Below are 56,272 nucleotides of genomic sequence, written 5' to 3' on the forward strand. Positions count from 1 at the left end.
GTGTCGATGGCACGCGAACTGGACGGATTCGCCGCGCAATGCGATGCCCAATTGTCAGTCAACGTGTTGTCCGACGGCGCGCCGTGGTCGGCCAACTATGTGCAGGCCATCGCGTCGCAGGACGGATTGTTGCTGTCGCGCGATGGCACGCGGTTCGTCAAGCTCGACGCCAAGCAGAACCCGGTATTCATGCTGCAGTTCGGCGACACCAATTTCCTGCGTGACGACCTGACATACAAGGGCGGCACGATGATCACGCTGCTGTTGGACGTGCCGGTGGCCGACGAGGACATCTTGCCGTTCCGGCTGATGTGCGACTACGCGAAGTCGCTTGCGCAGCGCATCGGCGCTCGGGTCGTCGACGACCAGCGCCGGCCGCTACCCGAGACGGCGCTGGCGGCGATCGATACGCAACTGATGACGCTGTACGCGAAGCTGGAGCAGGCGGGTATTCCCGCCGGCTCGCCGGTGACCCGACGGTTGTTCAGCAATTGAGCGGCCCGGCGCGCCGGCGGCCGTTGGCGCCCGCCAGTCGGTGAGGAGGTGCTCGGCGCGGCACCTGCGCGAGCCCGGTGCATGGCGCCGGGTTTTTTATTAGTGCCGTCCTGTAATAGCGCTTCCGGCGGATGCCGCCGCGTGGGGCTTGCTGCGATAATTTCACCATGAATAACCGATTTTCATATCACGCATGATGTTTCCGCCATCCGCCGACCGTCCGGCTGAGCGCGCCGTCTGGCTGCGCATGGAGCTTGATCGCGCCAATCACGCGTATTACGTGCTCGACCGACCGGAGATCCCCGATGCCGAGTATGACAAGTTGTTCAAGGAGCTCGAGCAGATCGAGGCGGACCATCCAGATCTGATCACGCCCGACTCGCCCACGCAACGTGTCGGTGGTGCGGTCGCCGAAGGTTTTGCGCCTATCGTTCACGACGTGCCGATGCTGTCGCTGAACAATGGGTTCGAGGACAGCGCCGTCGATGCGTTCGACAAGCGCGTCAGTGATGCATTGCAGCACGGTGACGTCGAATACGCGTGCGAGCTAAAGTTCGATGGCCTGGCGATCTCGCTGCGGTATGAGAACGGCCGTTTCGTGCAGGCGTCCACGCGTGGCGACGGCACGACTGGTGAAGACGTGACCGCGAACGTGCGGACCATTCGGTCACTGCCATTGACGCTCAGCGGCGACGCGGTGCCGAAAGTCATCGATGTGCGCGGCGAAGTGCTGATGTTCAAGCGCGATTTTGAGCGACTCAACGAGCGGCAGCGCGAGGCGGGCCAGCGTGAATTCGCGAACCCGCGCAACGCGGCGGCCGGCAGTCTCCGGCAGCTTGATTCGAGGATTACCGCGAAGCGTCCATTGTCGTTTTTCGCATACGGTATTGGCGTGCTCGATGGCGTGCCGATGCCGGACACGCATTCGGCACTGCTTGACTGGTATGTCAGCATGGGCCTGCCGGTGAATCAGGAGCGGGCGGTGGTCCGTGGCGCGGCGGGTCTGCTCGCATTCTTTCGCGGCGTGGGCGCGCGCCGCACGTCGCTGCCGTACGACATCGACGGCGTCGTCTACAAGGTTAACCGCCGTGACGAGCAGGACCGGCTCGGTTTCGTGTCCCGTGCGCCGCGTTTTGCGCTGGCGCACAAGTTTCCGGCCGAGGAAGCGCTGACCCGGTTGCTGGCGATCGAGGTGCAGGTCGGCCGTACCGGTGCGATCACGCCCGTTGCGCGGCTCGAGCCGGTCTTCGTCGGTGGCGCCACGGTGACCAATGCGACGCTGCACAATGAAGACGAGGTACGTCGCAAGGATATCCTGATCGGGGACACCGTCATCGTGCGCCGCGCCGGCGACGTGATTCCGGAAGTGGTCGGTGCCATCAAGGAGCGCCGGCCGGCCGATGCGCGGCCTTTCATGATGCCAACCCACTGCCCGGTTTGTGGCTCCGCAATCGAACGGCTGCCGGACGAGGCAATCGCGCGATGCACGGGCGGATTGGTCTGCGCTGCCCAGCGCAAGCAGGCGTTGTGGCATTTCGCGCAGCGGCGCGCACTCGACATCGATGGGCTCGGTGAGAAGATCATCGATCAATTGGTCGAGCAGAACCTGATCCGTACGCCTGCGGACCTGTTCAACCTCGGCTTTGCGACGGTGGCGCAACTGGACCGTTTCGCGGATAAGTCCGCGCAAAACCTGATTGACTCGTTGGCGCGCGCGCGACATACGACGTTGCCGCGGTTCATCTATGCGCTGGGCATTCGACACGTGGGCGAGGCGACCGCAAAGGACCTGGCCCGGCATTTCGGCTCGCTCGATGCGTTGATGGACGCTAGCGAGGAGGCGCTGCTCGAGGTCAACGACGTCGGCCCCGTGGTCGCGGAGGCGATCCGCCATTTCTTCTCGGAGCCGCATAACCGGATGGTGATCGAGCAACTGCGTGTAGCCGGCGTGCAGTGGCCCGAGGGGCCGCCGGCACCCCGGAAACCAGCCGGGCCGCTCGCCGGCATGACGGTGGTGCTGACTGGCACGTTGCCGACCCTGTCCCGCGAGGCAGCGAAGGAGATGCTGGAGGCCGCCGGCGCGAAGGTCGCGGGATCGGTGTCGAAGAAGACGAATTACGTGGTGGCCGGAACCGACGCAGGCAGCAAGCTGACGAAGGCCGAGGAGTTGGGCATTTCGATCGTGGACGAAGAAGGGATGCGTAGGCTTTTAGAGGGTGAACAGCAATGATCCACGAAATTCTCAAAATGGGCGACCCGCGTCTGTTGCGCATTGCGAAACCGGTGGACAAGTTCGATACGCCAGAATTGCATCAACTGATCCAAGACATGTTCGAGACGATGCGCGCGGCCAACGGCGCGGGATTGGCCGCGCCGCAGATCGGCGTGGATCAGCAGGTCGTGATCTTTGGCTTCGGGCAGAACGCGCGCTATCCGGATGCGCCGGCCGTACCGGAGACCGTGCTGATCAACCCGATGATCACCCCCGTTTCGCTGGACATGGAAGAGGAATGGGAAGGCTGCCTGTCGGTGCCGGGGCTGCGGGGCATTGTCAGCCGCCTGTCGATGATCCGGTATGAAGGTCATGACCAGTACGGCCAGCCGATCGACCGTGTCGCTGAGGGGTTTCATGCGCGGGTAGTCCAGCATGAGTGCGATCATCTGATCGGCAAGCTGTATCCGATGCGGATTACCGATTTTTCGAACTTTGGTTTTACCAAAGTGCTGTTCCCGGACCTGGATCCTTTGTCCGACGATTGACCAGGCCCGCGTCGCCGACGGGCACCAGCTGCTTCAGAAGTGCTCGTCCGCGCGCAAGTAGCGCCATTTACCGGACGGCAGCGCGCCAAGCACCAATTGGCCTATTCTGACGCGTTTCAGACCGACGACCTCCAGGCCGACTAAGTCGCACATACGGCGGATCTGGCGTTTGCGGCCCTCACGCAGCACGAAGCGTAATTGCTCGCCGTTCTGCCAATCGACCTGCGCCGGCTTGAGCCGCACGCCGTCCAGCGACAACCCTTCGCGCAGGTGCGCCAGCTTATCGGTGGGGAAATAGCGATCCACCTGTTGCGTGTGCGTGCCGTAGCGCACGCGCACCAAGTATTCCTTTTCAACCTCGGACTGTTCGCCAATCAACTGCTTGGCGATACGGCCGTCCTGCGTCAGCACCAGTAAGCCGGTTGAATCGATGTCGAGCCGGCCGGCTGGCGCTAGTGAGCGCAGATGGGTGGCGGAAAAGCGCGTGGGTGCGGGATCCTCGCTCCAGCGATTTGCCGGTGTGACGAGCGCGACGGCGGGAGGATAGTCGTCTTCCGGCTGGCCGGAGACGTATCCGACCGGTTTGTGCAGCACGATCGTGACTTGTCGGGCCTGGGCCGCCCGTGCGTTGGGTAGCACGTCAATGCGCTGCGTGGCGGTGACCTTCGCGCCGAGCGTGTCGACAATCTGCCCGTCGACGCGGACCCAGCCCTTCTCGATCCATTCGTCGGCTTCGCGGCGCGAGCACAGGCCTAGTTCGGACATCCGCTTTGACAACCGCATCTGGCCGGGCACATCGGCCTCGATCCCGCGGCGGATGTCGCGGCGCGGTACGCCCGTGTCGGCGCGCGGACGCGACGGACGCGTCCGGTCCGTTGGCGCGCGCTCGGCCTGTCGTGCGCCACCGCCTTGCTCGCGGGCACCGCGTGCCGGGCCTTGCTCGGCAGTGCCCTGCGCGCCGATGCGCTTGGCCAGTGCTTGGGCCGGTGATTGGCGCGGCTTGTGACCAAGATGGCCGGGCTTGTCGCGGCGTGCCAGCGCTTGCGCCCGCGTACGCTCGCCGGCTCCCGCGCTACGCGCGCGGCCGCCGCGATCCGTGCCGTGGGACTGCTCACCGGCGGCCACCTCGCGTTGCCGCTTGGCGCGAGGCGCTTTCGTCGGCGCGGTGTCGAGACGGCGCGCCGCGCGTCGTCGATCCGGCGGGAGCGAGGTCGATGATGACGTGGAGGTCGGCATGGGCATCGACGCGGCATCCGGCAGGCGAGGCGCGCGCCTAGCGTCACGTGCGTCAGATCGGTCGCCCGAGTCCGCGCGGGCAGGTGCCCCGGCCGCCGTTCGGCGCGACGCGGCGGCGTTGCCCGGCTGGTCAGCGCGCCCGCTCCCGTGCCGCTTGCCAACTGTAGTGGTGTTACCGTCGGCGGGCGTGGCTGGGCGGGTGGTGGGGCGACGTCCAGCCGGCGCACGCTGGTCGACGTCGCGGCCTTCGCGCGGTGCCTGCGCGGCGGTGCGCCGGATTGTGTCGCGTTTCGCGCCGGGTCGCACCGGCTGTCGCGACGGCGAGTCCGGTCGAGGATGTTTCGCGGTAAGCTTTACGCGCATAAGATTTAAACTGCGATTGTGCGCAGTAGTTCAGTTTCAAGTTGGATCTGCTTGCGGCTGTCAGCCAAGCCGTTGCCATCAAGCAGGAAAACGTCCTCGACCCGCTCGCCGAGCGTGTTGATCCGGGCGGCCCACACGCCGACGCGATGGTCGGCCAGCACGCGCGCGATCCCATACAGCAGCCCGAGCCGGTCGTTGGCGGAGATCGATAACAAATAGTACTGGCCCCGTTCGTCGGCGCGAAGATCGACGCGCGGTGTGATCGGGAAGGTGCGCGACAGGCGTGACAGGCGGCCCTTGGCCGGCTCGGGCAACAGGTCGGGGGAGGTGAGCCGTGCTGCGAGTTGTTGCTCGACAAGGTTGGCGATGTCGCGGTAGTGCACGCCTTTGTCAGTGCTGACCACCAGGAAGTTGTCCAGCGCGTAGCTATGCCGCGTGGTGCTCACCCGCGCATCGAGCACGGACAGGCCGCTGCGCTCGAAATACGCGCAGATGCCGGCGAACAGGTCGGGCCGGTCATGCAAGTAGACAAGCACCTGTAATCCGTCGCCGATTGGCGATGGGCGTGCCCGCACGATCGGGGTAGCGCAGTGGACGTACCGGTAAAGCACGCGGGTCTGCCATGCGATGTCGGCCGCGTCATGGCGCAGAAAGTAGCCGACGTCGAGTTGGTCCCACAGCGCTTGGTGCGCGCCGTCCGGCACCGTTTGCAGCCGCAGCAGCGCGCGCGCTTCGTCCTTGCGCGTGCGCAGCTCGGCGTGCTGGTCCGGCGGGGCCCCCCGCAGCACGTTTAGCGTGATCTGGTACAAGTCTTCGAGCAGCTTGCCTTTCCACGCGTTCCAGACTTTTGGGCTGGTGCCGCGGATGTCCGCCACGGTCAGCAAGTAGAGTGCGGTGAGCCGGCGTTCGTCACGCACGAGGGCGGCGAAACGGCCGATCACGGCCGGGTCGGACGTGTCCTGCTTTTGGGCGACCTGGCTCATCGTCAGGTGATGTTCGACGAGCCACACGACCAACGCGGCATCCTGAGGGTTGACACCGTGCTCGCGGCAAAAGCGTTGGGCGTCGGCCATGCCCAGCTTCGAATGATCGCCGCCGCGGCCTTTCGCGATGTCATGGAACAGCGCGGCAATATACAGCACCCACGGTCGGTCGAAGTTGACGAATAGCTGGCTACAGAACGGGTACTCGTGCGCATGCTCTGCGATCGCAAAGCGCCGGATATTGCGCAGCACCATCAGGATATGCTGGTCGACCGTGTACACATGGTACAGATCATGCTGCATCTGGCCGACAATGCGGCGGAAATTGAGCAAGTAGCACCCGAGCACGCTCGTCTGGTTCATCAGCCGCAGTGCGTGCGTGATACCTTCCGGCTGCTTCAGGATCTCCATGAACAAGCGGCGGTTTTGCGGGTCACGGCGCCAGTTCCGGTCCATGATCTCCCGCGCGTTGTACAGCGCGCGCAGTGTCCGGGCGGACAGACCTTTGATCTCTCGCACCTGCTCGTACAGTAGGAATGCCTCCAAAATCGCGTTGGGCGCGCGCTGGAACACCTCGTCGTCGACGATTTCCAGCATGCCCTGTTTCTCGACGAAGTGCTCGGACAACTGGCGTGTGACGCCACTGGTACGCGGGAAAAGCTGCGCCTCGATGTTCTGAATCAGAACCGTGGCCAGCTGCGTGACCGCCTTGGCAGCCCAGTAGTAGCGCCGCATCAATTGCTCGCTGGCGCGCTTCTCGCGCGTGCACCGGTAGCCGAATGCCTCGGCCAGCGCGGTCTGTAAGTCGAATACGAGAAGGTCCTGGCGTCGTCCGGCAAGCACGTGTAGCCGGGCGCGCAGCGTTTTCAGAAATTGCTCGTTGCGCTGCAGCTCGCGGCTTTCGCGCACGGTGATCAGCCCGCGCGCCTCCAGCTCCTGCCAGCTGTTGCCGAAGCCGGCGGCGCGCGTAATCCATAGGATCAACTGCAAGTCACGCAACCCTCCGGGACTTTCCTTGCAGTTCGGCTCGAGGCTGTAGGGTGAATCCTGGAATTTCGCGTGCCGCTGGCGCATCTCGAGTATCTTTGCGGTAAAGAACGCACGTGGATCGAGTGTTTCGTAAAAGCGCGCGAGGAACGCCTGCTGCAGCGTGATGTTGCCAACGATCCGACGAGCTTCGAGCAGCGACGTCTGTACGGTGACGTCCTGACGCGCCTCGTCGATGCACTGCTCGACGGTGCGCACGCTGCTGCCTAGTTCAAGCCCCAGGTCCCACGCCAGCCCAATAAAGCGCTCGATATTGGCCCGCAAGTTTTCGTCGGGCTCGTCGTTGAGCAGTACCAGGATGTCGATGTCGGAATGCGGCGCGAGCTTGCCGCGCCCGTAGCCGCCTACAGCAAGCAGCGTCAATGCTGGCGGCATCGCGCACGCCTGCCACGCATCGACGAGCGCGCCATCGACCCGCCGCGCGAGCGAGCGCATTAGCGTGTCGACCTTGCCGGCATGCGCGAAGCGTTTAAGCAATTGAGCCTTGGCTGCCTTAAATGCGTTTTTCAGCGACGAGGGGGGCACGGTGGCCATAGCGGCGGCGCTCATGGACAGGCCTGTTTCATCGAATTGGGCGCGGCGCGGCGGGTGGCTCTGCGCGTGGCCGGCATGTCAACTCCGTATGATGACGTGAGGCAGGTGGCGTGTGACGGCGCATCGGTGTGGCGGCCGGTGCGGGTCGGCACGCTAAACTCACGCAGTGACGGCAATCGTCGGCTTGGCTGGCGTGCCGGCCGACACGGTGAGCACTTCGTAGCCGGTTTGCGTTACCAGCACCGTGTGTTCCCATTGCGCGGACAAGCTACGATCGCGCGTCTTGACAGTCCACTTGTCCGGCATCGTGCGGATGTCGCGGCGCCCCGCATTAATCATCGGCTCAACCGTAAAGATCATGCCCGGCTGGATCTGTACGCCCGTGCCGGGGCGACCGTAGTGCAGGATCTGCGGGTCCTCGTGGAACACCGTGCCGATGCCATGGCCGCAATATTCGCGCACGACACTGTAGCCGTGTGCTTCGGCGTGACGCTGGATCGCGTGCCCGATGTCGCCCAGATGCGCGCCGGGCTGCACTTGCTCGATGCCGAGCCACATGCATTCGTACGTGACCTGCACGAGCCGCTTGGCCAGGATCGATCCTTCGCCGACGATGAACATTCGGCTCGTGTCGCCAAAGTAACCGTCCTTGATCACCGTGATGTCGATGTTTAGCGTGTCGCCGTTCTTTAATTGCTTGTCGCCGGGGATACCGTGGCAAATCACATCGTTTACGGAGATACAGGTTGCTTTCGGATACGGCGGATAGCCGGGCGGCTGGTAGTTTAGCGGCGCGGGCACTGTGTGCTGTTGATTGACCATGTACTCGTGGCAGAGCCGGTCTAGCTCGCCGGTGGTGATGCCGGGCTTGATGAAAGGCGTGATGTAATCCAGCACCTCGCTCGCAAGGCGGCAGGCGACGCGCATCTTTGCGATGTCGTGTTCGGTTTTAATCGTGACGGTCATAGGGGACACGCTGGGTAAAAGGCATGAAGTTGCGCCACATTATCGCATCTTCGCTATGCGCCCACAGGTGCTCGCACGCACAGGGGGAGCGTGGTCATTGGCAAAGTGGGGCAGGATATGGAGAAATGCTCAGCGCAAAGACCGGCCAATGGATATGCTAGCGTATGCGTTATGTTTTGGCGATGACTATGGCGTGGGTCCGAAGCGTCTCGATAGTCCTTTCCATGTCCGTCCTCGATGCATAATCGAATGAGCTTGCCAATGGATTCCGATTCGAACTTCACGATCAACAGCGTTCAAACCGCTTTATATGCAACGGAAAGCCGGCAAGCCGGTCGTCCTACCGCAGCTGCGCCGCCTAATCATCCTGGTCTGACGGTACTTGCGAGCGCCCGCGGGCGGCCAAGCTCGATGACAGGTGCAGCGGCTGGCTCAGATGCAGCGGCTGACTCGACAAGCCGTCTGATGATGCATTGGGCGGCGAACCGGACAAGCCGTCCGACGACGTACCACGACCTGCCGCCCGAAATCATTCAGCAGCTGGCCGACCACGTGCCTTTCGACAATATTGGCAACCTGTCGACTGTGGACAGACGGACATATCGCGCATTGCAAGAAAGACGGCTGAGTTGGCTTTGCTGTCGGCGGGCTAGCTATGCTCGTGAAATGGATCTGGCGTCGATGCAACAATTGTTTGCTGAAATTGAACGTATTCACGCCGAGCCGACGTTGCGTGTCGAGCCGCTCGATGCACTGTGGCCGCGGGTATCGGATCTGCCCGAAGAGCAGCAGCTAGCGGCGTTCCAACGATTTTTCGAGGCCGCCGGCCGTGTGCCGCGGCAAGGCTTGCAAATACAAAAAGACATGATCCAGTCCATACTCAACTTTCCCGACAGGTTGCAACGCCCTTTATATGAATTTGCGTATGCAAACGCCGAACGACGCAGCCGTGAACAAGGAAGCACCTGGGCTGCTGTGGCATCACTGCTCAGATGCTCGTTAACCAGCGCGTCGCGGTACGAAAGCGAATATCAAGCTTTTTTGGGCCGGCTTCCCATGTTGGACGTGGCTGGACAGGCCGATCTACTCGTGGAATTGGCAATGCTACTGCCTGGCATCCGCCGCGGCGAGCACGCTGATGCGAAAATCATCGAGTATTACCGGACATTGCAGCAATGGGTGCAACGTCTACCCGCGTCACACCGAGGCGCAGCGATCGGCATGCTGGCCAACGTGATATGGGCGTTGCCCGTTGAGCACAGAGCCGTGCACTATGCCGAGCTGCGGCACTTGACGCTATCGCTGCCAGATCACCAATTGGGTGACGCACTACGCTACCTGCCATCCGCGCTCGCGGTATTGCCGATAGAACAACAAGCGCATGAGTTATCGCTACTCGAGCCTGCCATTGAACGCGCGTTGTCCGAGCAACGCATATTGGTGGCGCTCGGGCTGCTCGAGGGCACGGTGAAGTTGAACGAAGCGCTCTCAAGCCAGTTATGGCAGCGTGGACTGCGTCTGCTTGACGGCGGTGATGAAACGGACGTGCTGCTTGTGCTCGAGGAAATAGACGACCGGTTTACCCCGTTCTTACCCGTGCAGCAATGGGAAAACGCAAAAAACGCGATACTGGCATTCGTTGAGCGCAACCCGCTCAGCGAGGGCGCTCGCGCCGAATTGTTGGAATACCTGGAGGAATGACATCGGCATGCGCAACTGGCTACGGCAAAGCGCGCACATGAATTGATCCGAATGCGCTGATTACCGTGCTCGTGCAACTGGCGCGCTTGAGGAGTGTCGTGTACACGTGCTACAATATCGGGCTAGTCGGCTTGTAACCGATTAATCACAAACCGGTGCGTTCAAGGGTGTTCGCGCAATACAGGCGCGGATGCGGCAACCGGTTTCAGACTCAACCCTTCGTGGAGAATTTCATGGCAGTTACGATGCGTCAGATGCTGGAAGCGGGTGTGCACTTCGGTCACCAGACCCGCTTCTGGAACCCGAAGATGGCGCCATTTATCTTCGGTCACCGCAACAAGATTCACATCATCAACCTCGAAAAGACGCTGCCGATGTACAACGACGCGCTGAAGTACGCGCGTCAACTCGCAGCTAACCGGGGCACGATCCTATTCGTCGGCACGAAGCGCCAGTCACGCGACACGATCGCAGAGGAAGCGGCACGCGCTGGCATGCCGTATGTGAACAACCGCTGGCTCGGCGGGATGTTGACGAACTTCAAGACGCTGAAAACGTCGATCAAGAAGCTTAAAGACATGGAAGCGGCGATCGAATCCGGCGAAGTCGAGAAGATGAGCAAGAAGGAAGCGCTGATGTTCGAGCGCGAGATGGCAAAGCTGCAAAAATCGATTGGCGGCGTGAAGGACATGGGGGGTATCCCGGACGCGATCTTCGTGATTGACGTCGGCTACCACAAGATCGCCGTCACTGAAGCAAAGAAGCTCGGTGTACCGATCATCGCGGTTGTCGACACGAATCACTCGCCAGAGGGCGTCGACTACGTGATCCCGGGCAACGACGATGCGAGCAAAGCCGTTGCGCTGTATGCGCAAGGTGTCGCGGACGCGATTCTCGAGGGTCGTGCAAACGCGCTGAACGACGTCGTGCAGGCAGCCCGCGGCGACGATGAGTTCGTCGAGGTCAACGAGCAGGCGTAACCTTGCGCCAGCGTCCGGCCAGACAATGGGGCTTCACTGAGCCCCTTTTTTTTAGCTGGCGCGGTTCTCGGCCCAGGTGCCGTCGCGGCGCGCGGCGTGCGTGGGCGACTAGCGGGACAACGGATCGTGGCCGCGCGCGGTGTCCGCGCGGCGTGTGGACAACCGGAATAGTCCGACAGATTTACAGGAGCGAACAATGGCGGCAATTACCGCAAGCATGGTGGCAGAACTGCGCGCGAAGACCGATGCGCCGATGATGGAATGCAAGAAGGCGTTGACCGAGGCTGATGGTGACATGGCCCGCGCCGAGGAGCTGCTGCGTGTGAAGCTCGGCAACAAGGCGAGCAAGGCGGCGGCGCGCGTGACCGCGGAAGGCGTGATCGTGTCGTTCATCGGCGGCAGCGCCGGCGCGTTGGTCGAATTGAACTGCGAAACGGACTTCGTCGCAAAGAACGAGGATTTTATCGCTTTCTCAAAAAAGGTCGCGGAACTGGTTGCCACGCAGAATCCGGCCGACGTCGCCGCGCTGTCCGCGCTGTCGCTGGACGGCTCGACGGTAGATGCGGTGCGGGCTGCGCTGGTCGGCAAAATCGGCGAGAACATGACGATCCGCCGCTTTTCGCGCTTTGAAACCGCGCGCAAACTGGCGTCGTACGTGCACGGCACGCGCATCGGTGTGCTGGTCGAATACGACGGCGCCGATGAGCAGGTCGGCAAGGACGTTGCGATGCACATCGCCGCGATGAAGCCGGTGTCGCTGTCGTCGGACGACATGCCGGCTGAGCTGATAGCCAAAGAGCGCGGCATCGCTGAACAGAAGGCGGCGGAATCGGGCAAGCCGGCCGCGATCGTCGCGAAGATGGTCGAAGGCAGCGTGCAAAAGTACCTGAAGGAGGTGTCGCTGCTGAACCAGCCGTTCGTGAAGGATGATAAGCAGACCGTCGAGCAGATGCTCAAGGCCGCGAATACGACGGTGCAGCGCTTTGCGCGGTTCGTCGTCGGCGAAGGCATCGAGAAGCGCCAGGACGACTTCGCGGCCGAAGTGGCCGCGCAGGTCGCCGCAGCGCAGAAGCAGTAGGCCGTTGCGGCAGCGGCAGCGCCCATCCAGGCGTGGCGCCGCTCTCGCAGCGAGGTCGTGTCGCCGGGGCCCCGCCCACGCGGACGTCCTCCGGCTGGCGAGACGATCCGCTGCCGCGCCGGCGCATCGCATGCGCCTGAGTGAGCGTCGGGCGGCGCAATGCGTTTTTGCAGTGCTTGATCCGCAACGCATTTCCCCCATACAGTTCTGAAGTCCTTTTCGGCGCGAACGGATATCTCCCATGTCAACTGTCTACAAACGCCTGCTGCTCAAACTCTCCGGCGAAGCCCTGATGGGCGATGATGCATTCGGCATCAATCGCACGATGATTGAGCGAATCGTCGCGGATATCGTCGACGTGGTGAACCTGGGCGCGCAGCTCGCCGTCGTGATCGGCGGCGGCAACATCTTTCGTGGCGTAGCGGGCGGCGCGGCGGGCATGGATCGCGCGACGGCGGACTACATGGGGATGCTCGCGACGATGATGAATGCATTGGCGCTGCAGGATGCGATGCGCCATGCAGGCATCGAGGCGCGCGTGCAGTCCGCGTTGCGGATGGACCAAGTGGTCGAGCCCTATATTCGGCCGCGCGCGATCCGGCAGCTAGAGGAAGGGCGCGTCGTCATTTTTGCGGCCGGCACCGGCAATCCGTTTTTCACTACGGACACCGCCGCCGCGCTGCGCGGCGCGGAGATCGGCGCGGAAGTCGTGCTCAAGGCCACCAAGGTCGATGGCGTCTACTCCGCCGACCCGAAGAAGGACCCGACGGCCACGCGTTATGCGACGATCAGCTTCGATGAAGCGATCAGCCGCAATCTGCAGGTCATGGATGCGACGGCGTTCGCGCTGTGCCGCGACCAGAAGTTGCCGATCCGGGTATTTTCGATCAATAAGCCCGGCGCCCTAAAGCGCATCGTGCAAGGCGATGACGAGGGCACGCTGGTACACGTGTAAACTCGCAGGGTGGGACGAATGCCCGGCTTGGCCCATTCGCACGCGGCCGGCCGGCGTCCGACTACATCGTTTTGGAGGTTTGAATGACTGTCGCAGACATCAAGAAGGGCGCGGAGCAGAAGATGCAGCGCTCGTTGGAAGCGTTTAAGAGCGATCTGGCGAAGATCCGCACGGGGCGCGCCCATACAGGCTTGCTCGACCATATCCAGGTCGACTACTACGGCTCGAATGTACCGATCTCGCAGGTCGCGAACCTGACGCTGGTCGACGCTCGCACGATTGGCGTGCAGCCGTGGGAAAAGAAGATGGTCGCGGTCGTTGAGAAGGCGATTCGTGAGTCGGATCTCGGTCTGAATCCGGCGACGCAAGGCGACCTGATCCGCGTGCCGATGCCGGCGCTGACCGAAGAGCGTCGCCGCGAGTTGACCAAGGTTGTGAAGTCGGAAGGCGAAAGCGCGAAGGTGGCAGTGCGTAACCTGCGCCGCGACGCGAACGAGCAGTTGAAAAAGTTGCTGAAGGACAAGGACATCTCTGAGGATGATGAACGCCGGGCGCAAGACGAAGTTCAGAAGCTGACCGACAAGTTCGTCGCCGAGATCGAGAAGTTGGTTCAGACTAAAGAAACGGAAATCATGACGGTGTGACGCGACGGCGGTGCCTTGAGCGCCGCCGCTTGCTTTGCATCGTCGCTGCCCGAGGCGGAACGACGAGACAATGACCTATATCAGTTCCACTGTGTGCACCCCGACCGTCACGGACGTGCCGCGGCACATCGCGATCATCATGGATGGCAATGGCCGCTGGGCGCAGCGCAGGCGGCTGCCGCGCGTTGCGGGTCATACGAAGGGGCTCGATGCGGTGCGCACGATCGTCGAGGCGTGCGCGGCGCGTGGCGTCGAATTTTTGACGCTGTTTGCGTTCAGTTCCGAGAACTGGCGGCGGCCGGTTGACGAGGTATCGTTCTTGATGCGTCTGTTCATCAGCGCGCTCGAGCGTGAAATCGCGCGCCTACATACGAATGGCATCCGGCTGCGCGTGGTCGGCGACTTGTCGATGTTCGAGCCCCGGATCCAGGAGCTTGTGCGCCGCGCGCAAGCTAAGACGGCAGCCAATACCGGACTGACGCTAACCATTGCGGCGAATTATGGCGGCCGTTGGGATATTTTGCAGGCTACGCGCAAGATTGCGCAGCAATGCGTAGATGCCGGCGCGATGCAGAATGTGGATGAGGCGAGCTTCGCGCAACACTTGGCAATGGCGTATGCGCCGGAGCCGGACTTGTTCATTCGCACCGGCGGGGAGCAGCGCGTCAGCAATTTCCTGCTGTGGCAGCTCGCTTATACCGAATTCTATTTCACCGACGTGTTCTGGCCGGACTTTAATGATGCGCAATTAAGTAAGGCGATCGCTTCGTACCGCGAGCGCGAACGGCGCTTCGGGCGCACCAGCGCGCAACTCACCCGGCAGTCGCAAAACGTCGATTCGCTGTCATGCTAAGAACCCGTGTCGTTACGGCGATCGTCCTGCTGGCCGTTTTACTGCCCGTTACGCTGTTTGCCCCGTTGGGCGGTTTCGGTGCGCTGATCGGCTTTGTGCTGGTGTTTGCCGCGTGGGAATGGGCCAAGCTATTGAAGTTGCCGGGCGTCTGGCCGTTCGCCTACGCGGCGCTGGCCGGCGTGGTGCTGGTCGCCTATGTGTTCGCGGGCGCGCCGCGCGGTGACGCGGTATCGCGGGCGGCTGCGGTGTTCTGGATTGCCGCGGCGCCGTTCGCGCTGCTGCGCAAGCCGACGCTGGCCGTTGGCGCGTGGCGCGGTTTCCTGCTGGCGGCCGGCCTGGTGCTGTTCGTCGCGTGCTGGCATGCGTTGATGGTCGCGCGCGCGACCGGCGTCATATTCGCCCTGTCGCTGTTGTTGATCGTCTGGCTTGCCGATATCGGCGCATACTTTGCGGGCAGGTGCTTTGGCCGGCACAAGCTGGCGCCGGCGATCAGTCCGGGTAAGACGTGGGAAGGGGCGATCGGCGGATGGCTATCGGTCGTCGTCGTGGTCGCGGCGCTTGCGCTTGCCGCGCATCCGGGCGTGCCGACCGTGGCCGGCGCGCTGGTCGAGCGTCTCGGCGTCGTGGGCGCGGTGCTCGCGCTGAGCGTGCTGGTCGCCTTCAGCATCGTCGGCGACCTGTTCGAGTCGCTGTTGAAGCGTCAGGCTGGCGTGAAGGATTCGAGTCAGTTGCTGCCCGGCCATGGCGGTGTGCTGGACCGGATCGACGCGCTGTTGCCCGTGCTGCCGCTGGCGATGCTGCTTTTGAGCTGAAATCATTGATGATGCAACATTGTGTGACCCTGCTGGGTTCGACGGGCTCGATCGGTGATAGCACGCTGGACGTGATCGCCCGGCATCCGGATCGATTTTCGATCCACGCGTTGACCGCGCACCGCAACTGGGAAAAACTTGCTGAGCAATGCGTGCGCTTCGCGCCACACGTCGCGGTGGTCGGTGATGCGCAAACGGCCACGCAGTTGCAGGCGCGGCTGCGTGAGGCGGGCTGTGCGACGCGCGTGGACTACGGCCGCGACGCGCTGGCCGCCGCCGCGTCGGACGCCGCTTGCAATACGGTGGTTGCCGCCATTGTGGGCGCGGCCGGGCTGGAGCCGACGTTGGCGGCGGCGCGTGCCGGCAAGCGGATCTTGCTTGCGAACAAGGAGGCGCTGGTGATGTCCGGCGCATTGTTCATGGATGCGGTCTATGCCAGTGGCGCCGCGCTGCTGCCCGTTGACAGTGAGCACAATGCAATCTTCCAGTGCTTTCCGCGCGAGCCCAGTTTGCACGGCGCTGTGACCCGGATCCAGCTCACCGCGTCCGGCGGTCCATTCCGGCTGCGTGAACCGGCTACGCTGGTCGACGTGACGCCGGAGCAAGCGTGCAAGCATCCGAACTGGGCCATGGGGCGCAAGATCTCGGTCGATTCGGCCACGATGATGAACAAGGGCCTCGAGGTGATTGAGGCGCGCTGGTTGTTCGATCTGCGGCCCGAGCAGATTGACGTGTTGATCCATCCGCAAAGCGTGATTCATTCGCTGGTGTCGTATGCGGACGGCTCGACACTCGCGCAACTGGGCAATCCCGATATGCGCACGCCGATCGCGCATGCACTGGCGTTTCCGACGCGAATCGTGTCGGGCGTTGAGCAGCTGGATCTGGCGCGGGTGGCGACGCTGACATTTGAGCCGCCTGACTACGAGCGCTTTCCGTGTCTGGCGCTCGCGCTGCAGGCATTGCGCGACGGCGGCTCGGCGAGCACGGTATTGAACGCGGCGAACGAGGTCGCGGTCGAAGCGTTTCTTGCGCGACACATCGGCTTTACCACGATCGCGGCAGTCGTTGGCGACGTGCTCGAACAAGTCCAGGCCGATGTCGCCACGACGCTGGACGCGGTGCTCGACGTCGATGCGCAGGCGCGCCGTGCGGCGCAAGAGGCGCTGGCCCGCTACCGTACGCATGACCGGGCCGGCATGCGCGGCGGTGCGGCGGCCAGTCAGCTTGGCTGACAGGCGCGTTCATTCGGCGGGCCGTCACGTGTGGCATATTGCAGCGAGGATCGCATGAGTTTGCTGATTCAACTGGTTTCGTTCATTGTGGCGATCGGCATCCTGGTCGTCGTGCATGAATTCGGCCATTATTTGATCGCGCGCGCCGCCGGCGTTAAAGTGTTGCGTTTTTCCGTTGGCTTCGGCCGGCCACTACTGCGCCGGACCAGCCCGGTCACCGGCACCGAGTGGACGCTCTGTGCACTGCCGCTCGGCGGCTACGTGAAGATGCTCGACGAGCGCGATACCGATACGCGCATCGCTGCGCAGGATCTGCCGCACGCATTCAACCGCAAGCCCGTCGGCTGGCGCTTTGCCATCGTCGCCGGCGGACCGCTCGCCAATTTCTTGCTGGCTATCGTACTGCTGGCGGGCATCTACGCGGGTGGCGTCGCCGAGCCGGTGGCCACGCTGGCGGCGCCCACTGCCGATTCGGTCGCGCAACGCGCCGGCTTCGTCGGCGGCGAGACCGTGGTGGCGGTGCGGGCGCCGGACGGGACCACCGAGCCGGTGCGCTCCTGGAGCGATTTACGCTGGAAGCTGCTCGATGCGCAGTTCGATCAGCGCAACATCGTACTGTTGGCCAAAGTGGGTAACGATACGCTCGATTACCCAGTCGATTTGTCGCGGGCAGCGCGCCCAGAGCAGGACGAGGATGTCATCGAGCGCCTGGGCTTCGAGCCGGGCGGTAAATTGCGGGTGGCCAGTGTGGAGCCGGACAGTGCGGCGCAGCGCGCGGGGCTGGCTGCGGGCGATGTGGTCGTCGCGCTCGACGGTAACGCTGTGCAGGGCGCCCATGCGTTCATTGCGGCGATCCAGGCGCACGCGCTCAAGCATTTGACGATCACGGTCGAGCGCGACGGTGCGCGCCGCGACATCGACGTTGTGCCCGACGAACGGCTCGATACGGCTGGCGGCCATGCGGTCGGCCGCATCGGTGCGGCGATGGCCACGCAGGTGCAGACCGTGGATGTGGAATACGGCTTAACGGAAAGCCTGCAGCTGGGGGCGCGGCGCACGTGGGATATCTCGACCTATTCAGTGCGCATGTTCTGGCGGATGCTCAGCGGCCAGGCTTCGCTGAAGAACCTGTCCGGACCGGTCACGATTGCCGACTACGCGGGCAAGAGCGCGCAACTGGGCGTTGCCTCATTTGCGTCGTTTCTGGCGCTGGTCAGCATCAGCCTCGGCGTGCTGAATCTGTTGCCGATTCCGGTATTGGACGGGGGGCATCTGTTATATTATTCGGTTGAAGCCGTGACGGGCAAGGCTGTTTCGGAACGCTGGCAACTCATTTTACAAAGGGCAGGTCTCGTGTGCATCGTTGCATTGTCCGCGATCGCGCTGTTTAACGACTTGTCACGTCTGATTCATTTCTAAGTCGATGCCATGTACGCGCGGGTGGCGCGGTATGCATCGCAACAGCAAAAACATTGGGGAAGCAAGTTGTTCAAACATCACCGCTTTGTTCCTAAGACGGTTGCAGCTGCGTTGTTCGTGGCACACGGGATAGTTGCGCATGCTACGGTGCCGTTTGTCGTCAAGGACATCCGCCTCGAAGGACTGCAGCGGGTAGAGCCGGGTACCGTGTTTGCCTACTTGCCGATCAAGCAAGGCGATACGTTCACCGACGACAAGGGATCGGAAGCCATTCGCGCCTTGTATGCGACCGGCTTCTTCAGTGACGTCAAGGTCTTGGCGCAAAACGACGTCGTGGTGGTTAACGTGCAGGAGCGTCCGGCCATCGGCTCGATCGACTTCGCCGGCATCCATGAGTTCGACAAGGAAAACTTGACCAAGGCGCTGCGCGCGGTCGGCCTGTCCAATGGACGCTACTACGACAAGGCGCTGGTCGATAAAGCTGAGCAGGAACTGAAACGGCAATACCTGACGCGCGGCTACTACGCAGCGGAGGTGAAGACGACGGTCACGCCGATCGACCGCAATCGCGTGTCGATCCTGCTCTCGGTCGTCGAGGGGCCAAGCGCGAAGATCCGCCAGATCAATTTCATCGGCAACAAAACGTTCTCGACCAGCACATTGCGCGACGAGATGCAGTTGTCCACACCGAACTGGTTCTCGTGGTACACGAAGGCCGACTTGTATTCGAAGGAAAAGTTGACCGGTGACCTGGAGAACATCCGCTCGTACTACCTGAACCGCGGTTATCTCGAGTTCAATATCGACTCGACGCAGGTGTCGATCTCGCCGGACAAAAAAAATATGTATCTGACGGTCACGCTGCATGAGGGCGAGCCGTACAAGGTATCGAGCATCAAGCTCGCCGGCAACTTGCTCGACAAGGAGGCCGAACTCGCGAAGCTCGTGCAGTTGAAGCCGGGCGATCGGTTCTCCGCAGAGAAGCTGCAGGCGTCGACCAAGGCAATCGTCGACAAGCTGGGTGAGTATGGCTACGCATTCGCCAGTGTGAACGCGCAGCCGGACATCGATCAGGAGCACCATACAGTCAACCTGATTTTGCAGGTCGATCCGAGCCGGCGCGTTTACGTGCGCCGCGTGAACATCACGGGCAACAATAAGACGCGCGACGAAGTGATCCGCCGCGAGATGCGGCAATTCGAGAGTTCGTGGTTCGACAGCCACCGACTTGCGCTGTCGAAGGATCGGGTCAACCGGCTGGGCTACTTCACTGATGTGGACGTGACGACGGCGCCGGTGGAGGGCACGAACGACCAGGTTGATGTCGACGTGAAGGTGACCGAGAAGCCAACCGGCGCGATCACGCTTGGCGCGGGCTTCTCGTCAACCGACAAGGTCGTGCTGTCGGCCGGCGTGTCGCAGGACAACGTGTTCGGCTCCGGCACGAGCCTGTCGGTGAACGTCAACACCGCTCGTACGTATCGCACGCTGGCTGTCACGCAGGTCGATCCGTACTTCACGATCGACGGCATCAAGAGAATTACCGACGTCTACTATCGCACGTACCAGCCGCTGTATTACTCAACCAATTCGAGCTTCCGGATCATCACCGCGGGCGGCGACCTGAAGTTCGGCATTCCGTTCTCGGAAGCCGACACCGTGTATTTCGGTGCCGGCGTCGAGCAGAATCGCCTGGACATCGACTCGGCGACGCCGCAGAGTTACATCGATTACGTGAACCAGTTTGGCCGCGTGTCGAACAACGTGCCGGTCACCATCGGTTGGTCGCGCGACGCGCGCGACAGCGCGCTAGTGCCCAGCCGCGGCTATTACACGCAGGCCAATGCCGAATACGGCACGCCGATCGGCAAGGCGCAGTACTACAAGGCTGATCTGCAGGCGCAATACTATTACTCGTTCGCCCGCGGCTTCGTGCTGGGCCTGAACCTGCAAGGCGGCTATGGCAACGGGCTCGGCGGCAAGCCGTACCCGATCTTCAAGAACTACTTCGCCGGCGGTATTGGGTCAGTGCGTGGCTACGAGCCGAGTTCGCTGGGCCCGCGCGACAAGGCGACAAACGACCCGATCGGCGGCTCAAAGATGATCGTGGGCAACATAGAGTTGACGTTCCCACTGCCTGGGACTGGCTACGACCGAACATTGCGCGTGTTCACGTTCCTCGATGGCGGTAACGTATGGGGTACCGAAGGCAACAGTATCGGCGCGAACGGCTTGCGCTACGGCTACGGCCTAGGCTTGGCGTGGATCTCGCCGATTGGTCCGTTGAAGCTGAGCCTGGGTTTCCCGCTGGTCAAGCATAACGGCGATCAATACCAGAAATTCCAGTTCCAGATCGGTACTGCATTCTGACAAACATCCATCGGCTCGAGAGGTGACTTTGCTGACCAGAAGATTTTCCCGCTATATCGCAATGGGCGTGCTCGCGATGTCCACCGGTGGTGCCGCAGTGGCCGTCTACGCGCAAGAGGCGCGCATCGCGGCGGTCGATTCGGACCGCATCCTGCGTGAGTCGGCGCCGGCCAAGTCCGCGCAGTCTAAGCTTGAGCAAGAGTTCTCCAAGCGCGACCGCGGCCTGCAGGAGATGGCGCAAAAGCTCAAGGCGATGTCTGACAACCTGGATAAGAATGGTGCGTCGATGTCCCCGTCCGAGCGGCAGCAGCGACAACGCGACCTCGCCCAGCTCGATACGGACTTCCAACGCAAGCAGCGCGAGTTTCGCGAGGACCTGAACCAGCGTCGCAACGAGGAGCTGGCTGGCGTGCTGGACCGGGCCAACAAGGCGATCCGGCAGATCGCCGAGCAGCAGCACTATGATCTGGTGGTGCAGGAGGCGGTCTACGTGAGTCCGCGCATCAACATCACAGACCAGGTGCTGAAGGCGCTCGCCAACGGCACGTCGAATTGACTGGGGTATCGTCGCGCATGTCGATGACGCTAACCCAGTTGACGCAACGCTACGGCGGCACAGTCGTGGGCGACGCGGACCGCACGATCGCGGGTCTCGCGCCGCTGGACAGCGCGGGCCCCGGCCAGCTTGCCTTCGTTGCCAATCCGAAGTATTTGTCGCAGGCCGGCTCGACGCGCGCGGCGGCGGTATTGATCAGCCAGCCGGACCTGGACAAGCTGCAAGCTGAGCACGGGGTAACCGGCGCCGCGCCTGGGCCAGCCTTCGTCGTGACGCCGAACCCGTACGCTTATTTTGCGCGCGTTGCACAACAGTTCGCAGCGGCGGCGCTGCCGGCCGCTGCGGCTGGCATTCATCCCGGCGCGGTGGTGGACCCCGCCGCGAAGGTGGCGGCCAGCGCGACGATCGGCCCCCATGTGACGATCGAGGCGGGCGCGGTGATCGGCGAGCGCGTGCGCATCGACGCGCATGCCTTCGTCGGCCATGGTGCAGTGATCGGCGACGATTCGCGCCTGTACCCGAACGTGAGCGTGTACCATGGCTGCCAGCTCGGCAAGCGCGTGATCGTGCATTCAGGTGCAGTGATCGGCGCGGACGGCTTCGGCTTTGCGCCGGACTTCGTCGGCAAAGGTGACGAACAGACTGGCGAATGGGTGAAGATACCGCAGGTCGGCGCGGTGACGATTGGCCCGGACGTGGAGATCGGCGCGAACACGACCATTGATCGCGGCGCGATGGCCGATACGGTCATCGAACAGGGCGTGAAAATCGACAACTTGGTGCAGATCGGGCACAACTGCCGGATCGGCGCTTACACAGTGATCGCCGGTTGCGCGGGTATCGCTGGCAGCACGACGATCGGTCAGCACTGCATGATCGGCGGCGCGGTCGGCATTGCCGGCCACGTCACGCTCGCCGATCGTGTGATCGTGACCGCGAAGTCCGGGGTGTCCAAATCGCTACTCAAGCCGGGCATCTATACGAGCGCGTTTCCCGCCGTGCCCCACGGTGACTGGAACAGGAGCGCGGCGCTGCTGCGCAACATCGACAAGCTGCGCGAGCGGATCAAGACGCTCGAAGCCGCGCTTGACGCGGGCCATGCGCCGCGCGGCGATGCCGGCGAGCAGCCGTAACACACTGTATGCAATGCGCGACCCAGTCGCGTCGAAACACCATGAGCACTGAAACAATAAACCTGGACATCCACAAGATTCTCACGCTGCTGCCGCATCGCTATCCGATTCTGCTCGTTGACCGCGTGCTGGAACTCGAACCGCACAAGCGCATTAAGGCACTGAAGAACGTGACGGTCAACGAACCGTATTTCACCGGTCATTTCCCGACGCGGCCGGTGATGCCCGGCGTGCTGATCCTCGAGGCACTGGCGCAGACAGCGGCGCTGCTCACGTTCGCCGAGGAGCCGCACGATACGGACAATACGCTGTACTACTTCGTCGGCATCGATGGCGCGCGCTTCAAGCGTGTCGTGGAGCCAGGCGACCAGCTGATGCTGAACGTGTCGTTCGAACGGTACATGCGGGGTATTTGGAAATTCAAGGCGCGCGCCGAGGTCGAAGGGACGTTGGCGGCCGAAGCTGACTTGATGTGCACGGTTAAGCAAACGGATTCCGCCGCCTGAGTGCGGGCGTTTTCGCAACGCAAAACGAAGCAAGGGCGAAGGTATGACTCGTATCCATCCCACCGCGATCATCGAAGCGGGCGCGAGCCTGGACGACACCGTCCAGATCGGCCCGTACGCGGTTATTGGGGCGCACGTGCGCATCGGCGCGCACACGACGGTCGGTTCGCACACGGTCATCGAAGGCCATACGACGATCGGCGAAGACAACCGGATCGGCCATTTTGCGGCGCTCGGCGGTGCGCCGCAGGACATGAAGTACGCTGGCGAGCCGACGCGGCTCGAGATAGGCGATCGCAACACGATTCGCGAATTCACGACGATTCACACCGGTACCGCACAAGACAGCGGCGTCACCCGTATTGGCGACGACAACTGGATCATGGCATACGTGCACATTGCTCATGACTGCCGGGTTGGCAACCATACGGTATTTTCGAGCAATGCGCAGATTGCCGGGCACGTCGACGTCGGCGATTGGGCGATCCTTGGCGGCATGTCCGGTGTGCACCAGTTCGTGCGCATCGGCGAACATGCGTTTCTCGGTGGCGCGTCGGCGTTAGTGCAGGACTTGCCGCCGTATGTGATTGCGGCGGGTGAAAAGGCCCAGCCGCACGGCGTCAACATTGAGGGGCTGCGCCGTCGCGGCTTCACCGCCGATGCGATTTCCGCGTTGCGGGCCGCGTATCGGACCCTCTATAAAAACGGCTTATCGTTAGACGAGGCGAAAGCGCAGTTGCGTGAGTTGGCGGGGCAGGGCGGCGACGGCGATGAGCCGGTCACGACGTTCCTGCGCTTCATCGAGACCGCCAAGCGCGGCATCATTCGCTGATGCATCGACGATGACGATACATTCGAGTCCTGTCAAGCTCGCGATGGTGGCGGGGGAGCCGTCCGGCGATCTGTTGGCGGCGTCGTTGCTTGACGGGCTCGCCGCGCGTCTTCCGGTAGGCACACAATACTATGGCATCGGCGGCCCGCGGATGGTCGCGCACGGGTTCGACGCGCACTGGCCGATGGACAAGTTGTCGGTGCGCGGGTATGTCGAGGCACTGCGTCATATCCCGGAAATCCTGCGCATCCGCGGTGAATTGAAGCGGCAGCTGTTGGCCGAGCCACCAAGCGCGTTCATCGGCGTCGATGCGCCAGATTTCAACTTCTCGCTTGAGGAGGCGCTGCGGCACGCGGGTATTCCGACGATCCACTTTGTTTGCCCGTCAATCTGGGCGTGGCGGGGCGGACGCATCAAGAAAATCGTCAAGGCGGTTGACCACATGCTGTGTGTGTTTCCGTTTGAAACGGCGATTTTGGACAAGGCCGGCGTGGCGTCCACGTATGTCGGACATCCGCTGGCTGATGCGATTCCGCTGCAGCCGGACTGCCTGAGCGCGCGGCGCGCGAGTGGCTTGCCGGACGAGGGACCCGTCGTCGCGGTGCTGCCGGGCAGCCGCCGTTCCGAGATCGAGTTGATCGGCCCGACGTTCTTTGCGGCGATGGACCTGATGCACAAGCGCGAGCCATCGTTGCGCTTTGTCGTGCCCGCGCCGAACGCGTCCATCCGCGCGCTGCTGCAGCCGCTCGCGGACCACTACCCGACATTGCCGCTGACGCTGACCGAAGGCAATGCTCAATTGGCGATGACGGCGGCCGACGCGGTGCTGGTCAAGAGCGGCACCGTGACGCTGGAAGCCGCGTTGCTGAAAAAGCCGATGGTGATCTCTTACAAGGTGCCATGGTTGACCGGGCAGATTATGCAGCGGCAAGGCTATCTGCCGTACGTCGGTTTGCCGAACATCCTTGCCGGCCGGTTCGTTGTGCCCGAGATCCTGCAGCATTTCGCGACGCCGGAGGCGCTTGCTGATGCGACGCTGCTGCAACTAAACGATGAGGCGAACCGTCGTACGTTGGTCGAACTGTTCACCGAGATGCACGAACGATTGCGCTGCAACACCGCCGAGCGTGCCGCGGAAGTGGTCGTTGACGTCATCGACTCGGGCCCGTCGGGCAGGAGGCCTCGATGACCGGGCGCCGTATGCGTGCGCCCGGCTGCGGTGGCGCGCCTGCTGTTGCGCAGCGCGGGCTGGACTTCGACGATCCGGCCGACCTCGTTTGCGGCGTCGACGAAGCGGGGCGCGGGCCGTTGGCGGGTCCGGTGGTGGCCGCTGCGGTGATTCTCAATCCCGCCGCACCTCGCATTCGCGGGCTCGATGACTCCAAGGCGCTGAGTCCGGCGACGCGCGAAAAACTGTTCGACCGGATTATTGAACGCTCGCTGGCCTATTGCGTCGCGTCGGCGAGCGTTGACGAAATCGATACGCTCAATATCCTGCACGCGACGATGTTGGCGATGCAGCGCGCGGTGCAGGGCCTCGCGGTCACGCCCGCGCTGGTCAAAGTCGACGGTAACCGCTGCCCGGTGCTGTCGGTGCGATCCGAGGCAGTGATCGGTGGCGATGCGCTGGTGCCGTCGATCTCCGCCGCGTCGATTCTGGCGAAGGTCACGCGAGACCGGATGATGCATGCGTTGCATCACGAATTTCCGCATTATGGATTTGACGCGCATGTGGGCTATGGCACACCGCGGCACCTGGTTGCGCTGCGTACCCATGGGCCGTGTGTGCACCACCGGCGTTCGTTTGCGCCAGTACGCGAGGCCTATCGGAGCCTCGGGCTGGGTGCGATACCTGGGAGCGTGGGGGACGCGTCGCCGGCGCGCGCCAGCGTTAGCGTCGCTGCGGCGGACACGAGCGTGCTGCCAGCAGCGTGGGACAACGGGCGGCGCGACGACAGTCGTTTGGCCGACGACGCGCCGCCATGCTGAGCTGTGCGACGCTGCCCGCCGGCTGAACCGATGAAAACCATCACATCGCGGGACAATCCGCTGTTCAAGCACCTAAAGGCGCTGACAGTCCCTGCACAACAGAAAAAGCGTGGTCAGGCACTGCTTGAGGGCCTGCACTTGGCCGAAGCCTATCTCGATGCGCTCGGCCAGCCGGTGCATTGCGTGCTGACTGAGGCGGCGCTGGCGCAGGTGCAGGCCGCGCAGATCGTCGCGCGGCTCGACCCATCCCGGGTCGTGCTGTTTAGCGACGCGCTGTTCTCGCAGTTGTCGACGCTCGTGAACGGGATCGGCATTGCATTCGTGGTAGACGTGCGGCCACGGCCGCTGCCCGAACGCGTCGAGGCCACTTGCGTGGTGCTCGACGGCGTGCAGGACGCCGGCAATGTCGGCTCGATCCTGCGCAGCGCCGCTGCGGCTGGGATCGGCGATGTGTTTTGCTCGCCTGGCACGGCGCACGCGTGGTCGCCCAAGGTATTACGCGCCGGCATGGGCGCGCAATTCCTGCTGCGCGTGCACGAGCAGGTGGGGGCCGCTGACTTGCTGGCACGGCTCGCGGTACCGGTGTTTGTCACCGATTCGCATGGCGCACAGCCGCTGTACGATGTCGACCTGAGCGGGCCGCTTGCGTGGGTGTTCGGCAACGAGGGCGCCGGTGTGTCGGCCGAGTGGCGCGCCGCGGTGAACCGACGTGTGACCATTCCGCAGCCCGGCGGCATGGAGTCGTTGAACGTCGCTGCCGCCGCTGCAGTGTGCTTTTTCGAGCAATGCCGGCAACGGCGTGTTGCGTAGCAGCGCGCGCTCAGTACGATTACCGCTCGAGCTTGATTTCCTGCAAGATCGTCGTTGCAATCTCCTCGATTGACTTATGCGTCGAGGACAACCATTTGATGCCTTCGCGGCGCATCAGCGCCTCGGCCTCGTTGACCTCGTAGCGGCAGTTCTCCGGCGCCGCGTACTTGCTGCCTGGGCGGCGTTCGTTGCGGATCTCGGCGAGTCGCTGCGGATCGATCGACAGCCCGAAGATCTTGTTGCGATGGGCACGCAACGGCGTCGGTAGCTTGCCGCGCTCGAAGTCTTCCGGGATCAGCGGGTAATTGGCCGCCTTCACACCGTACTGCATCGCCAGATAGAGGCTGGTGGGAGTCTTGCCGCTGCGCGACACGCCGACCAGGATCACATCCGCGTCTTGCAGGTTGCGGTTGCTCTGGCCATCGTCATGCGCAAGCGAGAAATTGATTGCCTCGATCCGGTTCTTGTACTCCTCGGTATCGGCGGCTTGGTGGCCACGGCCGATCGCGTGGGTCGATTGAGTTTGCAATTCCTGTTCTAGCGGCTCGATGAAGGTCTGGAACATGTCCATGACCAGCGCGTTCGAGCGTTTGACGATCTCGTTTGAATGGCTATCGACGAGCGTCGTAAAGACGACCGGGCGGCGGCCGTCCAGCGTGGCCGCCTCATTGATTTTCTGGACCGTTGCGTAAGCCTTCTCCGACGAGTCAATGAATGGCACGCGCACAAGGCGGAATTTTTGGTCGAACTGGGACAGGATCGAGTGCGCGAAGGTTTCCGCGGTGATGCCGGTGCCATCGGAGACGATGAATACAGTCGGTGCAGGCATGATTCTTGTCAAGCAGAGCGCCGCGCGGCAGGCCCGGATTTCCGTTGGTCAAAGGGCCGGAGCGGGGATTCTGGGGTTTTTTGCAGAGTAGCACGGTAGAATAGCGGCAACCTGTTTGACAAGCAATTGCAGGCGATGTCCGCGGATCCGGTGGCAAGTCTTTGTCCCACAAGGCCTTGCAGACCGCCGGCGGATGGGCGAGGTGTCGCGCGGTGGGCGCATGGTCCCCCCGGCACGTGACGAGGCGATCTCGCGGCGCCCGCGATGGCTTGTCAAACAGGTTGCGCGAGGTGCGTTGCGACTTCCAGTGGAGCCGTGCGCACGGGGCCCACTTGCGCATGCCGGAAATTTTTTACCACTTAGGGGCTTTCATGTCTAACACCGCACATAACGGAGCATACGTCTTACCGTTCGAAGCACTACGAATGACAGATGTCGACTCGGTCGGCGGAAAAAATGCATCGCTGGGCGAGATGATCAGCCAACTGGCTGCGGCAGGCGTTCGCGTGCCGACCGGTTTCGCGACGACTGCGCACGCGTTCCGCGAATTTCTTGCGTACAATGACTTGACCGAACGGATCGCCAAGCGCCTTGAGACGCTCGATATCGACGACGTGAAGGCGCTGGCCGAGGCCGGCAAGGAAATCCGCCAGTGGATCGTCGACGCGCCGCTGCAACCGCGCCTGGATGCGCAGATCCGCGAGCAGTTCGACAAGCTGCAGGCGTCCTCGCCCCAGGAACTGTCGTTCGCGGTGCGCTCGTCGGCCACGGCCGAGGACTTGCCTGACGCGTCGTTTGCCGGCCAGCAGGAGTCGTATCTGAACGTCGTGGGCATTGACGACGTGCTGGATCGCATCAAGCACGTGTTTGCATCGCTGTACAACGACCGCGCGATTTCGTATCGCGTGCACAAGGGCTTCACACACGCCGAGGTGGCGTTGTCCGCCGGCGTGCAGCGGATGGTGCGCTCGGACGTCGGCGCGGCCGGCGTGATGTTCACGCTGGATACCGAATCGGGCTTTCGCGACGCCGTGTTCATCACCTCCAGCTACGGACTGGGCGAGACCGTGGTGCAGGGCGCGGTGAATCCAGACGAATTCTACGTGTTCAAGACGACGCTCGCGCAGGGGCGGTATCCGATCATCCGCCGCTCGATTGGCTCCAAGCTGATCAAGATGGAGTTCACGCAGCCGGGCGAGCCAGGCCGCGTGAAGACGGTTGACGTGCCGGCGGAGCAGCGCAACCGCTATTCGATCACCGACGAGGATGTGATCCAGCTCGCCAAGTATGCGGTGATTATTGAGAACCACTACCAGCGTCCGATGGACATCGAGTGGGGCAAGGACGGCCGCGATGGCACGTTGTTCATCCTGCAGGCGCGCCCCGAGACGGTGAAGAGCCAGGCGGCCGGCAAGATCGAGCAGCGCTTCAAGCTGAGGGGCCAGTCGCAGGTGCTCGCGACCGGCCGGGCGATCGGCCAGAAGATTGGCGCCGGTCCAGTGCGCGTGATCCACGATCCTTCCGAGATGGAGCGTGTGCAGCCGGGTGACGTGCTGGTGGCGGACATGACCGATCCGAACTGGGAGCCGGTGATGAAACGCGCGTCGGCGATCGTCACGAACCGGGGGGGCCGTACCTGCCACGCGGCGATCATCGCGCGCGAACTCGGCGTGCCGGCCGTGGTTGGCTGCGGTGACGCGACTGACGTGCTGAAGGACGGTGCACTGGTGACGGTATCGTGCGCGGAAGGCGACGAGGGCAAGATCTACGATGGCTTGCTTGAGACCGAGGTGACCGAAGTGCAGCGCGGCGAGTTGCCGAAGATCCCGGTCAAGATCATGATGAACGTGGGCAACCCGCAACTCGCGTTCGACTTCGCGCAGTTGCCGAACGCTGGCGTCGGGCTGGCGCGGCTCGAATTCATCATCAACAACAATATCGGCGTGCATCCGAAGGCGATTCTCGAATATCCGAATATCGACCAGGACTTGAAGAAAGCCGTCGAGAGCGTGGCGCGCGGTCACGCGTCGCCGCGTGCGTTCTATGTTGACAAGCTGACCGAGGGCGTGGCGACGATCGCCGCGGCGTTCTATCCGAAGCCGGTGATCGTGCGGCTGTCGGACTTCAAGTCAAACGAGTACAAGAAGCTGATCGGCGGTTCGCGCTACGAGCCGGACGAGGAAAACCCGATGCTCGGCTTTCGGGGCGCGTCGCGCTACATCGCCGACGATTTCACGGCCGCGTTTGAAATGGAGTGCCGTGCGCTCAAGCGCGTGCGCGACGAGATGGGCCTGACCAACGTCGAAATCATGGTGCCGTTCGTGCGTACGCTGGGACAGGCCAAGCGGGTGGTCGAGCTGCTCGCCCAATTCGGGCTCAAGCGCGGCGACAACGGCCTGCGGCTGATCATGATGTGTGAGGTGCCATCCAACGCGATCCTGGCCGAACAGTTCCTGGCGTATTTCGACGGCTTCTCGATTGGCTCGAACGACTTGACGCAGCTGACGCTAGGCTTGGACCGGGACTCGGGCATGGAATTGCTCGCCCATGATTTCGACGAGCGCGATCCGGCCGTGCGCTTCATGTTGTCGCGCGCGATTGAGACCTGTCTGCGGTTGGGCAAGTATGTCGGCATTTGCGGCCAGGGCCCGTCGGACCATCCGGATTTTGCTGCATGGCTGACGAAGGAAGGTATTGCTTCGATCTCGTTGAATCCGGATACGGTGATCGAGACGTGGCAGGCGCTCGCGCAGGTGGACGACGCGCAGACAGACGACGCGAAGGTGGCATGATGCCGCGTCCGCCGACGGGTCGGACGATACGCCGGCCGCCAGAAACCGCGCGCTGACGCGCGGCCGGCTCGCGGCCCGAGCCAGCTTCATGCTATAAGACACCTCGGTGACGGCACCGGGGTGTTTTTTATTCAGGGGATCGCAATGGCGGGTTCGGGACTTATCTGGTGGATCGCGACCGGCGCGCTGTTGGTGGTCGAGCTGACGACCGGCACGTTCTATCTATTGATGATTGCGCTGGGTTGCGCGGCGGGCGGTGTCGCGCATGGACTCGGCATGCCGGTGGCTGCGCAGCTTGCGCTGGCCGCCCTGGTCGCGCTGGCCGCCGTGACGGCGCTGCGGCGTTCCCGCTATGGTCATCGGCAGCGCCGCGACGTGCGGGACGCCACGCGGGACGCCGATGTGCTGCTAGACATTGGTCAGACGGTGCGCGTCGAACATTGGGATAACGGCCGGGCACGCATCAACTATCGCGGTGCACAATGGGATGTCGAGCTTCAGCCCGGCGAGAGCGAGCATGCGCACTGGTATTTGATTCGCCAGGTGCGCGACAATCGGCTCATCGTCGCCGCCCGCCCGGCCGCTCGCTCTTCTTCCACAGTCTGACAGGATACTACGCCATGGAACTTTCGATTGTCGCACTGGTTTTGTTCGTTGTCGTGGTGGTGATCGCGACGCAATGCGTGAAGATCACGCCTCAGCAGCATGCGTGGGTGCTCGAGAGGCTCGGCCGCTATCATGCGACGCTGACGCCGGGCCTGAACATCGTGCTGCCATTCGTCGATCGCGTCGCGTACAAGCATTCGCTCAAGGAGATCCCGCTCGACGTGCCGTCGCAGGTCTGCATCACGCGCGACAACACGCAACTGCAGGTCGATGGCGTACTGTACTTTCAGGTTACCGATCCGATGAAGGCCTCGTACGGTTCGGCGAACTACGTGATGGCGATTACGCAGCTTGCGCAGACGACGTTACGCTCGGTCATTGGCAAGATGGAACTGGACAAGACGTTCGAGGAACGCGATTTGATCAACCACAGCATCGTGTCGGCGCTCGACGATGCGGCAGCGAACTGGGGCGTGAAGGTGCTGCGCTACGAAATCAAGGATCTGACGCCGCCCAATGAAATCCTGCGTGCGATGCAGGCGCAGATTACGGCCGAGCGCGAGAAGCGAGCGCTGATCGCAGCGTCCGAAGGCCGCAAGCAGGAGCAGATCAACTTGGCGTCTGGCGCGCGCGAGGCGGCGATCCAGAAATCCGAAGGAGAGAAACAGGCCGCGATCAACCAGGCCCAGGGACAGGCTGCCGCCATTCTCGCGGTGGCCGAGGCCAATGCGCAGGCGATCCAGCAAATCGCCGACGCCATTCAGTCACGTGGCGGCATGGACGCGGTGAACCTGAAAGTTGCCGAACAGTATGTCAGTGCTTTTAGCAACCTGGCTAAGCAAGGCAATACACTGATTGTCCCGGCTAATCTGGCCGACATGAGCACGATGATCGCCTCCGCGCTGAGCATCGTGCACGCCAAGCGTGATGTGTAACCGAAGCGGGGTGTCGGCCAAGCCGCCAGGCGCACGCGTCATGTTGTCACATGTGGGGGCGAGCAGCGTCGCGGTGTTACGCCGCTAGCGCGTCGTGTTTTTCAGCAGTTGTGCCTTCTCGCGTTGCCAGTCGCGCTTCTTTTCAGTTTCGCGCTTATCATGCAGCTTCTTACCCCGGGCCAGGCCGATTTCGCACTTCACCCGTCCATTCTTGTAGTGGAAGTTCAGTGGCACCAGCGTGTAGCCGCGCTGTTCGACCTTGCCGATCAGCTTGCGGATCTCATCGGCGTTGAGCAGCAATTTGCGCGTGCGGACCGGATCCGCGTGCACGTGCGTCGAGGCGGTCTGCAACGGGCTGATGTGCGTGCCGATCAGGAACAGTTCGCCGTTGCGTATGACAACGTAGCCCTCTTTGATCTGGCCGCGCCCGGCGCGCAGTGCTTTGACCTCCCAGCCCTCAAGCACGAGCCCCGCCTCGTAGCGTTCCTCGATGAAGTAATCGAAGAATGCTTTCTTGTTGTCGATGATGCTCATGAATGGGTTTGACCAACTCAGATAAAATTACGATTTTAGCAAAGCGACCCGGCGCCGAAGGCCGTGTCGCGTCCGCGCGTGCCTCTGGCTCGCCGCGACGCGCGCGGCGCCACGCGTCTCCTCGATGCCCTTTTATGGCAGACGTCCAGAAAACCGTCCTGATTCGTTATTCCGCCGAACGCATGTTCGACCTTGTGACTGACGTTGCCGACTACCCAAACTTTCTGCCTTGGTGCGGCGACGTCGAGATCCGGCACCAGGACGAGACAAGCATGGAAGCACGGATCGACATTCGCTTCAAGGGTATTCATCAGCATTTCGCCACGCATAACAAGCAACGGCGTCCGGAGCGGATCGATATGGAGTTCACCGAAGGGCCTTTCAAGCGGTTCACTGGCTATTGGAACTTTATCCCGCTGCGGGACGATGCGTGCAAGATCGAGTTCGCGTTGCACTATGAGTTTTCCAGCATCATCTTGGAGAAACTGATCGGACCGGTGTTCAATCACATCGCGAACACGTTCGTCGAATCGTTCGTCAAGCGGGCAGGAGAGCGCTATGGCAAGCGTTGATCCGGCGGCGTTAGGCACCGGCGCCGGGGCCATGCTCGAGGTGCAAGTTTGTTATGCGCTGCCCGACACCCAAACGCTCGTCGATTTGCGACTGCCGATCGGCGCGACGCTGCGTGAGGCCATCGAGGCCAGCGGGATCGTCGCGATGCATCCGCAGATCGACCTGGCCCAGCAGCGCGTCGGTGTGTTCGGACGCATCCGCGCGCTGGACTCGGCACTCGAGCATGGTGATCGCGTCGAGATCTATCGACCGTTGACCGTCGATCCGAAGCTTGCGCGGCAGCGCCGCGTCGACAAGGCCCGCCACAGCGGTTCGCTCGAAGGACGCAAATGGCGCGCGAAAGACGCGCGCTGAAGCGCGCCGCGTATGATGCGCTCCCGTCGGCGGCGGTCGGCACGTCAGTGCGTCGAGAATTGCGCGTTTTCCTCGATCGCGTGCCGCGACTTGCCGGGACGCGACGGCTGACTCGCGTGCTGGCGTACTGACCAGCTCACGCCCGCAACCAGCAGCACGATCGCGCCCCATTCGAGCACGCGCGGCCAGCGTTGCGCGTAAATGAACCCGTACACGAGCGCGAACAGCGTCTCGAACACGATCAACTGGCCCGACAGCGTCAAGGGCACGCGTTTCGCCGCAGCGTTCCACAACGCATTGCCCCACCATGAACAGCCGGTGGCGATGGCTAGGTTGAGCGCCCAAAACAGTTGCCAGCGTTCGGCATCGAGCGCCGGCCGCCCGACTGCGCCGCCCGGCACCAGCAGCAGTACGGCCCATAACAGCGCGCCGAGCACGCCGGTGACAATGCCCGATGCAATCGACCATTCGTTGCCGCCGAAATGTCCTGACTTGCGCAGATAGCGCGCATTAGCGACGGCGAACCAGGTCCACGCCGTCAGGGCGCCCGCGGCGCACAGCACGCCGGCGATCCGGCTCGCGATCGTGCCGTGCGTGGCGGCCGATGCCGTGAATACGTCGATGTTGATGCAAGCGATGCCGGCGGCAATCATCACAAGCGCAAGCGCAAGCCGCCGCAGTGGAACCGCGTCGTGATCAGCGCGTCCGGCCAGCGTGACGGTCAGCGGCAGCACGCCAACGATCAGCGACGATGGCGCGACGCCGACCAGCTGTACCGCTGCGGCGACCAGGATGTAATAGACGATGTTACCTGCGAGCGCGAGCCAGGTGAGCGCCATGAGATCCGCGCGCGTGAGCTTGGACAGCAGCCGACGTGCGTTGGGCAGCGCGACCGCGACCGACACCAGGCCGTACAATAGATAGCGTCCAGCGGCCAGCAGCAACGGCGAAAAGTCCGGCAGCAGGCGCGGGCCGAGAAATACGAAGCCCCACATCGCGCCCGCCAGCAGGCCGTACATCACCCCACGTTGCATTGCCGACTCCCCTGTCATTGTTGGCTGCGCCGTGCCGTGTCCGGTTGCGCACGTTTGCCACGCTGCATCCCAGCGGCGCGTGCAAAGCGGCGGGCGCGAGGCGGCGGGCATGGCGGCAATCAAAGGCGCGCAGCATAGCACGCGGTCCTTTCGTTATGCTTGTCGAATCCTGCAATCGGCGCAACGCTCACGTCGGCGCAGGATAAAAAATGGGGACACATTTGTAACTGGCTGTTCGGACAGTGAAAATCCAGGTAACTATCGGTATAATCCGATTTTGCGCCTATAGGATTTGCCATGCGTCTGATCCAAAAAGCACTCACATTCGATGACGTGCTCCTCGTGCCGGCGTACTCGAACGTACTGCCGCGCGATACCAGTCTCAAAACCCGCGTGACTCGCAATATCTCCCTGAACATGCCGCTGATTTCGGCGGCGATGGACACGGTGACCGAAGGACGGCTTGCGATTGCGATGGCGCAGCAGGGTGGAATCGGCATCGTGCACAAGAACCTGACGCCGGCCGAACAGGCGCGTGAAGTCGCGAAGGTCAAGCGGTTCGAGTCCGGCGTGCTGCGGGATCCGATCACCGTGCCACCCGATATGAAGGTGCACGACGTGATTGCGCTGTCGCGCCAGCATGGCATTTCCGGCTTCCCGGTCGTTGACGGCGCGAAACTTATCGGCATCGTGACGAACCGCGACTTGCGCTTCGAGGAGCGGCTGGACGAGCCGGTGCGCGCAATCATGACGCCGCGTGAGCGGCTGGTCACGGTCAGCGAGGGGACGTCGCTCGCGCAAGCCAAGGCGCTCATGCACCGCCACCGCCTGGAGCGTGTGTTGGTCGTCAATGAGGCGTTCGAGCTGCGCGGATTAATGACAGTCAAGGACATCACGAAGGCGACCGAGCATCCGGATGCCTGCAAGGACGAGCATGGCAAGCTGCGGGTCGGTGCTGCCGTCGGCGTCGGTCCGGAGAACGTGGCGCGCGTCGAGGCGCTGGCGGCGGCGGGTGTCGACGTGATCGTCGTTGACACCGCGCACGGGCACAGTCAGGGCGTGCTAGAACGGGTGCGCTGGGTCAAGCAGCATTTTCCGCATATCGATGTGATTGGCGGCAACATTGCGACTGCCGAAGCCGCCAAGGCGTTGGTTGAGCACGGCGCCGACGGCGTAAAGGTTGGCATCGGCCCGGGTTCGATCTGCACCACGCGGATCGTCGCGGGCGTCGGCGTGCCGCAGATCACCGCGATCGCGAACGTGGCTGACGCGCTGCGGGGCAGCGGCGTGCCAGTGATCGCCGACGGTGGCGTGCGCTACTCCGGGGATGTATCGAAGGCGCTGGCCGCGGGCGCCGACGCGGTGATGATGGGCAGCATGCTGGCCGGCACCGAGGAATCGCCCGGCGACATATTCCTGTTCCAGGGGCGCCAATACAAATCGTATCGCGGCATGGGTTCGGTTGGCGCCATGAAAGATGGCGCGGCGGACCGCTACTTTCAGGAAGACAATTCGGCCAACGTCGACAAGCTGGTGCCGGAAGGGATTGAAGGCCGTGTCGCGTACAAGGGTGGCGTCAATGCGATTCTGTTCCAATTAATTGGCGGGGTGCGCGCAAGCATGGGCTACTGTGGTTGCCGCACGATCGAGGAGTTGCACGAGAAAGCCGCGTTCGTCGAGATCACGGCGGCCGGTGTGCGCGAATCGCACGTGCATGACGTGCAGATCACGAAGGAAGCACCGAACTACCACGTCGATTGAGCGGACTTATGAAAGCCCTGTTGCGTGCGGTACTGATCGTCGATGCGCTGGTGACAGCGGCATTTGGTCTGTTGATGGTCGCGACGCCGTGGCGGTCGCTGTACGACACGCTGCAGTTGGTGCAAGTGTCGCCGGCGATGGTGGGACAGTTATTCGGCATCGTGCTGTTGGCGCTGGCCGGATTGCAATTGCGCGCGGCGGTTCATGGCGCGCTGACCGCCCCGGTTGCCGGCGCCAGTGGCCACGCGCTGTGGGCTTGCGGCGTACTGATGCTCGTCTGGTTGGTCGCGGTGCGCTCGCCGTCGTTGGTCGGCCTCGGTCTGTGGATCGGGCCGCTGGTAGGTGTCGCGTTGCTGCTGTATGGGCTGATCAACGTCCGGCTGGCCGCCGCGGTACGGCGGCGCGACTGGGCGGCCGCGCAGGGTGCAGCCTCCGCGGAGCGTGCGCGCAAACGTGCCGCCGCGATGGCGACGATGACACCGGCTCAGGCCGCAGACGTGCCGACTAGTCCGGCGGAACCAGCTGGCCGGGCGCCGGCGACGCCCGCGACGACGCAGTCCGGTGCGTCGGCACCCAATGCATCGCCATCCGCCACGTCGATACCCGCGGCCGGCCCCGGCGCCGACGGACGTCGTGAGCCGCTGGTGCGCGGCGACGATGACACGGATCGCGGTTGAACGGCGCCTCAATACCCGCTTGGAGCGCGCCTCCCGCCGCATGGCGCGTCGTGCTGCCGTCGGGTCCGCGTACAGCGCGGTTTGTCCCGTTTTCACTCTATTGAGATTCACCCATTGCCATGCATGACAAGATCCTGATCCTCGACTTTGGCTCCCAGGTCACGCAGTTGATCGCGCGCCGTGTGCGCGAGGCGCATGTCTACTCCGAGGTTCATCCCTACGATGTCGATGACGCATTCGTGCGCGAATTCAAGCCGAAGGGCGTGATCTTGTCCGGCGGTCCAAGTTCGGTCACCGACACGGATACGCCACGCGTGCCGCAGGCCGTGTTTAATCTAGGCGTGCCGGTATTGGGTATTTGTTACGGCATGCAGGCGATGGCGTTGCAACTCGGCGGCAAGGTCGAACTCGGTCATGTGCGCGAGTTCGGCTACGCCGAGGTACGTGCGCGCAACCATACGAAGCTGCTGGAGGCGATCGAGGATTTCACGACGCCGGAAGGCCATGGCATGCTGAAGGTTTGGATGAGCCACGGTGACAAGGTGGTCGAGATGCCGCCCGGCTTCAAGCTCATGGCGTCGACCGAGTCATGCCCGATTGCGGCGATGGCCGATGAGGATCGCCGGTTCTACGGGTTGCAGTGGCATCCGGAAGTCACGCATACGATCAAGGGCCGTGACATGCTGAACCGGTTCGTGCTCGAGTTGTGCGGCGCGAAGCCGGATTGGGAAATGGGGCACTACATTGCCGAGGCGGTAGAGCAGATCCGCGCGCAGGTTGGTAACGAGCGGGTGATCCTCGGATTGTCTGGTGGCGTTGATTCGTCGGTTGCGGCGGCATTGCTACACCGTGCGATCGGCGACCAGTTGACGTGCGTGTTCGTCGACCACGGCTTGCTGCGGCTCCACGAAGCGGAGCAGGTCATGGAGACGTTCGGCCGGCATCTCGGGGTAAAGGTGATTCACGTTGACGCCAGCGACGCATTCATGAGCAAGCTGGCCGGCGTGACTGATCCGGAGCACAAGCGCAAGATCATCGGTGCGGAATTCGTCGAGGTGTTCCAGAGCGAGGCTCGCAAGCTGACCGACGCGAAATGGCTCGCGCAAGGCACGATCTATCCAGATGTGATCGAGTCGGCTGGCAAAGGCAAGAAAGGCGCGCATACGATCAAGAGCCACCACAACGTGGGCGGATTACCGGAAACGCTGAATCTGAAACTGCTCGAGCCGCTGCGCGAGTTGTTCAAAGACGAGGTGCGCGAGCTTGGCGTGAAGCTCGGCTTGCCGCCGTCGATGGTGTATCGGCATCCATTCCCCGGGCCGGGGCTGGGCGTGCGGATCCTGGGCGAGGTCAAGCGCGAGTTCGCCGATCTGCTGCGCAAAGCCGATGCGATCTTCATCGAAACGTTGCGCACGACGATGGATCAGGATAGCGGCAAGTCGTGGTATGAGTTGACCAGCCAAGCGTTTGCGGTCTTTCTGCCGGTGCGCAGCGTCGGCGTGATGGGCGATGGCCGCACGTATGACTATGTCGTCGCGTTGCGCGCGGTGCAGACGCACGATTTCATGACCGCGCATTGGGCACATTTGCCGCATGAATTGCTTGGGCGTGTGTCGAATCGCATCATTAATGAGGTGCGGGGTATCAATCGCGTGGTGTACGATATTTCGGGTAAGCCGCCGGCGACGATTGAGTGGGAGTGATATGGCGTCTGGCACCGACTGGTAGCTACAGCGACGAAACACAGCTGAGCCCGCGTAACTGCGGGCTTTTGTTTTCGGACTGGTATGGCTTGGCAATTTTGAGCATTGCTAAGCACCATTTTTTATGGCGTAGTTGATGGCACTGGTTGTTTCTGATGCCATGCGTGATGCTTGCAAGTTGAAGTCATTAGAATATATTTGCAGTCAATGAAAGCGAATAAAAGGTTTTGACTATGGCCATCCTGACGGTGCGGAATGTGCCTGACGAGGTGCACCGCGCTCTGCACCTGCGGGCCGCCGTGCATGGCCGCAGCACAGAGGCGGAGGTCCGCGAGATTCTTGAAAGTGCGGTGAAGTCGGAAAAGCGCGTTCGCATGGGCGACGCGCTGGCGGAGCTTGGCCGCCGCGTGGGGTTAACGAACGATGATTTTGCACTGTTGGACCAGGTGCGCGACAAGATCCCGGCGGAGCCGTTGGGGTTTGAATGATCGTCTTGGACACGAATGTCGTCTCCGAAGCGATGAAACCCGAACCCGATCCGGCCGTGCGGGCCTGGTTGAATGAGCAGGTGGTGGAAACCCTTTACCTCTCCAGTGTGACGCTGGCCGAGCTGCTGTTTGACATCGGCACGCTTCCGGACGGGAGGCGCAAGAAGGGCCTGGGCGAAGCCTTGGACGGCTTGCTCGAGCTGTTCGGTGACCGCGTGTTGACATTCGATACCGAAGCGGCTCGCCACTATGCCGAGCTGGCGGTGAAGGCCCGTACGGCCGGAGGATTACCAGTAAATCCAGTGAATACCTGACACCGTGATCTCCTAGTGTGAAGGGAGGAAATGAGCATAGTCGGTCCAGATATCGGGGTTGATCGATGCGTGCTAGCGACCCACTTCTGCCGCTAGTAAAGGATTCGCGAATGTCGCGATGCTGGCTCGAAATGGGCACCTGTCAACAGGCCGAATTGGCAAGGTTGTCCGGTTCCAGCGTGGGAACGCCTGAGGTACCTCCAGGCCAATTTATAAAGATGCCATCGACCTTCGTTCGCACCCTGGTCCGTAAATAGGCGTTCCCGTCAATTAGGCGCTGCGAAAACGTCGAGTTGAGTTGCAGGCGACAGTGCGAACGAAGCTCGCATGTCCCGCGCCTCATCGACGGGCGAGCGCCCGAAAAACCGCTTGAACTCCCGGCTGAACTGAGATGGACTCTCGTAGCCCACGCGCGCAGACGCGGACGCAGCCGTCAAGCCGTCGCGGATCATCATCAGCCGAGCCTGATGCAAACGTGTCGATTTGATATATTGAATCGGCGAGGTGAGCGTGGCGGCGCGAAAGTTGGCATGGAAAGCTGGCACGCTCATCCCAGCCTCCTTCGCGAGAGAGCTGACATCCAACGGCTGGGCATAGTCGGCGTGGATCCGGCGCAGCGCCTTCGCCACTCTCCCAAATCGACCCTGATGGGCGAGTGCCGCCCTCAGTGCCGCGCCTTGCTGCCCGACTAGTACCCGATAGCAGATTTCACGGACGATCGCGGGCCCTAATACCTGTGCATCGAGGGGCGACGTCAATGCCCGAAGCAGGCGGAAGGTGGCATCGGCCAAATCGCCGTCCAACGGTGTCGATAAGATTCCGAGCGGCGCTCCTTGCTGATAGCAACTTGACTGATCGATCGTCAGAATGAGGTCGGCCAATTCGGCCAAGTCGAGCCGCAGCGATACGGCCAGCATTGGCTCCGACTCGCTCGCCTCGGTTTCCGTGGAGAACGGCAATGGCACCGACAAGACGAGGTAATGCTGCGCATCGTAAACATAGACCTGATCGCCGAGGAACCCCAGCTTGCGCCCCTGGCAGACGATCACGATGCTCGGCTCATATAACACGGGCGTACGTCCTAACGGCCGGTTAGATCGCATGAACCGCACGCTCTCCAGGGCAGACTGTGTGTATCCCTCGTTCGGCGCCAGCCGCTCGAGCAGGTTCACCATCTTTACGGAAATCGGATCGTCGGCAACTGTCACGAGGGCTTCTTTCCTGGCGGCTGAGGCGAAGGAATTGTAACTGACCCGATCGATGGGCACACATCTACTTTGATAAGAATAGGCAATACCGTCATCGTCACGTGTATTCGCGCCCGCGCCTGCGGTTCATAAGATTGGTTATCGGCTGCACGGTTCAACTCAGGTGCCGGAAGACGCCGCAACCGCTACCTCGTCCGTTCCGCGCGCCTCGAAAGCCGTGGCCTATGCGATCGAGCAGCCGGCTGACGTTGACGTCAGCGAGATCGTGGTGCGACCGACCGCCAGTCCCCATTAAACTTTCTATCCCATCAGGAGTGTTCTCATGACTTCACAAGCTTCCACCAATCAGTCTTTCGACGGCAAGATCGCTATCGTCACCGGCGCCGCCAGCGGCATTGGGCTCGCCACCACGGAACTGTTGCATGCTCAAGGCGCCAGCGTGATTGCCGTCGACCGGAGCGCCGATGTCGAGGCGTTGGCCAGGCCGGGAATCGTCCCGCTCGTTGCCGACGTCGCGCACGAGGAAAGTGCGGTACGTGCGGTGTCCACCGCAATGCAGCAGTTTGGCAAGCTCGACATTCTAGTCAACAATGCTGCGATCATCATCAACAAACTAGTCGTCGACATGACGCTCGAGGACTGGAACCGCGTGCAGGCCGTGAATTCCACGGGCGCATTCCTGTTCTCGCGTGAGGCCATGCGCGCGATGATGCCGGCGCGCACAGGCGCCATCGTCAACGTGGGTTCATACGCGTGCTACCAGGCGTTCCCGCTTATCGCTGCGTACGCAGCGTCCAAAGGCGCATTAGCCCAGTTGACGCGTGCCATGTCGCTTGAGGCGATCGATCACGGCATTCGCGTCAATGCGATAGGGTCCGGCGACGCGGTAACGAATATCACAAACCACATCCACAAGGATGGCCCTGCATTCCTCGCCGAGCATGGCAAGAATGCGCCGATCAGACGCGCGGCACAGCCGCGCGAAATTGCCGAAGTGATCGCCTTTCTGGCGTCCGACAAAGCCAGCTATATCGTCGGCGCAGTCGTGATGGCGGATGGTGGAATGAGCGTGGCTCTCAAGTAACGATAGGTCTCGGCCAGCGACTCGTCCGGTTGCGCCTCGTTCGCGGCAACCGTGTCGCCGCCACTTCGCGAGGCGAGGTGCGACAGCACTTCGAGGTCAACCTGTTTGCACCGCTAACCGTCCTGCGACACGCGCTTGTGCATCTGCGCAAGCAGCGCGGCTTGGCAGTGCCCGGCGACGGGCGCTGCCCCGGTAGGAGGAATCTGACGCACAGGAAGTGCCAAGTTAAAAAATTTACCGTCTGCTCGAGTCCGGTCCCATCGTGACGATAACGACTCGAGCCGGCGAAGGCAGATCTAACGTTATGACGATGGGTTTTCGCGTAACGATGCGACATGATCCAGTGTTGATCGGCGTGGTGCTCTGTCCGCGGCATCACGGCTTTCGCGCTTTGCAAGAATCGAGTGCGTAATCGCCGTGCTGACGATCGGCCTCGCGCAAACGTTTATCCTTGAAATGCAGCGGGCCGTGATCGACGGGAGCCGGTCGGAACGTCGCCTAATCCGACATCAAGGCGACGGCGGGCTCGCGCGGAGGACGAGATGTTCGACTTGCACGAACGCATGATGCGATGGCGTTATTTGGCGGATGAGCAGCACCACTCGCGTCACGCGACGCTGGGAGAATGTCACGCGACGCTGGAAGAATGCTTGAGCCGATCAAGGAACCAGCGGCCCGCGAAACCCGGTGGCGTGTCCTTGCGGTAGATCGCAAACATGGCGATCGGCGGGGTTTGTGGCTGAAAGTTCTCGATTTGCAGCGGTACCAACTCGCCGGAAACGATATCGTCATGCACCATTGGCACCGGCATGTGCCCCCATCCGAAGCCTGCGCGCAGAAATGCGTGCTTCGCACCAAGATCGGCGAGTCGCCAGATCAGCGGCGACAGGACGCCGAACGTTTTGCCCTCGGTCAACGTCGTACGATCAGTCAACACAAGCTGCACGTGTTCTTTAAGCTCGCGCAGTCGGATCACCCGCTTGATCGACGCCAAGGGATGTGCTGGAGCAGCGACAGTGACCATCGGGACATCGAGCAGCTTTTCGGCATCCACCGTTTCGGGCACGGTCGGCATCGAACCGCTGATACCGAGCCGACACTCGTGCTCGAGCACCGGCCGCATCACCGCGCCCAGCGCCTCCACGTAGAGCCGCAATGGTGTGTGGGGAAACGCATCGCGGAACTCGCCAACGGCGGCCGTCAGCGAGGCCATCGGATACATGACGTCCACTACGACCGACAGCTCGGGCTCAAGCCCCTGCGCAATGGCTCGCGCCTTCGACTTGAAATCGTCCATTCCGCTGACAACGAGGCGTGCCTGTGCAAGCAGCGCAGTGCCTTGCTCGGTTAAGCGCGGATAGCGGCTGCTCCGGTCGAACAACTGCACATCGATCTGTTCTTCGAGGTTTGCGAGTGTCTGGCTCACGACGGATTGCGCCCTGCGCAGCCTTCGGCCGGCGGCGGAGAAGCTGCCTTCGTCTGCTGCGGCAATGAAGGTGCGCAACTGATCCAGGGATACGCCGTCCAGCATGTATCGATTCCTTAGATGGCTTTTATCGAGAAATATAGGCTTTCACGAAAGGTGTCAAGAATTTAATCTTTGCTCATGCCATGACCGAAGGAGATGTCCATGGAACACGCCCCAGACAGTGTCCAGCAACGGGTAAGTCGACCGATTGCGTTGCGCACCCATGGCCAACCGCACGGGCTGCTCACGCGGCTGGTCAGCCCCGCGGGCATCGGTGAGCTGAGGGCATGACCATCGGCAGCTTCGAGATTTAATCAACTTTTGATCCAGGAAATACCATGAGCACCGCCTCTGAATTGCTACAGCAACACCTCCATTTGCTCGTTGACGACAATGCTGCATGGCAGAAGCTGATTGCCGACGACATAGTGTGGGAATTGCCCTACGCAGCTGGTATCGGACATCCGACCCGGCTTAACGGCCGGGAAGAGGTTTTTAGCCACGCCTCCTGGTTCGTTGGCGCGGTCGCTGATTTCCGTTTCTTTGATCTGCGTATTGTCGCTGGGGCGAACCCCCAGCAGGCAGTTGCGCAGGTATGCGCCGAGGGCTTGGTCAAACCGACCGGCCGGATATACCGGCAGGAGTACGTGGTGTTTTTGGATGCGCGGGCAGGCAAGATCGTGCATCTGCGCGAATATTTTGATCCGATACAGGCCGCGAAGGCACTCGACGCTGCCATTGTCGGCCTTGACTGAGCAGCGGTATTTGTCACCTATGGAAAAGCTACCCATTCTAAAGAGGACTAGCCCATGAGTGCGTCGACAGGTTTGCACGATATCACGGTGGCGGTGGCACGCGCTGCGCAACAGCCTTTTACCATCGAACCGGCGCGTATCCGGGGGCCACAAGGGGACGAAGTTCTGGTGCGCGTGGTTGCCACTGGCCTGTGCCACACCGACCTAATCGTGCGTGACCAGTACTATCCTGTACCGTTGCCGGCGGTACTCGGCCATGAAGGCGCGGGGATCGTCGAGCAGGTCGGCCCGAACGTCAAGGACTTGAAGGCCGGTGACCATGTGGTGCTGACCTACGGCGCCTGCGGTCATTGCAACCCTTGCGCCAGCGGCCACAAAGCCTACTGCAAGGATTTCTATCCGCTCAACTTCGGCGGCAGCGATGCCCACGGCCATACCGCGCTGCAGACATCCGAGGGCGAACCGCTACACGATCATTTCTTCGCCCAGTCCTCTTTTGCCACCTACGCGCTCGCGCGCGAGCACAACGCCATCAAGGTGCCCACCGATACTCCGCTGGAGTTGCTCGGTCCCTTGGGATGCGGCATCCAGACCGGCGCAGGTGCGGTGATCAATTCGATGAAGGTGCTCCCGGGCAGCAGCTTTGTCGCCTATGGCGCTGGTGCGGTGGGGTTAAGCGCGGTGATGGCCGCGTGCGTGGCAGGTGCGACCACCATCATTGCCATTGATATCGTGTCTTCGCGGTTGGCACTGGCGAGGGAGCTAGGGGCTACCCACACGGTGAACAGTCGAGAGGCCAATATCGTCGAGGCAGTACGCGAGATAACCGGCAGTGGCGCCGATTTCGCACTCGAATCCACTGGCAGGCCGGAAGTGCTCGAAGCCGGCATCGAGGCGCTGTGTGGCTTGGGTACCATCGGTATCGTCGGCGCGCCAAAGCTTGGCACCCGGGCCAGCTTCGACGTCAACAACTTGCTGTTGGGTGGGCGCAGCATCCGTGGCATCGTCGAGGGCGACAGCGTACCTCAGGTGTTTATCCCTCAGTTGGTCAGGCTCTATCAGCAGGGCCGGTTCCCATTCGACCGCCTGGTCAAATTCTATTCTCTGGAGCAGATCAATCAGGCCGCTGAAGACAGTACCAAGGGGGTCACCCTGAAGCCCATCCTGCGCATGGCCGCGAACTGAGCGGTGCACGATGGCATCGAACTCTTCAATTGGGCAAGTCGGTCGTTTCCACATCGACTTAGCAATGCCTAGGGTGATGGGCATTGTCAATGTGACACCGGATTTATTCCTCGACGGGAGCGCCATGACTCAACCCGTGCGGCACTGGCGAAAGGCGAGGATCTGATACGTAGCGGTGCGCATATCCTAGATATCAGCAGCAAATCCGCTCGGCCGGGCAGCCCGGCCGTTCCGCTCGAAGAAAAGCATTGCGGCGCGTGCTGTCTGGCGCGCGGGAAGCTTCAGTGTCGAAGACACGGCACCTGCGGCAACTTGAGGAAAACCACCGGCTCAAGCCGTCCTCTTCGGATTGCATCAGCTTAGCCGATGTGTCCGGGAGAACAGGGAAAGGCCAGTGATAGTTGCCGTACTCGTAGAGCGTCTTGAACTTGATATTCAAGGACACACGCCGCTCCTTGCGGCGTCCGTGCTCGGTTAGTGCATGCGGAAGTCGTAGACGCCGTGCCGTGATCTTGCGACGCGGCAGGGATTCTCATGGTGCGGATATCCCAGATGGGGGAGACCATGGCGAGAGCCGATTGAAAGCGTCCTTGGAAATCAATCGATTATGTGTCGGTGGCGGAGAGAGGGGGATTCGAACCCCCGATAGGCTATTAACCTATACACGCTTTCCAGGCGTGCGACTTAAACCACTCATCCATCTCTCCGAGAACAGGGGATTTTACCAGCATCGAAAATGCTAGACAAGGAGGCGGTGTTGGATTTGTCAGCGCAACGTGAGAATGTCCGGTCCGTGCAAAGTAAGAATGCATGCGCGGCGCAGCCGGGCCTCTAACCGGGCGCCGGGTTCCGGTGATGTCCGTCGGCAACGAAATGCAAACCAGAATGCCGCCCCCGCATCGCTAACTAAACGTTATATGAACTATTTCGCCCAACGTGGTCGCTAGGTACATGGACCGGCAGTCGTTTGTCGTAGGGCTTAGCCGAACTGGGATGCGAAAGGAAGTTCTCGTGGGACGATATATCGCGATCGATATCCGGCTAAAATCGCCGCCCATGAAAGTACTGATCCATTGTCTCGTGGCCCTCGCGTGCGCCCCAACCCTTGCCGAAGCGGCGCCTCTGCGCATTCAGAACGCGACGGTCGATACGTATTTCTCACCGGATGGCGGAGCGGGCGCCGCCGCGGCGGCGCTGATCGACGGTGCCAAGCGCCGGGTCTGGCTGGCCGGCTATTCATTCACGTCACCCGACATCGCAAAGGCCTTGCGCAACGCCCGTGTGCGCGGTGTCCAGGTGCGCGTGGTATTGGACAAATCTAACGAGACTGGCAAATATAGTGGGGCCACCTATCTGGCTAATGCCGGTATCGACGTGCGGATCGACTCACGCTATCCCATCATGCACCACAAGTTCATCGTGGTGGACGATGTGGTAGCGTTTGGTTCGATGAACTTTACCCGGGCGGGTGACCGCAAGAACGCGGAGAATTTCAACGTGTTCCGTGGTGCGCCGGCGCTGGCCAGCGCCTACGCAGCAGAGTTCGATCGACTGTATGCTGAATCCGCCCCATACCGCCGCTAAAGCGGGCGCACGCGCGGCGGATTGCCGTCAGCGGCTGGCCGCATCATGCACCCGGTCGAGCAATGCGAGGGCGGCAGCGGGACTCGTCCATGAGATTGCGTCGCAGCCCCGCGTCAATGGAGCTGCATTGCAGTCCGCCTAGCGACGCAACAGCCGGAGCCCGTTGCCCACGACCAACAGGCTTGCACCGACATCGGCGAATACGGCCATCCACATCGTACCGTAGCCAGCCAGCGTGAGCGCCAGAAATGCACCCTTGAGCCCCAGCGCGACAACGATGTTCTGCGTTAGGATGCGACGCGTGGCCTTCGATAGCCGGATGAATACGGCAACCTTGCGCAGATCATCGTCCATCAGTGCGACGTCGGCGGTCTCGATCGCGGCGCCAGCGCCTAATGCGCCCATGGCAAAGCCGATATCGGCGCGCGCGAGCGCAGGCGCGTCGTTGATACCATCGCCCACCATGCCCACCGCATGACGTGTTCCGGTCAGTGACTCGATCGCGCGGCGCTTGTCGTCTGGCAATTGGTTGCCGCGAACCTCGTCGATGCCGGCCTGGGCCGCGATGGTCTGCGCAGTATGCGGATTATCGCCACTCAGGATGAGCGTGCGCACGCCGAGCCGATGCAACTGTGCGACGGCCTCGCGACTGGTGGGCTTCAGGGTGTCGGCGAGCGCGAACAAGGCGAGAACGCGGCGTTCGTCCATGAGCATCACGACCGTCTTACCTTGCCGCTCCAGGCTGTCCAGCTTCGCATCGAGCTTCGCATAGCGGCATCCGAGCGTTTCAGCCAGGCGGCGGTTGCCGAGCCAGTAGCGCACGCCGTCGATAGTGCCGTGCACGCCGCGCCCGGGCAGCGCGCCGAAGTCATCGACGACCAAGTGTTGCGGGCCGGCGGCATCGGCGGCGGCGATCGCGGCGGAGACAGGATGGTCTGAGCGGGCGGCAAGGCTCGTCGCCAACTGGCGACAGCGCGCGGCATCGACTGTCGCACATGGTTCAAAATCGGTTTGCTGCGGACGCCCCACGGTCAGGGTGCCGGTCTTGTCCAGTGCGAGCCATGCCAGGCGGTGCCCTTGTTCCAGGTAGCGGCCGCCTTTGACCAGGATGCCGTGGCGGGCGGCGACCGCCAGCGCGCTGACAATCGTGACAGGGGTAGAGATGACTAGCGCGCATGGGCAGGCGATGACCAGCAGCACCAGTGCTTTGTAGACCGACGCCGTCCACGCGGCATGGCCAAGCAGCGGCGGCACGGCCGCGACCAGCAGCGCCAATGCCAACACGACCGGCGTGTACACACCCGCAAAGCGGTCGACAAAACGTTGGATCGGCGCCTTGGACGCCTGCGCTTGCTCGACCGCTTGCACAATGCGGGCCAGCGTGCTTTGCGTGGCGGGGAAGGTGACGCGATAGTCGAAAGAACCCGATGTGTTGAGAGTCCCAGCATACACCGCGTCGCCGATCTGCTTGTCCACCGGCAGGCTCTCGCCGGTGATCGAGGCTTGATCGACCGCTGAGCGGCCGGACACGATACAGCCATCAAGCGCAATCCGCTCGCCTGGCTTCACGCGCACCCGTGCACCGGTTGGCACGGTGCGCGCGTCTACGACGCGCCAACTGCCGTCGGCTTGTTGCACGGTCGCTTTATCGGGCGCGAGCGCAACCAGACGCTCGATCGCACGTCGTGCGCGCTCCAGCGAGGCAGCCTCGATGCGCTCGGCGATCGTAAACAGCACCATCACCATAGCGGCTTCCGGCCATTGGCCCAGCGCGAAGGCGCCGGTCACCGCGACGCTCATCAACGCGTTGATGTTCAGATTACCGTGGCGGATCGCGATCCAGCCTTTGTGGTAGGTGCGCAGGCCGGCGCCGAGCACGGCGAGCGCCGCGAGCGCCGCCGTAATCCAGCCGGGTGCACCGAGCCAGGTCAACGCCTCAGCCGCCAGCGCGGCGATGCCGGCCGCCACGAGCGGCCAGCGCCGTGCTGTATGCGTATGCGCCGGCGGCGGCACGGTGCGCGTATCGTCGTGCGGTTGTACCTCGGGGGTGAAGCCGAGTGAGGCGAGCGCGGCGACGATGTCGTCCAGCGCGTCGCGCGGGTGCTCAACGGTCAATATACGTTGCAACAGGTTGAACTCGAGACGTTCGGCGGGAACGATCGTGTGCAGCTTCGAGCGGATCAACGTTTCCTCGGTCGGGCAGTCCATTTGCCGAATAAGGATGCGCGTGCGTACCGTGTCGGTAGCGGCCATCTCGTCGCCGTCGCGCGCGCGCGCCGCCGAAGACGAATCTGCATCTGGGCTGTATGCTGCTTGCGCAACGGCATCGGCATGGCAAATATCGGCGTGCGACCGGTTGCCGGTGTGCGGGCCGGCACAGCAGGTGTCGTGCTCCCGGGTGGCAGTATGGGCATGGCACGGCGCTTGCAGGCGGCGCTCATGTTCGATATCGACTGATGTCGCTTGTGTGCCTCTGGCGAAGTGGCGATCGACCATGCTGGACTCCTCAGGTGATTTATGCTGTAGTACACACCTTGAAGTCACTTCAAGGTCAAGTGGATCCATGCGGGACAATGATGAAAATTGGTGAATTGGCAAAGCGGGCCGGGTGCACGCCCGAAACAGTCCGTTTCTACGAGAAAGAAGGGTTGCTGCCGGTGGCGGCGCGCACAGGCGCCAATTACCGCGCATACGGCGAAGCGCATTTGGACCGTTTGCGCTTCGTGCGCAATTGCCGGGCACTGGACATGACGCATGACGAGATTCGCGTGTTGCTGCAGGCCGCGGACGCCCCGGCGCGCGATTGTGGCGCGATCGATGCGCTCGTCGATGAGCATTTGCGGCACGTCAACATGCGAATCGACGAACTGCAGCAGCTGCGCGCACAATTGAGCGCGCTCCGCGAGCGGTGTCGCGGCGCGCGGTCCGTTCAGGATTGTGGCATCATGCGCGGCTTGGCAGCCATGGATAGTCCTACTCATGTATTGAGGCAGACTCATCTGGGCTGAACGCGCGATGCACGAGTTGAGCCAATCTGTCCCCTCCCTGATGAGCGGTTTTTCCCGACGCGCTTGCCGCCCGAATCATCCCGTTCTGGTTCTACGTTGTCTATGCCTGTTGAGCATGCTGATGGCGCTCGCCGCTTGTAGCACGTTCGATCAGCAGAGCGCGGCACCGATCGTCGAAGGCACGGCGCAGGCGGTGCCCCTGCCTGAAGCGGCGCCGCCGGAACCGGCCGCGCCGCTGGTGCAACCTGAGCCCGAGCTGCATGAGGCGAAGACGGATAGTGACCGTGCGGCGCCGAAAAAGCCGCATCGATCACCGCAACGCGCTACGGCGACCGTGTCTTCGCCGCCGACGGCACAGCCAATGCCGACGCCGCTGGTCGCATCGCGGCTGCTGTATCCGGGTCAGGTTAAGGGTCTGCTCGATACCGAGGTGCAACGACCGGACGGCAAGGCCATCGGCCATGCCGTGGACTTGGTGGTCGATGCCAACGGGGTGCTGCGCGAGATCGTCGTCAACCTGACAGGGTTCATGGGAGTCGGGGATCGCAAGGTCGATTTCCCGCGTGGCGCGCTGCGGGTCAAGCCGGTGGGGCCGCGTGTGGCCGGGGCGTTGGAGTTGGTGCCATCGCGCACGCCGCCGATCGATCCGGCCAAGCCGGCACAAGCCGGCAGCACGACATCGGGCACTGTGCCGCTGATGGATACCACCGTGCAGCGCACCAACGGCTCGAAGGTGGGGCGCGTCGTTGACGTGCTGATCGATGCGGGGCTGCGGCCGCAGGCTGCGGTGCTCGAGCTGGGTAACTTGATCAGCGCAGACCGGCGGCGGATCGCCGCCGATTGGTCAGCGCTGCGCTTCGTGGCCCGGGACAAGGCCATCCAACTGCTGTTGGACCTATCGGACCAGCAGCTTGATGCTTCGCCGTCCTATGTGGCCGACCAGCCGATCCGTGCGGTATCGCCTGCGCCCACCGCTGCGCGCGGCACGCCGGCCGCGGCGCGACAGCCGGCGGCCCCGGCAGGGCGGGCATCCCGATGAGCAAGACTGTTATGCCGAAGGCACGGAGCCTGCGTGCGCTGGATGGCCTAAACTTTTTCCTTGCAAATGTCCAGACGGGGTTCGGTCCGTTCATCGCCTCGTATCTGGCCACGCACAAATGGACCCAAGGAGAAATCGGCATCGCGCTGTCGGTCGGCACGATCACGGCAATGGTTAGCCAAGTGCCGGCCGGTGCGTTGATCGACGCGACGCAGAACAAGCGTGCCGCGGCGATGGCTGCGATTGTTGCGATTGCGATCTGCGCGCTGCTGCTGGCTGGCAGCCCGACCACGATCCCCGTGCTCGCTGCGGAGGTGTTCCACGGCTTTGCCAGTTGCATGTTGACGCCGGCCCTCGCGGCGTTGTCGCTCGCGCTGGTCGGCCGCCACGCGTTGGGCGACCGGCTGGGCCGAAATGCGCGGTTTGCCTCGATCGGCAGCGCGGTGGCGGCCGGGTTGATGGGATTGTGTGGCGAATATGTATCAGTGCGCTCGGTGTTTTGGTTGACGGCTGCATTGACGCTGCCAGCCATTGTCGCGTTATACATGATCGATCCGCTTCATCTGGGTCCGGCGCGCGCCGCGCGCGAACTGCCACAGCGGCCTGCGCCGGCGCAAGCGGCGCCGGCGCCGCCGCGCGAGAGCATCGGCGAGCTGTTGCGGGATCGGCGCATGCTGACGTTCGCCGCATGCATCGTGTTGTTTCACTTGTCCAATGCGGCCATGTTGAATCTGGCGGCCGGCGAAGTCACCGCGCATATGGGCGACAACGTGCAACTGGTGATTGCCGCGTGCATCATCGTGCCGCAGTTCATCGTGGCACTGCTCTCGCCGTGGGTCGGGCGCTCGGCGCAGCGATGGGGACGCCGGCCAATTCTGTTACTGGGCTTTGCCGCGTTACCGGTGCGGGCGCTGCTGTTTGCTGGCGTTACCACACCGAGCCTGCTGGTGCCGGTGCAAATCTTCGACGGGCTGAGCGCCGCGGTATTCGGCGTGATGCTGCCGTTGATCGCAGCCGATGTGGCCGGCGACAAGGGGCGCTACAACCTGTGCATCGGCGTATTCGGCCTGGCCGCCGGCATCGGCGCGACGCTGAGTACCGCGCTCGCCGGACTGGTCGCGGATCATTTTGGCAACGACGTGAGCTTCATCGGCTTGGCGGCGGCCGGCGCGCTGGCCGTGCTGCTAGTGTGGCTGGCGATGCCCGAAACGCGCGAGGCCGACGCCACGGACGCCGATACGACGCCGGCTGCTCGCGCGTGACGTGTGGGAGCATGGCGTGTGAAGACGCGGAACTCAATGGCATAATACGGTTTGTACCCATTGCGCAGCGCTTCGTCTTGGGTGACGGGCGGTGCGCGGTGGGTTCCCGGCCCGCCTTGCCTGTTTATCCATCCCCTCTTTGTACTGATGCAGCCATCGACTGCTCGCTTGGCCGAGCTCGACTTTTTTCGTGGCCTCGTATTACTGATCATCGTCGTCGATCACATCGGCGGCAGCATGTTGTCACGTGTGACGCTGCACACCTATGCGCTGTGCGATGCTGCCGAGGTATTCGTGTTCCTGGGCGGCTACGCCACCGCCATCGCGTGGACCACGCTCGCCGCGCGTCGTGATGAGGCCGCCGCGTGCCGACGTTTCATCCGCCGTGCGTGGGAAATCTACCGTGCTTTTCTCGTCACCGCCGGTTTGATGTTGCTCGTCAGCGCGATTCTGCGCGCGTTCAGCATCGACGCGCCAAATATGGTGTCGGCTGACCTGGACGGGCTGATTGAGTCGCCTGCGGTGGTGCTGCGCGACATCTTATTGTTTCGACGGCAGCCCTATCTGGCGTCCGTGTTGCCGATGTATGCGTTCTTTGCGCTGGCGGTACCGGTGATCATCCCGCTTGCGCGCAGCTGGCCCTGGTTGCTGGCGGCGTGCTCGTTCGCGCTGTGGTGCCTGGCCGGCGACGCGTACTGGCTGCTACCGGCCGCACCGGGGAACCGGTGGAACTTCAATCCGTTCGCCTGGCAAGCGATGTTCACGCTCGGCGCGCTGGCGCGCTGCCAGCCGATCTACGCTGGCCTGCGTTGTTCGCGCGCAGGCTGGATCGTTAGCGTCGCCGCGCTGTTCACGGTGCTTGTCTGCGCGTACTGTAAATTGTCCGTCGATGGGTCGTCGGACAGTGTAATGAAGCGCGACTTGCAATGGCCTCGGGTGGTCAATTTTATTGCGCTCGCCTGGCTGGTGGCGAACATGGTGCAATATGGCTGGATGCGTCGGCTGGCCGAATCGGTGCCGTGGATCGGCGCCGTTGGACGCAAGGGCCTGTTATGCTTCGTGGCGGGTACGGTGATTTCGCTCGGTGTCGATTCGGTACTCTACTGGTGGACCGACGGGTTGCTCGATGTGCCGCTCGGGCTCGTCGCCGACGCGGTGGCGATCGCCTCGTTGCTGCTCGTGGCTGGCTGCGCGGATCCGCTCATGCGGTGGTTCGGCGCAGCCGCTGCGCGCCGCACGGCCGGCGCGGCTTAAGCGTGCGCCTATCATAGGGAGGAGGGCGGGCTCGATGCGCATCTTGCTGGGGTGGCTGGCAGCGGTGCTCGGTTTGATGGCTGGGGCGCCTGCGATCGCCAGCACCGTGCTGATCCGCTCGTTTCATTCGGAAGCCCTGAACCGGGACTGGTCGTACACGATCTACCTACCGCCCGGCTATGATCACGACGGCCCACGATTGCCGGTCGTCTATCTGCTGCACGGAAACAATGGCGATGCGAACGACTGGATCTCACAGGGGCGCCTGCAGGCTACCGTCGACGCGCTGATCGAGCGTAAAGACATTGCACCGATCGTCATTGTGATGCCGCAGGGTGGTACGCAATGGTACGTGGACCGGAAGGAGGCGATCGAAACCGCGTTCTTCTCCGAGCTGATGCCGGAAATTGACGCGCGTTTCAGGGTTTCCCGGCAGCGCGACGAGCGGGTAGTCGGCGGTGTATCGATGGGGGGATTCGGTGCGCTGCGCTACGCGATGATCCGGCCGGACTTGTTCGGCTCGGCGATCCTGCTCAGTCCCGCCATCTACGCGAACGAACCGCCGCCGAGTTCGGCGGCGCGCTGGGTCGGGGTATTCGGTGCGGCGCAGTTCGACCCGCAGGTCTGGCACGAGTTAAACTATCCGGCGCAATGGAGTGCCTACTTGCGGCAACCGTTGCGTGTGCCCATGTTCGTTGCGTCCGGCGACGACGATCTCGCGATCCAGGCCGAGGCGTGCAAACTGTACGCGCACTTACGTGCGTGCGGCAATCCGGCAGCGCTGCGCATCGTCGACGGCGGCCATACATGGGCCGTATGGCGCAACCTGCTCGGAGACGCTTTGCGCTATGCACTGGCCCGGCCACGAAGCCGCTAGTACCGTGTCGCGCGCGTCATGTTACGGCAACGATGACTTGACGTTCATCATGCGAGTCACGATGATCCGTACCGGTCACAGGTATGCGCGCGCGACGTTGATCAACTGCACCCGGTTGCGCACGTTGAACAACGTACGCAATCGTCGCATGTGATAGTCGACGTTGTGTGGCGACAGGCCAAGGAAGTAGGCAATTTCCTTGTCGCGACGACCTTGCACGACGGCTTGCAGGATCGATTGCTGCAACTCGGACAGCGCGATCCCTTCGCGTTGTGGCGCCGGCGCCAGGCCAATCGCGCCTTGCGCGTGCGTCCAAATGAACTCGTGAATGGCATGCGCAAACATCAATGTCTGGGCAACGAGCATATCGCTGAGCCAGTGGGTGTCGTCCATTGATGAATTGAAACATAGGCAGGCCGTCGTATCGACGCGCGGCAGCGGGAAGCGGATCACCAGTCCGCTACGCCGCTTGTCTTCCTCCAGTAGCTCGATCAGTTGTCTGATGCGTTGGCTGCGCGATGGTGCGCGAGGCAGATCCACGCGCAGTTGCGTGGCGCTCCACGGCGATGGCAGGCCAGTGGACGATGCGCAATGGATCCTCGGGTCAAGGTCGAAATAGCGCTCGCGGAAGTAGCGTGACAACCAACTGCGCGACTCGTAGTCCGTCAGCACGAACATTGATTTGTGATCGCCGCTTTCGCGCAGCACGATATAGCTGAATGAGTCGAACCCCAATTGCGCAAGCTTGCGCCGCATGAATGCCACACGATCTTGCACATTGGTGTAGCGCAGCAGGGGGCTGATCGTAATGGGCTGGCGGGGGGCGGCCTTCGGGGCGCCGATGTCCTGCTCTGTAAACAGCGTAAGGAAGCCGCCGGGTGGCAGCGCTACGTGAGCCGTCGCAGCCACTGCGCCGTCAGACGGGTTTGGCTGTTCGCCGGATGCTGGCCGAGTAAGCCAGTACGGCAGCGTTTCGCATTCTTGCTCCATGGAACGGTAGCTCCAGCGTCGGTCGTGATGATGGGACTGCAACATCTAACGATCTTTTTTCGATTTGTACGGGTGCAGCACGCGAATCACACACGCTTGGCGGTACGCACCGACGCGGCAAGCAGCGTTTGGCGGGCGGGCCTGAGCGTCGTCAAACTTCGGGTAGCGGGCAACGCGCTGCGACCGTATAGTGAACCAACATGGCGAAGTTTGCAGGTGCCGGTCTGCGGTCCGTCATGGCGGTGCGCCCGGCGGCGCATCCATCCTTGCAGCGCCGTACCAGGCTTGGTGTCGTCAACCGGGTATGCCCGGCTGGCGCCATCGGAGTCGGAATGCGTGGCGCCGGAAACACAACTAATGAGTATTCCAGAAGTGTCGTGAACCGGTACATACGAGGTTTCGTAGTGGCGCGGCATCGGAAAAGCCACCGCGTCCGAGCCGCTCTTGTGACGGAAGATGCGCGACTGAGGCCGTCAGGCCGCGGTGGCGGACAGCGCGGGGCTCGCGCGGTAGCGCAGTGTAGGCGCAATGGCATAAGCACTGGCAAGGCGGAACGCATCAGTTCGTTGACTGCCGCGCGCATAGTGTTAGTGTGTCAGGCGCGAGACACGGCGCTGCGCCGCGCACGAGCGTGGTGGGCACGATCAATGCTCAATTTCGCAGCCTATCGGTTGAATCATATAGATTACGCAAAAAGAAACCATTCTGTTCAGCAATAGAGGCGTCCGTTTGCTGGCGCCCATTGACGCGCCAGGCGAGCACTATCAGGATTTTTATTACGTTAAGCATGACCACGCGCGAAAACGTTTGACTGTATGCATTATTTCGCGTATCTTTGCTGACTGAAGTTTTCAAGATGTCCGATTGCTGTTCATCATCTGTCCGCGACCCACGCGGTACGCTCGTTGTCCTCTCCCTCTTGATCGCTTCCGTACTGCCGCACTAAGCGGGAAACATTTATTTTTTCTTTTGAGGGATTCGTCCATGGATACCGGTATCGTTAAGTGGTTCAACGACAGCAAGGGTTTTGGTTTCATCACGCCGGACGCGGGTGGTGAAGACCTATTCGCGCATTTCTCCGAAATCACCGGAGAGGGATTCAAGACGCTGGTGGAGAACCAGCGCGTCAGCTATCAGGTCAAGCGTGGCCCGAAGGGTCTGCAGGCCGCGAACATCAAGCCGCTGTAAGCTTCATACGTGTAAGCTCAATACGTCCGGATATGTCCGGACGACAGGCTGCCTCGCGTCCGCGGGGCAGTAGTATTGCCCGCCAGTCTTCCGCGCCGTGCCGTCTTTTCGACCGCGCGGCCGTCGATCCAGCGCTTCGCGCTCCCATCTGAATGCGCCCACCCACCCTGGGTGTTGCCCCATTCGTGGCCACTGGCCGGCTGTGTCACATCATAAAGATAAAGATAATGCACAATCAAACTATTCGGATGTACCGCGGTTATGCGGTGCAGCCTTCCGCGCATCGGTTACCCGATGGCTGTTTTTCTTCTAACGTCACGCTGGAACGGGCAAATTCGCCCATGTCGTCGCCATTGACAGCGGCGAAGACCGCAGCAAAGTTATATTGTTTCTATTCGCTCGATTATTTTAGTTCTGAACAAGAGGCGGTCCGCTATTCGAATCGCTGGGCCCAGCATTGGATCGATATGCGCGGTTGAGCACCGTCGCCCACGGCTGCCCCGAATACTGCGT

The 56,272-nt window shown here is 62.4% G+C and carries 51 protein-coding genes, 1 tRNA gene and 3 pseudogenes (1 of these 55 cut by a window edge); 44 read left to right on the forward strand and 11 right to left on the reverse strand.

Features of this window, described 5'->3' with window-relative positions:
* The 3 genes from B0O95_RS05560 to def all read left to right on the forward strand — a co-directional run.
* A protein-coding gene (locus B0O95_RS05560; RefSeq protein ID WP_104076995.1) for a cell division protein ZipA C-terminal FtsZ-binding domain-containing protein crosses the window boundary here: on the forward strand, positions 1 to 495 show its final stretch. Its footprint begins 720 nt before the window's first position; the window shows 495 of its 1,215 coding nt (coding positions 721–1,215); the start codon falls outside the window, past its left edge; its stop codon occupies positions 493 to 495.
* A 193-nt stretch (positions 496 to 688) separates the two neighbouring features.
* A complete protein-coding gene (gene ligA, locus B0O95_RS05565; protein ID WP_104076996.1) occupies positions 689 to 2,725 on the forward strand; it encodes an NAD-dependent DNA ligase LigA in 2,037 nt (678 codons plus the stop codon).
* Positions 2,722 to 3,255 carry a peptide deformylase gene (gene def, locus B0O95_RS05570; RefSeq protein ID WP_104076997.1) on the forward strand — a complete coding sequence of 178 codons (534 nt, stop codon included), beginning with the start codon at positions 2,722 to 2,724 and terminating at the stop codon, positions 3,253 to 3,255. Before ligA ends, def begins: the two co-directional genes overlap by 4 nt.
* Positions 3,256 to 3,288: 33 nt before the next feature.
* Here def and B0O95_RS05575 read toward each other — a convergent pair whose 3' ends face one another.
* The 3 genes from B0O95_RS05575 to map form a co-directional block, all read right to left on the reverse strand.
* On the reverse strand, positions 3,289 to 4,497 hold the full coding sequence (locus B0O95_RS05575; RefSeq protein WP_332908554.1) for a pseudouridine synthase: 1,209 nt from the start codon (positions 4,495 to 4,497) through the stop codon (positions 3,289 to 3,291).
* Between the two features lie 362 nt (positions 4,498 to 4,859).
* On the reverse strand, positions 4,860 to 7,433 hold the full coding sequence (locus tag B0O95_RS05580; protein ID WP_104076999.1) for a [protein-PII] uridylyltransferase: 2,574 nt from the start codon (positions 7,431 to 7,433) through the stop codon (positions 4,860 to 4,862).
* A 144-nt stretch (positions 7,434 to 7,577) separates the two neighbouring features.
* Positions 7,578 to 8,384, reverse strand: a complete 807-nt coding sequence (map, locus tag B0O95_RS05585; protein ID WP_104077000.1) for a type I methionyl aminopeptidase — start codon at positions 8,382 to 8,384, stop codon at positions 7,578 to 7,580.
* A gap of 681 nt (positions 8,385 to 9,065) precedes the next feature.
* On the opposite strand from map, the gene B0O95_RS05590 reads away from it, so the two are divergent.
* The 17 genes from B0O95_RS05590 to B0O95_RS05670 all read left to right on the forward strand — a co-directional run bounded on the left by B0O95_RS05590 (position 9,066) and on the right by B0O95_RS05670 (position 26,257).
* On the forward strand, positions 9,066 to 10,085 hold the full coding sequence (locus B0O95_RS05590) for a hypothetical protein (RefSeq protein ID WP_146063991.1): 1,020 nt from the start codon (positions 9,066 to 9,068) through the stop codon (positions 10,083 to 10,085).
* 233 nt (positions 10,086 to 10,318) lie between these two features.
* A complete protein-coding gene (gene rpsB, locus B0O95_RS05595) occupies positions 10,319 to 11,065 on the forward strand; it encodes a 30S ribosomal protein S2 (protein WP_104077002.1) in 747 nt (248 codons plus the stop codon).
* Between the two features lie 196 nt (positions 11,066 to 11,261).
* Positions 11,262 to 12,143, forward strand: coding sequence for a translation elongation factor Ts (gene tsf, locus B0O95_RS05600; RefSeq protein WP_104077003.1), 882 nt, complete (start codon positions 11,262 to 11,264; stop codon positions 12,141 to 12,143).
* Between the two features lie 241 nt (positions 12,144 to 12,384).
* Positions 12,385 to 13,098, forward strand: coding sequence for a UMP kinase (pyrH, locus tag B0O95_RS05605; RefSeq protein ID WP_104077004.1), 714 nt, complete (start codon positions 12,385 to 12,387; stop codon positions 13,096 to 13,098).
* Between the two features lie 83 nt (positions 13,099 to 13,181).
* Entirely contained in the window at positions 13,182 to 13,742 is a 561-nt protein-coding gene (frr, locus tag B0O95_RS05610; protein ID WP_104077005.1) for a ribosome recycling factor, read from the forward strand.
* A gap of 70 nt (positions 13,743 to 13,812) precedes the next feature.
* A complete protein-coding gene (locus tag B0O95_RS05615) occupies positions 13,813 to 14,595 on the forward strand; it encodes an isoprenyl transferase (RefSeq protein ID WP_104077006.1) in 783 nt (260 codons plus the stop codon).
* Positions 14,589 to 15,407 (forward strand): phosphatidate cytidylyltransferase, encoded by an 819-nt coding sequence (locus B0O95_RS05620; RefSeq protein ID WP_104077007.1) that lies wholly within the window; start codon positions 14,589 to 14,591, stop codon positions 15,405 to 15,407. Before B0O95_RS05615 ends, B0O95_RS05620 begins: the two co-directional genes overlap by 7 nt.
* 11 nt (positions 15,408 to 15,418) lie before the next feature.
* Positions 15,419 to 16,642 carry a 1-deoxy-D-xylulose-5-phosphate reductoisomerase gene (locus B0O95_RS05625; RefSeq protein WP_146063998.1) on the forward strand — a complete coding sequence of 408 codons (1,224 nt, stop codon included), beginning with the start codon at positions 15,419 to 15,421 and terminating at the stop codon, positions 16,640 to 16,642.
* Between the two features lie 54 nt (positions 16,643 to 16,696).
* Positions 16,697 to 18,061 carry an RIP metalloprotease RseP gene (gene rseP, locus B0O95_RS05630; RefSeq protein WP_104077009.1) on the forward strand — a complete coding sequence of 455 codons (1,365 nt, stop codon included), beginning with the start codon at positions 16,697 to 16,699 and terminating at the stop codon, positions 18,059 to 18,061.
* A gap of 66 nt (positions 18,062 to 18,127) precedes the next feature.
* A complete protein-coding gene (gene bamA, locus B0O95_RS05635) occupies positions 18,128 to 20,431 on the forward strand; it encodes an outer membrane protein assembly factor BamA (protein ID WP_199180439.1) in 2,304 nt (767 codons plus the stop codon).
* Positions 20,432 to 20,459: 28 nt separating this feature from the next.
* Positions 20,460 to 20,987 carry an OmpH/Skp family outer membrane protein gene (locus B0O95_RS05640; protein WP_199180433.1) on the forward strand — a complete coding sequence of 176 codons (528 nt, stop codon included), beginning with the start codon at positions 20,460 to 20,462 and terminating at the stop codon, positions 20,985 to 20,987.
* A 17-nt stretch (positions 20,988 to 21,004) separates the two neighbouring features.
* Positions 21,005 to 22,120, forward strand: coding sequence for a UDP-3-O-(3-hydroxymyristoyl)glucosamine N-acyltransferase (gene lpxD, locus B0O95_RS05645; protein WP_104077012.1), 1,116 nt, complete (start codon positions 21,005 to 21,007; stop codon positions 22,118 to 22,120).
* A 41-nt stretch (positions 22,121 to 22,161) separates the two neighbouring features.
* Complete coding sequence (gene fabZ / locus B0O95_RS05650) at positions 22,162 to 22,626, forward strand: 3-hydroxyacyl-ACP dehydratase FabZ (protein WP_104077013.1); 465 nt, start codon at positions 22,162 to 22,164, stop codon at positions 22,624 to 22,626.
* Between the two features lie 43 nt (positions 22,627 to 22,669).
* Positions 22,670 to 23,458 carry an acyl-ACP--UDP-N-acetylglucosamine O-acyltransferase gene (lpxA, locus tag B0O95_RS05655; RefSeq protein WP_104077014.1) on the forward strand — a complete coding sequence of 263 codons (789 nt, stop codon included), beginning with the start codon at positions 22,670 to 22,672 and terminating at the stop codon, positions 23,456 to 23,458.
* Positions 23,459 to 23,468: 10 nt separating this feature from the next.
* On the forward strand, positions 23,469 to 24,647 hold the full coding sequence (lpxB, locus tag B0O95_RS05660) for a lipid-A-disaccharide synthase (RefSeq protein ID WP_104077015.1): 1,179 nt from the start codon (positions 23,469 to 23,471) through the stop codon (positions 24,645 to 24,647).
* Complete coding sequence (gene rnhB, locus B0O95_RS05665) at positions 24,644 to 25,447, forward strand: ribonuclease HII (protein ID WP_233203141.1); 804 nt, start codon at positions 24,644 to 24,646, stop codon at positions 25,445 to 25,447. The genes lpxB and rnhB overlap by 4 nt, the downstream gene beginning before the upstream one ends.
* A 30-nt stretch (positions 25,448 to 25,477) precedes the next feature.
* On the forward strand, positions 25,478 to 26,257 hold the full coding sequence (locus tag B0O95_RS05670; RefSeq protein WP_104077016.1) for a TrmH family RNA methyltransferase: 780 nt from the start codon (positions 25,478 to 25,480) through the stop codon (positions 26,255 to 26,257).
* A 19-nt stretch (positions 26,258 to 26,276) separates the two neighbouring features.
* Here the strand turns inward: B0O95_RS05670 and ppsR are convergent, their stop codons facing one another.
* Positions 26,277 to 27,086, reverse strand: a complete 810-nt coding sequence (gene ppsR / locus B0O95_RS05675) for a posphoenolpyruvate synthetase regulatory kinase/phosphorylase PpsR (protein ID WP_104077017.1) — start codon at positions 27,084 to 27,086, stop codon at positions 26,277 to 26,279.
* Between the two features lie 371 nt (positions 27,087 to 27,457).
* On the opposite strand from ppsR, the gene ppsA reads away from it, so the two are divergent.
* From ppsA to B0O95_RS05690, 3 genes are all read left to right on the forward strand, one after another.
* Positions 27,458 to 29,878: a phosphoenolpyruvate synthase gene (gene ppsA / locus B0O95_RS05680; RefSeq protein ID WP_104077018.1), complete on the forward strand. Its 2,421-nt coding sequence runs from the start codon at positions 27,458 to 27,460 to the stop codon at positions 29,876 to 29,878.
* Positions 29,879 to 30,022: 144 nt separating this feature from the next.
* Positions 30,023 to 30,484 carry an NfeD family protein gene (locus B0O95_RS05685; RefSeq protein WP_104077019.1) on the forward strand — a complete coding sequence of 154 codons (462 nt, stop codon included), beginning with the start codon at positions 30,023 to 30,025 and terminating at the stop codon, positions 30,482 to 30,484.
* Between the two features lie 14 nt (positions 30,485 to 30,498).
* A complete protein-coding gene (locus B0O95_RS05690; protein ID WP_104077020.1) occupies positions 30,499 to 31,419 on the forward strand; it encodes an SPFH domain-containing protein in 921 nt (306 codons plus the stop codon).
* 84 nt (positions 31,420 to 31,503) lie between these two features.
* Here B0O95_RS05690 and smpB read toward each other — a convergent pair whose 3' ends face one another.
* The gene (gene smpB / locus B0O95_RS05695; RefSeq protein WP_013435278.1) at positions 31,504 to 31,953 is read right to left on the reverse strand and encodes an SsrA-binding protein SmpB; all 450 of its coding nucleotides are present in this window, start codon (positions 31,951 to 31,953) and stop codon (positions 31,504 to 31,506) included.
* Positions 31,954 to 32,087: 134 nt separating this feature from the next.
* Between smpB and B0O95_RS05700 the strand changes: the two genes are divergently transcribed.
* Both B0O95_RS05700 and B0O95_RS05705 read left to right on the forward strand, forming a co-directional pair.
* On the forward strand, positions 32,088 to 32,525 hold the full coding sequence (locus tag B0O95_RS05700) for a type II toxin-antitoxin system RatA family toxin (RefSeq protein ID WP_104077021.1): 438 nt from the start codon (positions 32,088 to 32,090) through the stop codon (positions 32,523 to 32,525).
* 31 nt (positions 32,526 to 32,556) lie between these two features.
* Positions 32,557 to 32,880, forward strand: a complete 324-nt coding sequence (locus B0O95_RS05705) for an RnfH family protein (protein ID WP_104077107.1) — start codon at positions 32,557 to 32,559, stop codon at positions 32,878 to 32,880.
* Between the two features lie 44 nt (positions 32,881 to 32,924).
* Here the strand turns inward: B0O95_RS05705 and B0O95_RS05710 are convergent, their stop codons facing one another.
* Positions 32,925 to 33,914 (reverse strand): DMT family transporter, encoded by a 990-nt coding sequence (locus B0O95_RS05710; protein WP_104077022.1) that lies wholly within the window; start codon positions 33,912 to 33,914, stop codon positions 32,925 to 32,927.
* A gap of 297 nt (positions 33,915 to 34,211) precedes the next feature.
* Here B0O95_RS05710 and guaB point away from each other — a divergent pair, with 297 nt between their 5' ends.
* The 5 genes and pseudogenes from guaB to B0O95_RS05735 form a co-directional block, all read left to right on the forward strand.
* Positions 34,212 to 35,675 (forward strand): IMP dehydrogenase, encoded by a 1,464-nt coding sequence (guaB, locus tag B0O95_RS05715; protein ID WP_104077023.1) that lies wholly within the window; start codon positions 34,212 to 34,214, stop codon positions 35,673 to 35,675.
* An 8-nt stretch (positions 35,676 to 35,683) separates the two neighbouring features.
* A complete protein-coding gene (locus B0O95_RS05720; RefSeq protein ID WP_104077024.1) occupies positions 35,684 to 36,352 on the forward strand; it encodes a hypothetical protein in 669 nt (222 codons plus the stop codon).
* Positions 36,353 to 36,471: 119 nt separating this feature from the next.
* Positions 36,472 to 38,055 carry a glutamine-hydrolyzing GMP synthase gene (gene guaA, locus B0O95_RS05725; RefSeq protein ID WP_104077025.1) on the forward strand — a complete coding sequence of 528 codons (1,584 nt, stop codon included), beginning with the start codon at positions 36,472 to 36,474 and terminating at the stop codon, positions 38,053 to 38,055.
* A gap of 233 nt (positions 38,056 to 38,288) precedes the next feature.
* Positions 38,289 to 38,543: a FitA-like ribbon-helix-helix domain-containing protein gene (locus B0O95_RS05730; protein ID WP_104077026.1), complete on the forward strand. Its 255-nt coding sequence runs from the start codon at positions 38,289 to 38,291 to the stop codon at positions 38,541 to 38,543.
* Positions 38,540 to 38,836: pseudogene (locus B0O95_RS05735) on the forward strand (PIN domain-containing protein); the annotation flags it as partial. The gene B0O95_RS05730 and the pseudogene B0O95_RS05735, both read left to right, overlap by 4 nt.
* Positions 38,837 to 39,123: 287 nt before the next feature.
* Here B0O95_RS05735 and B0O95_RS05740 read toward each other — a convergent pair.
* Positions 39,124 to 40,032, reverse strand: coding sequence for an AraC family transcriptional regulator (locus B0O95_RS05740; protein ID WP_199180440.1), 909 nt, complete (start codon positions 40,030 to 40,032; stop codon positions 39,124 to 39,126).
* A gap of 241 nt (positions 40,033 to 40,273) precedes the next feature.
* On the opposite strand from B0O95_RS05740, the pseudogene B0O95_RS16410 reads away from it, so the two are divergent.
* Together B0O95_RS16410 and B0O95_RS05750 are read left to right on the forward strand one after the other, a co-directional pair.
* A pseudogene (locus tag B0O95_RS16410) lies at positions 40,274 to 40,360 on the forward strand (oxidoreductase); the annotation flags it as partial.
* A gap of 27 nt (positions 40,361 to 40,387) precedes the next feature.
* A complete protein-coding gene (locus B0O95_RS05750; protein ID WP_104077028.1) occupies positions 40,388 to 41,149 on the forward strand; it encodes an SDR family NAD(P)-dependent oxidoreductase in 762 nt (253 codons plus the stop codon).
* 628 nt (positions 41,150 to 41,777) lie between these two features.
* On the opposite strand, the gene B0O95_RS05765 is transcribed toward B0O95_RS05750, so the two are convergent.
* Positions 41,778 to 42,680 (reverse strand): LysR family transcriptional regulator, encoded by a 903-nt coding sequence (locus B0O95_RS05765; RefSeq protein ID WP_104077030.1) that lies wholly within the window; start codon positions 42,678 to 42,680, stop codon positions 41,778 to 41,780.
* 99 nt (positions 42,681 to 42,779) lie between these two features.
* Between B0O95_RS05765 and B0O95_RS16905 the strand changes: the two genes are divergently transcribed.
* From B0O95_RS16905 to B0O95_RS15365, 4 genes and pseudogenes are all read left to right on the forward strand, one after another.
* Entirely contained in the window at positions 42,780 to 42,908 is a 129-nt protein-coding gene (locus tag B0O95_RS16905; RefSeq protein WP_255779243.1) for a hypothetical protein, read from the forward strand.
* 47 nt (positions 42,909 to 42,955) lie between these two features.
* Positions 42,956 to 43,372 (forward strand): nuclear transport factor 2 family protein, encoded by a 417-nt coding sequence (locus B0O95_RS05770; RefSeq protein WP_104077031.1) that lies wholly within the window; start codon positions 42,956 to 42,958, stop codon positions 43,370 to 43,372.
* A 54-nt stretch (positions 43,373 to 43,426) separates the two neighbouring features.
* Positions 43,427 to 44,557, forward strand: a complete 1,131-nt coding sequence (locus B0O95_RS05775; RefSeq protein ID WP_104077032.1) for an NAD(P)-dependent alcohol dehydrogenase — start codon at positions 43,427 to 43,429, stop codon at positions 44,555 to 44,557.
* A gap of 10 nt (positions 44,558 to 44,567) precedes the next feature.
* Positions 44,568 to 44,803, forward strand: a pseudogene (locus B0O95_RS15365) (dihydropteroate synthase); the annotation flags it as partial.
* Positions 44,804 to 45,173: 370 nt separating this feature from the next.
* Here B0O95_RS15365 and B0O95_RS05785 read toward each other — a convergent pair.
* A tRNA-Ser gene (locus tag B0O95_RS05785) sits at positions 45,174 to 45,264 on the reverse strand.
* Positions 45,265 to 45,508: 244 nt separating this feature from the next.
* Here B0O95_RS05785 and B0O95_RS05790 point away from each other — a divergent pair.
* Positions 45,509 to 46,141, forward strand: a complete 633-nt coding sequence (locus tag B0O95_RS05790) for a phospholipase D-like domain-containing protein (RefSeq protein ID WP_370641759.1) — start codon at positions 45,509 to 45,511, stop codon at positions 46,139 to 46,141.
* 138 nt (positions 46,142 to 46,279) lie between these two features.
* Here B0O95_RS05790 and B0O95_RS05795 read toward each other — a convergent pair whose 3' ends face one another.
* Positions 46,280 to 48,637, reverse strand: coding sequence for a heavy metal translocating P-type ATPase (locus tag B0O95_RS05795; RefSeq protein WP_370641760.1), 2,358 nt, complete (start codon positions 48,635 to 48,637; stop codon positions 46,280 to 46,282).
* A gap of 80 nt (positions 48,638 to 48,717) precedes the next feature.
* Between B0O95_RS05795 and cadR the strand changes: the two genes are divergently transcribed.
* From cadR to B0O95_RS05820, 5 genes are all read left to right on the forward strand, one after another.
* On the forward strand, positions 48,718 to 49,149 hold the full coding sequence (gene cadR, locus B0O95_RS05800; RefSeq protein ID WP_104077109.1) for a Cd(II)/Pb(II)-responsive transcriptional regulator: 432 nt from the start codon (positions 48,718 to 48,720) through the stop codon (positions 49,147 to 49,149).
* Positions 49,150 to 49,264: 115 nt separating this feature from the next.
* The gene (locus B0O95_RS05805) at positions 49,265 to 50,188 is read left to right on the forward strand and encodes a PRC-barrel domain-containing protein (RefSeq protein ID WP_233203158.1); all 924 of its coding nucleotides are present in this window, start codon (positions 49,265 to 49,267) and stop codon (positions 50,186 to 50,188) included.
* Positions 50,185 to 51,450, forward strand: coding sequence for an MFS transporter (locus tag B0O95_RS05810; protein WP_104077034.1), 1,266 nt, complete (start codon positions 50,185 to 50,187; stop codon positions 51,448 to 51,450). The genes B0O95_RS05805 and B0O95_RS05810 overlap by 4 nt, the downstream gene beginning before the upstream one ends.
* Before the next feature lie 147 nt (positions 51,451 to 51,597).
* Complete coding sequence (locus B0O95_RS05815; RefSeq protein ID WP_104077035.1) at positions 51,598 to 52,704, forward strand: OpgC domain-containing protein; 1,107 nt, start codon at positions 51,598 to 51,600, stop codon at positions 52,702 to 52,704.
* A gap of 34 nt (positions 52,705 to 52,738) precedes the next feature.
* Positions 52,739 to 53,581, forward strand: coding sequence for an alpha/beta hydrolase (locus B0O95_RS05820; protein WP_104077036.1), 843 nt, complete (start codon positions 52,739 to 52,741; stop codon positions 53,579 to 53,581).
* A 75-nt stretch (positions 53,582 to 53,656) separates the two neighbouring features.
* On the opposite strand, the gene B0O95_RS05825 is transcribed toward B0O95_RS05820, so the two are convergent.
* The gene (locus B0O95_RS05825) at positions 53,657 to 54,571 is read right to left on the reverse strand and encodes a helix-turn-helix transcriptional regulator (protein WP_104077037.1); all 915 of its coding nucleotides are present in this window, start codon (positions 54,569 to 54,571) and stop codon (positions 53,657 to 53,659) included.
* 984 nt (positions 54,572 to 55,555) lie between these two features.
* Here B0O95_RS05825 and B0O95_RS05830 point away from each other — a divergent pair.
* Together B0O95_RS05830 and B0O95_RS16415 are read left to right on the forward strand one after the other, a co-directional pair.
* On the forward strand, positions 55,556 to 55,759 hold the full coding sequence (locus B0O95_RS05830) for a cold-shock protein (protein WP_076784893.1): 204 nt from the start codon (positions 55,556 to 55,558) through the stop codon (positions 55,757 to 55,759).
* A 227-nt stretch (positions 55,760 to 55,986) separates the two neighbouring features.
* Complete coding sequence (locus tag B0O95_RS16415) at positions 55,987 to 56,238, forward strand: hypothetical protein (RefSeq protein WP_104077038.1); 252 nt, start codon at positions 55,987 to 55,989, stop codon at positions 56,236 to 56,238.
* Positions 56,239 to 56,272: the final 34 nt, after the last annotated feature.

It is taken from the genome of Mycetohabitans endofungorum, assembly GCF_002927045.1.
GTDB classification, from domain to species: Bacteria; Pseudomonadota; Gammaproteobacteria; order Burkholderiales; family Burkholderiaceae; genus Mycetohabitans; species Mycetohabitans endofungorum.

What these genes read in the sequence shown, in the direction of transcription:
- ligA (WP_104076996.1), top strand. Translation starts at nt 689, where the DNA reads ATGATGTTTCCGCCATCCGCCGACCGTCCGGCTGAGCGCGCCGTCTGG.
- def (WP_104076997.1), top strand. Translation starts at nt 2,722, where the DNA reads ATGATCCACGAAATTCTCAAAATGGGCGACCCGCGTCTGTTGCGCATT.
- B0O95_RS05575 (WP_332908554.1), bottom strand. Translation starts at nt 4,497, where the DNA reads ATGCCCATGCCGACCTCCACGTCATCATCGACCTCGCTCCCGCCGGAT.
- B0O95_RS05580 (WP_104076999.1), bottom strand. Translation starts at nt 7,433, where the DNA reads ATGAGCGCCGCCGCTATGGCCACCGTGCCCCCCTCGTCGCTGAAAAAC.
- map (WP_104077000.1), bottom strand. Translation starts at nt 8,384, where the DNA reads ATGACCGTCACGATTAAAACCGAACACGACATCGCAAAGATGCGCGTC.
- B0O95_RS05590 (WP_146063991.1), top strand. Translation starts at nt 9,066, where the DNA reads ATGCAACAATTGTTTGCTGAAATTGAACGTATTCACGCCGAGCCGACG.
- rpsB (WP_104077002.1), top strand. Translation starts at nt 10,319, where the DNA reads ATGGCAGTTACGATGCGTCAGATGCTGGAAGCGGGTGTGCACTTCGGT.
- tsf (WP_104077003.1), top strand. Translation starts at nt 11,262, where the DNA reads ATGGCGGCAATTACCGCAAGCATGGTGGCAGAACTGCGCGCGAAGACC.
- pyrH (WP_104077004.1), top strand. Translation starts at nt 12,385, where the DNA reads ATGTCAACTGTCTACAAACGCCTGCTGCTCAAACTCTCCGGCGAAGCC.
- frr (WP_104077005.1), top strand. Translation starts at nt 13,182, where the DNA reads ATGACTGTCGCAGACATCAAGAAGGGCGCGGAGCAGAAGATGCAGCGC.
- B0O95_RS05615 (WP_104077006.1), top strand. Translation starts at nt 13,813, where the DNA reads ATGACCTATATCAGTTCCACTGTGTGCACCCCGACCGTCACGGACGTG.
- B0O95_RS05620 (WP_104077007.1), top strand. Translation starts at nt 14,589, where the DNA reads ATGCTAAGAACCCGTGTCGTTACGGCGATCGTCCTGCTGGCCGTTTTA.
- B0O95_RS05625 (WP_146063998.1), top strand. Translation starts at nt 15,419, where the DNA reads ATGCAACATTGTGTGACCCTGCTGGGTTCGACGGGCTCGATCGGTGAT.
- rseP (WP_104077009.1), top strand. Translation starts at nt 16,697, where the DNA reads ATGAGTTTGCTGATTCAACTGGTTTCGTTCATTGTGGCGATCGGCATC.
- lpxD (WP_104077012.1), top strand. Translation starts at nt 21,005, where the DNA reads ATGTCGATGACGCTAACCCAGTTGACGCAACGCTACGGCGGCACAGTC.
- fabZ (WP_104077013.1), top strand. Translation starts at nt 22,162, where the DNA reads ATGAGCACTGAAACAATAAACCTGGACATCCACAAGATTCTCACGCTG.
- lpxA (WP_104077014.1), top strand. Translation starts at nt 22,670, where the DNA reads ATGACTCGTATCCATCCCACCGCGATCATCGAAGCGGGCGCGAGCCTG.
- lpxB (WP_104077015.1), top strand. Translation starts at nt 23,469, where the DNA reads ATGACGATACATTCGAGTCCTGTCAAGCTCGCGATGGTGGCGGGGGAG.
- rnhB (WP_233203141.1), top strand. Translation starts at nt 24,644, where the DNA reads ATGACCGGGCGCCGTATGCGTGCGCCCGGCTGCGGTGGCGCGCCTGCT.
- B0O95_RS05670 (WP_104077016.1), top strand. Translation starts at nt 25,478, where the DNA reads ATGAAAACCATCACATCGCGGGACAATCCGCTGTTCAAGCACCTAAAG.
- ppsR (WP_104077017.1), bottom strand. Translation starts at nt 27,086, where the DNA reads ATGCCTGCACCGACTGTATTCATCGTCTCCGATGGCACCGGCATCACC.
- ppsA (WP_104077018.1), top strand. Translation starts at nt 27,458, where the DNA reads ATGTCTAACACCGCACATAACGGAGCATACGTCTTACCGTTCGAAGCA.
- B0O95_RS05685 (WP_104077019.1), top strand. Translation starts at nt 30,023, where the DNA reads ATGGCGGGTTCGGGACTTATCTGGTGGATCGCGACCGGCGCGCTGTTG.
- B0O95_RS05690 (WP_104077020.1), top strand. Translation starts at nt 30,499, where the DNA reads ATGGAACTTTCGATTGTCGCACTGGTTTTGTTCGTTGTCGTGGTGGTG.
- smpB (WP_013435278.1), bottom strand. Translation starts at nt 31,953, where the DNA reads ATGAGCATCATCGACAACAAGAAAGCATTCTTCGATTACTTCATCGAG.
- B0O95_RS05700 (WP_104077021.1), top strand. Translation starts at nt 32,088, where the DNA reads ATGGCAGACGTCCAGAAAACCGTCCTGATTCGTTATTCCGCCGAACGC.
- B0O95_RS05705 (WP_104077107.1), top strand. Translation starts at nt 32,557, where the DNA reads ATGCTCGAGGTGCAAGTTTGTTATGCGCTGCCCGACACCCAAACGCTC.
- B0O95_RS05710 (WP_104077022.1), bottom strand. Translation starts at nt 33,914, where the DNA reads ATGCAACGTGGGGTGATGTACGGCCTGCTGGCGGGCGCGATGTGGGGC.
- guaB (WP_104077023.1), top strand. Translation starts at nt 34,212, where the DNA reads ATGCGTCTGATCCAAAAAGCACTCACATTCGATGACGTGCTCCTCGTG.
- B0O95_RS05720 (WP_104077024.1), top strand. Translation starts at nt 35,684, where the DNA reads ATGAAAGCCCTGTTGCGTGCGGTACTGATCGTCGATGCGCTGGTGACA.
- guaA (WP_104077025.1), top strand. Translation starts at nt 36,472, where the DNA reads ATGCATGACAAGATCCTGATCCTCGACTTTGGCTCCCAGGTCACGCAG.
- B0O95_RS05730 (WP_104077026.1), top strand. Translation starts at nt 38,289, where the DNA reads ATGGCCATCCTGACGGTGCGGAATGTGCCTGACGAGGTGCACCGCGCT.
- B0O95_RS05740 (WP_199180440.1), bottom strand. Translation starts at nt 40,032, where the DNA reads ATGGTGAACCTGCTCGAGCGGCTGGCGCCGAACGAGGGATACACACAG.
- B0O95_RS05750 (WP_104077028.1), top strand. Translation starts at nt 40,388, where the DNA reads ATGACTTCACAAGCTTCCACCAATCAGTCTTTCGACGGCAAGATCGCT.
- B0O95_RS05765 (WP_104077030.1), bottom strand. Translation starts at nt 42,680, where the DNA reads ATGCTGGACGGCGTATCCCTGGATCAGTTGCGCACCTTCATTGCCGCA.
- B0O95_RS16905 (WP_255779243.1), top strand. Translation starts at nt 42,780, where the DNA reads ATGGAACACGCCCCAGACAGTGTCCAGCAACGGGTAAGTCGACCGATT.
- B0O95_RS05770 (WP_104077031.1), top strand. Translation starts at nt 42,956, where the DNA reads ATGAGCACCGCCTCTGAATTGCTACAGCAACACCTCCATTTGCTCGTT.
- B0O95_RS05775 (WP_104077032.1), top strand. Translation starts at nt 43,427, where the DNA reads ATGAGTGCGTCGACAGGTTTGCACGATATCACGGTGGCGGTGGCACGC.
- B0O95_RS05790 (WP_370641759.1), top strand. Translation starts at nt 45,509, where the DNA reads ATGGACCGGCAGTCGTTTGTCGTAGGGCTTAGCCGAACTGGGATGCGA.
- B0O95_RS05795 (WP_370641760.1), bottom strand. Translation starts at nt 48,637, where the DNA reads ATGGTCGATCGCCACTTCGCCAGAGGCACACAAGCGACATCAGTCGAT.
- cadR (WP_104077109.1), top strand. Translation starts at nt 48,718, where the DNA reads ATGAAAATTGGTGAATTGGCAAAGCGGGCCGGGTGCACGCCCGAAACA.
- B0O95_RS05805 (WP_233203158.1), top strand. Translation starts at nt 49,265, where the DNA reads ATGCTGATGGCGCTCGCCGCTTGTAGCACGTTCGATCAGCAGAGCGCG.
- B0O95_RS05810 (WP_104077034.1), top strand. Translation starts at nt 50,185, where the DNA reads ATGAGCAAGACTGTTATGCCGAAGGCACGGAGCCTGCGTGCGCTGGAT.
- B0O95_RS05815 (WP_104077035.1), top strand. Translation starts at nt 51,598, where the DNA reads ATGCAGCCATCGACTGCTCGCTTGGCCGAGCTCGACTTTTTTCGTGGC.
- B0O95_RS05820 (WP_104077036.1), top strand. Translation starts at nt 52,739, where the DNA reads ATGCGCATCTTGCTGGGGTGGCTGGCAGCGGTGCTCGGTTTGATGGCT.
- B0O95_RS05825 (WP_104077037.1), bottom strand. Translation starts at nt 54,571, where the DNA reads ATGGAGCAAGAATGCGAAACGCTGCCGTACTGGCTTACTCGGCCAGCA.
- B0O95_RS05830 (WP_076784893.1), top strand. Translation starts at nt 55,556, where the DNA reads ATGGATACCGGTATCGTTAAGTGGTTCAACGACAGCAAGGGTTTTGGT.
- B0O95_RS16415 (WP_104077038.1), top strand. Translation starts at nt 55,987, where the DNA reads ATGCACAATCAAACTATTCGGATGTACCGCGGTTATGCGGTGCAGCCT.